Below are 57,671 nucleotides of genomic sequence, written 5' to 3'. Positions count from 1 at the left end.
TATAGTTGACCCCAGCCACGCGGCAGGAATTGCAAACCTTGTTGAGCCTCTCTCGAAAGCGGCGGTTTCGGTCGGCGCGGACGGTCTTATGATTGAAGTGCACAACAATCCCCCCAAAGCGCTCTGCGACGGCGACCAGTCACTCACGCCCGTACAGTTCGACCACGTTATGGAAAAGGTTAAAATGCTCGCGGCATTTGAAAACCGCATTATGTAGGAGGAAAAAATGGACATTGGCTTTATCGGCTGCGGACTTATCGGCGGTTCGCTTATCAAATCGCTCGATAAGAATGCAGCGCATAACATACACTTTTTTGATACTGACCCCGACACGGTGAAAAAAGTTGAAAATTCCACACACGCGCGCTTTATGGAAAGTATGGACGCCCTTAAAAATCTCGACGTGGTTTTTGTGTGTCTGCACCCTGTAAAAACCATTGAATTTATAAAATCGAACGTTAGTAACTTTAAAAAAGGCGCGATTGTGAGCGACGTTTGCGGTGTTAAGCAGAGCATTGCCGACGCGGTTGAAGATTTGCTGATTCAAAACGGTATAAATTACGTCGGCATACACCCTATGGCAGGGCGTGAGTTTTCGGGGTTTGACTACGCAGTGGACAACCTTTTTGAAAACGCATATTTCATCATTGCCGAGCCGAAAAACGGCGCTGACATTTCACCGCTCAAACAAATCGCGAAAGACTGCCGTTTTAAAAGCATTGTGGTTACGACGGCGAAAAAACACGACGAAATTATTGCCTTTACCTCACAGCTTGCGCACGTGGTGTCAAACGCGTATATTAAAAGCCCTACCGCCCTTTTGCAATGCGGATTTTCGGCAGGCAGTTTTCTTGATATGACGCGCGTTGCGTACCTTAACGAAAATATGTGGACCGAGCTTTTTATGATGAACAAAGAAAGCCTTTGCACGGAAATTCAGACGATTATAAATCATCTTGAAGAATACAAAACCGCTATGGAAAACGGCGACAAAGAAAAGTTAAAATCTCTTTTGAAGGACGGCAGAGAGCTGAAAGAAAAAACGAACGCAGAAAGATAAAATTATCTTGTCTGCGTTCTTCTTTTTTATAACGTAAGCAAAAATTTTCCGATTTTGTCCGCAACATAAGCGTGTCCGCGGTCGTTGGGGTGAAGTCCGTCCTTGTAGTATTTTTCATTGATAACCGGTATTTTCGGCTGAAGTCCCGAGTGTGCAAACAAGTCACAGACGGGCAGAGAATAGTATCTTGCAACCTCCAAAATTATATCAACATAATCTTTAAGCACACCGTAGTTGTACGCTTTGTCACCGTCACCGCGCGGATTATCCTCATTTGTGCGGTGGAGCGGAGTTACAACAACAATCGGCACATCGCTGAATTTTTCGATAAGCCTTGTAAAAAGGTCGTGGCACGCACCGTAGAACGTGTCGGGAGTTCTGTCATCAAACGAGCCGATGGGCGCGTCACCGTGACCGAAATCGTTCGTTCCGCCGAAAACAACCACCGCGTCCGCATTTTCGTCCATTTCTTCAATTCGCGACGCAAAATACTTGTCCATTTTGGATATTTTGCTCGCCACAATCTGACGCGCAATTCTTGTGCCGCCGATACCGTAATTATTCGCGCTTTTTAATTCAAATTCTTTTTCAAGAACACTGCAAAAGCAATTTTCATTGCAGGTTGCACCTGCGCCCGCAGTGATGCTGTCACCTAAAAAATTTACAATTTTTCCTTTAAGTTCCATTTTTTAATACTCCTTTGCGATTTTCTTGTCCTTTTATAACACAATCATATGAATGTGTCATAATAAGACAACAATTCGATAAAAACTATCGCTATTATAACACCGAAAACGCGCAAAGTAAAGTTATTTTCCGGAAATAGTCAATATTTTTAATAAAATATCAATATTTTAATATTATTGAAGTGTCTTTTCAAGGCAAACCAGTCCGACGCTCTCAATTCCGTTGAAATTGCACGGAACAATTCCGACTTCGTCATAGCCGAGCTTTGCGTAAAGCCTGCGCGCGCTTTTGTTTTTTTCGTTGGTGTCCATACGCAAAAACGGACAACCGTTATCGAGCGCAAAATTCTCATAAAACTTCACAAATGCCGAACCGTAACCTTTTCCCGACGCGGACGGGTCAACAACAAGTGTATGCAAAACCATAATTTTACCGTCGGGTGCGTCCTTGCGTTTCCAGTCGGCGTCGGCGTATTCGGGCACCTGAATTTTGTTGATTTTCGCCGCCGCGACAATCACGCCGTTGTCCTCCATAACGAACAGCTCGTCCGCGTTGAGCGCGTCCAAAGCGGTCTGCTCGGTGGGATAAACTCCCCTCACCCAGCCGACGTTCGCCCTGCCGTTTTCCTCCTCGGTGATGATGTTGTCATATATCTCGGCAACTCTTTTTATGTCGCCGGTTTTTCCCTTTCGTATAAGCATTTTTCCGTCCTCCGTTCGGTCTATATTTCGCATATTATACCATTCGGAGCGAAATTTGTCAACTCTAAAATCTTGAAACCGCCTTTTTTATGGGGAGCGCGATGAAATACGCCAAAATAACGCTGATTATGTCTTTTACCAAAAACATTCCCGAAACGGTGAGAAACGAGCTTATGAACGGGTTTGACGTAACGAGCGAATACTGCAAAACTCCGCAAAAATGGCAGATTAAAATTCCAAAAACGCCTAAAATTATGCCGGTAACCGCTTTTTTATCCGTACCGAGTCCGCAGAGCGCCGACGCGGCAAAGAAACCGAAAATAAATCCGCCCGTCGCGCCGAAAAGCTTTTGAAATCCGCCGATAAACCCTGCAAAAACGGGCAATCCCACCGCGCCGAGCAAGACGTATACAAGAACGGTAAGCGCACCGCGTTTAGCGCCGAGTATGTATCCGCAGAGTGCGACGCCAAACGTTTGCAGTGTGAACGGTATTCCGAACGGCGTGGGAATCGAAATCTGCGAGCATACGCAAAGTATCGCCGCAAAAAGTCCCGTAAATATTATGTTTTTTGTTTTACTGTTTTGCATTTTTGCACCTCGTTTTTTAGTTTGGTTGATTTTTGCATATTACCAATACCGATTATACATCGTATTCGCATAGTTGTCAACCTATATTTTATATTTAGGTTGACAATATATACAAAAACAACCGTCTTGCATCTGCAAGACGGTTATATTTTCGGTGAAAGTTAAATTATTTCAATTCAACTTTAGCGCCGACCTCTTCGAGCTGTGCTTTGAATTTTTCAGCGTCTTCTTTGTTTGCGCCTTCTTTAATTGTTTTGGGTGCGCCGTCAACCATATCTTTAGCTTCTTTGAGACCAAGACCTGTGATTTCTCTTACAACCTTAACAACTTTAAGTTTTGCAGCACCTGCATCTGCCAAAACAACGTCAAACTCTGTTTTTTCAGCAGCAGCACCGCCTTCAGCGCCGCCAACAGCTGCAACCGCTACGGGAGCAGCAGCACTAACGCCCAACTCTTCTTCCATCATTTTTACTAATTCTGCAACTTCGAGCAATTTTAATTCTTTAATATCAGCAAGAATCTGTTCTACTTTACTCATTATAATGTACCTCCTCAAATAATAATAAAATTAAATTTCAACAATTATTCAGCAGCGGGAGCTTCCTCTGCGGGTGCAGCTTCTTCTGCTTTGGGTGCTTCTTCAGCCGCCGGAGCGGTTTCTTCAGCAGTTTCTTCTTTTTTCGGTGCTTCAATCTCGCTCAATTCCACGCCGTTATCGACAATAGCCTGCAAGGTTCTTGCCAAAGCGGAGATAGGCGAATTCAAGCTGCCCATAATTTTTGCGATAAGAACGTCTTTAGACGGAGTTTTAGCAAGCTGATTGATTTCGTCCAAAGAAATAACCTTACCGTCCAAAAATCCCGATTTGATTTCGAGTTTTTCGTTATCTTTTGCAAAATCCGCAATAACCTTTGCCGGAGCAACGGGGTCATCATAGCTTACTGCAAGAGATGTAGGACCGTTTAAAACAGCGTCCAACTCATCAAAACCAACCTCTTTAGCCGCAAAACGTGTAAGAGTGTTTTTAACAACTTTGTACTCAACGCCTGCCGCACGGAGTTTATTACGGAGGTCTGTGTCCTCCTCAACCGTCAAACCGCAATAGTCAACCAAAACACCTGCCTGGGCAGTTTTAAGTTTTTCTATCATCTCGGCAACGATTTGTTTTTTAGATTCCAAAACTTTTGAACTTGGCATAACTTTCACCTCCCGAATAGTATAAACAAAAAGGTTTCCCGCACAGACACGCGAGAAACCCAATAATAACGTATGTTAAAATTAAATCCTCGGCAGGAAATTAAGCAAAAATGCACCTGCTGTCTGTGGATACCTTTTATTTTATATCACAAATTGAAACTTTTGTCAACCCTTTTTGAAAAATTAACCTAATTTTGCGGGGTTAATTTTAACGCCGGGGCCCATTGTGGACGCAACCGCAACCGATTTGATGTACTGACCTTTTGCAGCGGCCGGTTTAGCTTTGATAACCGCGCCCATAAGCGTATTGAAGTTTTCGGCAAGTTTCTGTGCGCCGAACGAAGCTTTTCCGATCGGGCAGTGAATGATGTTTGTTTTATCAAGACGGTACTCGATTTTACCGGCTTTGATGTCTTTGATTGCTTTTGCAACGTCGGGTGTAACAGTACCTGCTTTGGGGTTAGGCATAAGACCTTTAGGTCCCAAAACTCTACCGATACGTCCTACAACGCCCATCATATCGGGAGTTGCAACAACAACATCAAATTCAAACCAGTTCTCGCCCTGAATTTTCTGAACAAGCTCTTCGCCGCCGACATAATCAGCGCCTGCATCTTCAGCGATTTTTACATTATCGCCTTTAGCGAACACCAAAACTCTGATTGTTTTACCCGTTCCGTGCGGAAGAACAACCGCACCGCGGACCTGCTGGTCTGCGTGACGCGAGTCAACGCCGAGTCTGATGTGTGCTTCAACTGTTTCGTCAAATTTAGCTTTTGCGGTTTTAACAACAACGTCAAAAGCCTCATCTGTGTCATACAATTTTAATTTTTCAATCAATTTTGAACTTTCAAGATATTTTTTGCCTTTATGCACTTTTCTTCCTCCTTTTAGTGGTTAATCGGAAAATCAATTCCTCCCACGTTTTTAACAAGACAATCAGTCTTCAACCGTGATGCCCATACTTCTTGCAGTACCGGCAATCATACTCATAGCCGATTCAACAGAAGCCGCGTTTAAATCAGGCATCTTCTTCTCTGCAATTTCTTTCAGAGCGTCTTTGCTGATTTTAGCAACCTTTGTCTTGTTGGGAACGCCCGAACCGCTTTCGATTTTGCAAGCCTTCTTAAGAAGAACCGCAGCAGGGGGAGTTTTTGTGATAAACGAGAAAGATCTGTCCTGATATACCGTGATAACAACCGGGATAATAAGACCTGCATCTTTAGCTGTTTTTTCATTGAACTCTTTACAGAACTGCATAATGTTAACGCCGTGCTGACCCAATGCAGGACCTACCGGGGGAGCCGGTGTAGCCTTACCTGCGCCAATCTGTAATTTAATGTAACCTGTAACTTTCTGTGCCATTTAAGAACACCTCCTTACAAAAATGTGGTATGGCGGAAATTTCGGGTTAAAAACCCTTTCCTCCCACTCTATAATAATCGGAAAACCGAATATTATCAAAATATAAAGCGAAGCAGTAAACAGTTTGATTTTTGATTATCAAAAACCAGAAATTAAAGCTCCTCAACCTGGTCTGCGTCAAGCTCCAAGGCGGTTTTTCTGCCGAACATAACAACGCTTACGGTAATCTTTCCGGTAGACTTGTCAATCTCGTCCACAACGCCGATTTGATTTGCAAACGGCCCTTTGACGATTTTAACGCTGTCGCCTGCGCTGAAGTTGATTATGATTTCTTTTTTGTCAACGCCGAGCGCCTCAACTTCTTCTTCGGAGAGGGGCACGGGCTTTGAACCGGGACCTACAAATCCCGTAACGCCGGTGGTGTTTCTTATAACATACCACGTGTCGTCGGTCATAACCATCTTAATCAGCACATAGCCGGGAAAAACCTTTCGCGAAACTGTTTTTTCAACGTCGTCTTTCTTTTCGACAACCTCTTCCAAAGGCACAACAACCTCCGAAATAAGCTCCTCCAGACCTCTGTTTTCTATTATTTTTTCCAAATTTGTTTTAACCTTGTTCTCATAACCCGAATAGGTGTGAACAACGTACCATTTTGCATTATTGAGCATAATCAAACAAAAGCCGCTTTATTTAATGCGGCTCTCCTTCCGTCTATTTTATAAATTTGAACAATCCAAACTGGAACAGCGAGTCCAAACCGTAAATAAACAATCCGACTAAAATTACCAATGCAAGGACAATGAGAGTATTATTTATAACCTGTTTACCCGAGGGCCAAACAACCTTTTTCAACTCGGACTTAACCTCTTTGAAAAATTTTGACGGTTTTTTGATTTTAGCCTTTTTCTCGTTAACTGCCTCTGCCATAACATTCACCTCAAATCTAAAAATTCACGCCTGAAATAAGTAAAATACTACTTTGTTTCTTTGTGCAAAGTGTGTTTTCTGCAGAAACGGCAATACTTTTTCATTTCCAATCTGTCAGGGTCGTTTTTCTTATTTTTCATTGTATTGTAATTTCTCTGCTTGCACTCTGTGCACGCCAATGTAATTCTTGTTCTCATTGTGAAAACTCCTCCTTAATACTAATGCGGCATATATCTTTGAAATGCTAAATTTAAGCATAAAAAAAAGACATCCTAATTGCCAGCATAAAAACTATATCATAACTTATGGCGGTTGTCAAGTGTTTTTGTTAATTTGGGGCAAAAAAATTGACATTTTGTTAAAAGTGTTATAATATAATTATATATTATCTTTTCACAAATTGCAAGGATTGATTTTAAAATGAACATAAGCTACGATTACATAACCGACTATATATGCAAAACCCTGCCCGAAAGCACGGGCCTTTTAAAGGAAATGGAGGACTACGCGAAAGCGCATTACGTGCCGATTATTCAAAAGGAAACAATGCACTTTCTGCGTTTTGTTATGTCGGTTCTGCGCCCTGAAAAAATTCTCGAAATCGGCACGGCAATAGGATATTCGTCGCTGATTTTTTCGGAATATTTAAAAGAGGGCGGAAAAATCATCACGGTTGAGCTTGACTCGGACACGGCAAGCATCGCGCGTGAAAACTTCAAAAAGGCGAAAAACACCTCAATCAAGCTTATCGTGGGCGACGGCGCGGACGTGCTTCTTAACACAAACGAGCAGTTTGACGTTGTTTTTCTCGACGCGAACAAATCGCTTTATCTGCACTCACTGCCCGACATAAAGCGGATTTTGAAAAAAGGCGGCGTGCTGATTGCGGACAATGTGCTCTACAAAGGTATGGTTGCGTCGGACGAGCTTGAAACGTTCCGCAAAAAGACGCTTGTTAAAAATCTTCGCGATTTTTTGCACGAAATTTCAAACGACGGCTGTTTTACAACGTCAATTTTGCCAATCGGCGACGGAATTTCGGTTTCATATTATAAATAGGATAAAAATTTTAAGGAGAACATTATGGAAAAGGTTGAACTTCTTGCGCCGGCAGGGTCGCTCGCAAAGTTAAAATATGCGCTTGTCTACGGCGCGGACGCGGTTTATATCGGCGGTGAAGAATTTTCGCTCCGCGTTGCGGCAAAAAATTTCACCGCGGACGAAATAAAAGAGGGCATAGATTTTGCCCACAATCTCGGCAAAAAAGTGTATATCACGGCGAACATCATTCCGCACAACGGCGATATTAAAAAATTTCCCGAGTTTGTCCGCGAGGTTGACGCTCTCGGCGCCGACGCGATAATTATTTCCGACCCCGGAATGTTTGCGCTTGCAAAAAAGTGTGCGCCCCGTCTTGACATTCACATCAGCACGCAGGCAAACAACACAAACTTTGAAAGCGCGAAATTCTGGCACTCACAGGGCGCGAAACGCGTTATTCTCGCGCGCGAAATGTCGTTTGACGAGATACGCGAAATACGCGAAAACACGCCGTCCGATTTGGAACTTGAATGTTTCGTTCACGGCGCGATGTGCATTTCCTACTCGGGCAGATGTCTGCTGTCAAACTATATGACTCACCGCGACGCAAATATGGGCGCGTGCGCTCACCCGTGCCGTTGGAAATATGCCTTGGTTGAGGAAAAACGTCCCGGCGAATATATGCCCGTTTTCGAGAACGAGCGCGGAACGTTTATCTACAATTCAAAGGATTTGTGTATGATTGAACGTATTCCCGAAATTATCGAAAGCGGTATAACCAGCCTCAAAATTGAAGGCCGTGTAAAAAACGAATTGTACGTCGCAACAGTGGTCAAAGCATACAGGCGCGAAATTGACGCATATTATAAGGATAAGAAAAATTACAAATTCAATCCCGAAAACCTTGAGGAGCTGAAAAAAATCAGCTACCGAGGCTACACGACGGGATTTTTCGACGAAAAACCGAAAGGCACCGAGCAGGTTTACACGTCGAGCACGTATATTCAGAATTACCAAACAACCGCAGTTGTAAAGGCGTTTGACAAGCAGACGAAAACTGTGACGCTTGAACAGCGCAACCGATTTTTCGTCGGCGATGAAATTGAGTTTTTGATGCCGAACGGCGAAAACAGAAGTTTTAAAATTACCGAAATGACCGACGCGGACGGAAATTCTATAGATGTTGCGCCTCATCCGCAGATGATTGTGAAATTTAAGGTCGATTTCGACGTTGAAGATTATTCAATCGTCCGCACAAAAGTTGATGTTAAAAATTTGAACGACAGATAATTTGTCTGTTTTTCACAAAAAATATTTTTTTATTTGTATATTTATAACGAAGGAATTACGAGCGTAATTCCTTCGTTTACCGTTTTTTGCCGTAGCGACGGCACTTTGCGCCGTTTTACAGAAAATAACAATATATAGATATTCGGTATTGACAAACACACTATATATTGTTATAATATATTCAACACGCCAAGGAAATTATTACAATTTACATAAAGAAAAGCGTTAAAGAGAGTGTTTTGTGCGTTTTGGGAGGAAAAGGAAAATGAAAATCATAAAACGAAGCGGAATTGAAGAAGTTTTCGATCCCGAAAAAATTATTATCGCGGTTTCAAAGGCAAACGAAAGCGTTGTGCCGAGTGCGAGAATGTCGGCAGTACAAATAAAGAGAATTGCCGAGGACGTTGAAAGCGCGGCGCTCAATATAAACCGTTCACTCAGCGTTGAGGAAATTCAGGATATGGTCGAGGACCAGATTATGAATCAGCGCGCATTTGACGTTGCGAGAAGATACATCACCTACCGCTATAACCGTGCGCTGGTGCGTAAATCAAACACCACCGACGAGCAGATTTTGAGCCTTATCGAGTGCAACAACGAAGAGGTTAAACAGGAAAATTCAAACAAAAACCCCACCGTCAACAGCGTTCAGCGCGACTATATGGCAGGCGAGGTTTCAAAGGATATTACAAAGCGTATTCTTTTGCCGTCCGACATTGTTTCGGCGCACGAACAGGGAATTATTCACTTTCACGACGCGGATTATTTCGCACAGCATATGCATAACTGCGACCTTGTGAACCTTGAAGATATGCTCCAGAACGGCACTGTTATCAGCGGAACGCTTATCGAAAAACCGCACAGTTTTTCCACTGCGTGCAACATTTCAACCCAGATTATCGCACAGGTTGCGTCGTGCCAGTACGGCGGACAGAGCATAAGCCTTACGCATCTTGCGCCGTTTGTGGACGTCAGCCGAAAGAAAATAAGAAAACAGGTTGAGGCGGAACTGCGCGAGATCGATGACGAGGTTACAGAGGACAAAATTTCGCAGATTACCGAAAAAAGACTCCGCGAGGAGGTTAAAAACGGCGTTCAGATGATTCAGTATCAGGTTGTAACGCTTATGACCACCAACGGACAGGCGCCGTTTGTGACGGTGTTTATGTATCTCAACGAGGCAAAAAACGAACAGGAGAAAAAAGACCTTGCGCTGATTATCGAGGAAACGCTCCGTCAGCGTTACAGAGGCGTTAAAAACGAAAAAGGCGTGTGGATTACGCCTGCCTTTCCGAAGCTTATTTACGTTTTGGAGGAGGACAATATCCACCCCGACAGCAAATATTACTACCTCACCGAGCTTGCGGCAAAATGCACCGCAAAGCGTATGGTGCCCGACTATATTTCGGAAAAAATTATGCTCCAAAACAAAATCGACAAAAACGGCGAAGGTCACTGCTACACCTGTATGGGCTGCCGAAGTTTCCTCACGCCGTATGTTGACGAAAACGGCAAACCGAAGTATTACGGCAGATTTAATCAGGGCGTTGTGACGGTTAACCTTGTTGATATAGGTCTTTCGGCAGACAAAGATTTGACAAAATTCTGGCAGATTTTCGGCGAGAGAATGGAACTTTGCCACAGAGCGCTCCAGGCGCGCCACGAACGTCTTACGGGAACCGTGTCGGACGCTGCGCCCATTCTTTGGCAGCACGGCGCACTTTTGCGTCTTAAAAAGGGCGAAACGATTGACAAATATCTCCACGGCGGATATTCCACACTTTCGCTCGGATATGCCGGTCTTTGGGAATGTGTTTATGCGCTTATCGGCAAAAAACTCACCGAGAAAGACGGCGAGGAACTCGGGCTTGAAATTATGAAAAAGCTTAACGAATATACCGCAAAATGGAAAGCTGCGGAAAATATCGACTACTCGCTTTACGGCACACCGCTCGAAAGCACAACATACAAATTTGCAAAATGTCTGCAAAAACGTTTCGGAATTGTGAAAGGCGTGACCGACAAGAACTATATCACAAACAGCTATCACGTTCACGTTTCGGAGAACATTGACGCGTTTGACAAGCTTGCACTTGAAGCAAAATTCCAGGCGCTTTCCCCCGGCGGTGCAATTTCGTACGTTGAAGTACCGAATATGCAGAACAACCTTGAGGCAGTTCTCACCGTTATGAAATTTATCTACAACAACATTATGTATGCCGAGCTTAACACAAAGTCGGACTACTGTCAGGTTTGCGGATACGACGGCGAAATTGAAATCAAGGAAAACGAACACGGCAAGCTTGTTTGGGAGTGCCCGAACTGCCATAATACCGACCAGAACAAGCTTAACGTTGCGCGCAGAACGTGCGGATATATCGGAACGCAATTTTGGAACCAGGGCAGAACACAGGAGATAAAAGAGAGAGTTTTGCACCTGTAAAATTTTAAAAATATATCTTTCGGACGTACATAAAAACTGTACGTCCGAAGTTTTGAAAGGAATTTTATCGTGAACGTTGCGGCAATTAAAAAAAATGACATAGCAAACGGCGTCGGCGTGCGCGTTTCGCTCTTTGTTAGCGGGTGCCGTCACAGGTGCAAAAACTGCTTTAACAAAGAGGCATGGGACTTTGATTTCGGCGAAAAATTCACCGACGAAACAATGGAGGAAATTATGTCCGCGCTTGACAAAGATTTTATAAGCGGACTTACAATTCTCGGCGGAGAACCGTTTGAAAATGAAAACCTCGGCGGTGTTTTGTCGGTTGTGAAAGAGTGCAGAAAACGTTTTTCGCAAAAAAACATCTGGTGCTACACGGGATTTGATTTTGCAAACGATTTTTTAAACGGAAACGGCGAAAGACATCAGAAAATAATGGATATTCTGTCCAACATCGACGTTCTTGTAGACGGCAGATTTATAGAAGAAAAAAAGGATTTGTCACTGCTTTTTCGGGGGTCGTCAAATCAAAATATAATCGACGTTAAAAAATCGCTTGCCGAAAACAAACTTGTTCCGCTCTCAGGCAAATGGGAGCGTACACCGGGAAACGGGAACATATATGAAATGTAAAAATAAAAAATTTAACCCCAAACGAAAAGTACGTTTGGGGTTTGTTTTTTATACCTGTGCGCTGTAGTTGGGCGCCTCTTTTGTGATGTAAATATCGTGGGGGTGGCTTTCTTTAAGACCTGCACCCGTAATGCGGACAAATTTGCCGTTTTCGATAAGGTCGTTAATGTTTTTCGCACCGCAGTATCCCATACCCGACCTCAAACCGCCGAGGAGCTGATAAACAGTGTCGGCAAGCGGTCCTTTGTAGGGAACACGTCCCTCAACGCCCTCGGGAACAAGCTTTTTGGTGCCCGTCTGGAAGTATCTGTCACGGCTTCCCTTTTCCATAGCGGCGAGCGAACCCATTCCGCGGTAAACCTTAAAGTTTCTGCCCTGATAAATTTCAATTTCGCCCGGGCTTTCCTCACAGCCTGCAAGGAGGCTTCCTATCATAATAACGTTCGCACCGGCGGCAATCGCCTTTGTGATGTCGCCCGAATATTTGATACCGCCGTCGCCGATAACGGGAATACCTTTCTTTTTGGCAACCTGCGACGCGTTGTAAATTGCGCTTATCTGTGGCATACCGATACCTGCAACGATACGGGTTGTACAAATTGAACCCGGTCCTATGCCGACTTTAATTGCGTCAACGCCGGCATCAATCAAATCCTCCGCCGCCTCAGCGGTTGCAATGTTTCCGGCAATGAGGTCAACGTGCGGAAATGCCTCTTTAACTTTTTTAATGCATTTGAAAATGTTTGCCGAATGACCGTGCGCCGAGTCGAGCACCAAAACGTCAACGTGCGACGCAACAAGCGCCTCAACCCTGTCGAGAACGTCGTTTGTGATGCCGATTGCCGCACCTGCAAGAAGGCGTCCGCTCGAATCTTTTGCGGAATTGGGGTATTTCACCGATTTTTCAATATCTTTAATGGTGATAAGTCCTTTAAGATTGCCGTTTTTGTCAACAATCGGGAGTTTTTCGATTTTGTGCGTCATAAGGATTTTTTTCGCCTCGTCGAGAGTTGTGCCCTCGGGCGCGGTGATAAGGTTTTCCTTTGTCATAACGTATTTAATCTGTTTTGAAAAGTCGGTTTCAAAGCGCAAATCGCGGTTTGTAAGTATTCCGACAAGCTTACCGCTGTCGTCTGTAATCGGCACGCCCGAAATTCTGTATTTTCCCATAATATTGTCGGCGTCCTCAAGCGTATGCTCGGGCGAAAGATGGAACGGGTCAACAATAACGCCGTGCTCCGACCTTTTAACCTTGTCAACCTCAATAGCCTGCGCCTCGATTGACATATTCTTGTGGATTATGCCTATTCCGCCCTCGCGCGCCATTGCAATGGCAAGCGCAGATTCGGTAACGGTGTCCATAGCGGCGCTCATCATAGGAATGTTGAGTGTAATATTGTTTGTAAGCTTGGTTGTAAGGTCAATCTCGTTGGGCAGAACGTCGCTTTTCTGCGGAATAAGCAACACGTCGTCAAACGTAAGACCTTCAAATGCAAATTTGTCGTTCATCATATACCTCCCAAAATTTAATAGAAAAATACAAAATTATATGTAAAAATTCAGAGCCGACAAAAAATCGGCATCTGAATCTTTAAAAAACCTGTTTTTATAAACTCTTTACAACGTCTGCACAGCGTTTGCACAGTGTCGGGTGGTCTTTGTCCTCACCGACCGTTGTTGAATACATCCAGCATCTTTCGCACTTTTCGCCGTCCGACACCGAAATTTTGATGTACGCACCCGTTTCCTCGCCTTTTACGCCGTCGCCCTTGCCCTCGTGAACGCAAGCGTCCGAGGTGATGAACACGGTTTTAAGCTCGTTTTCGTTTTCTTTCAGGAACGCGTACAAATCACCCTCTGCGCTGATTTCGACTTTCGCGTTGAGCGAATGACCGATAATCTTTTCGTTTCGCGCGCTTTCAAGAGCTTTGCTGACATCGTTTTTAATCGCAATAAGTCTGTCGTATTTTTCGGCAAGCGCACTGTCGTCGTATTCGCCGCAAACCTTCGGCATACCTGCAAACATAACGTGCTTTTTCGCGTCCTCTTTTGCGTGGGGCATAGCGTTCCAGATTTCCTCCGTCGTAAAGCAAAGCACCGGCGCAAGGAGTTTCACAAGCGCGTCGAGAATTTTATACATTGCCGTCTGCGCGCTTCTTCTCGCCTGGCTGTCCGCTTTTTCGGTGTAAAGTCTGTCTTTTATAATATCAAGATAGAAGTTACTCATATCAACGACGCAGAAATGGTGAATTGCGTGCTGGAGCGAATGGAATTCGTAGCTCCTGTACGCCTCGAGCGCCTTTTTGCAGAGCGCATTGAGTTTGTAAAGCGCCCAGCGGTCGATTTCGAGCATATCCTTATATTCAACCGAATCGGTATCGGGGTTGAAATCCGCGGTATTGCCGAGGATATATCTCGCCGTGTTTCTGATTTTTCGGTAGCTTTCGGAAAGCTGTTTCAAAATATCGTTGCTAATTCTTACGTCTGTTTTGTAATCGGACGAAACAACCCACAAGCGGAGAATATCAATGCCGAATTTTTTTCCGACATCAAGCGGGTCTATGCCGTTGCCGAGCGATTTCGACATCTTTTTGCCGTTGCCGTCAACAACCATACCGTGCGTGATAACCTTTTTGTACGGCGCTTTTTTGCCGAGTGCAACGCTTGTCAAAAGCGACGACTGGAACCAACCGCGGTACTGGTCGTTGCCCTCAAGGTAAACGTCTGCCGGCCAGCTTAAATTGTCACGGCCTTCCAAAACGGCATAATGGCTCGAACCCGAGTCAAACCAAACGTCCATAATATCCTTTTCTTTTGTGAAATGCTCACATCCGCACTTTTCGCATTTAGTGCCCTTGGGAAGAATTTCCGACGCGTCAAGCTCGTACCAAATTCCCGAACCTTTTTCGCTGAAAAGTTTTGATATAATTTTTACGGTTTCTTCGTTTATAAGCTCGTGACCGCACTCCTCGCAGTAGAAAATCGGAATGGGAACACCCCATTTTCTCTGACGCGAAATGCACCAGTCGCTCCTGTCCTCAACCATTTTTGTAATTCTGTCCTCGCCCCATTTGGGAAGCCAGTCAACCTCTTTAATAGCCTCAACCGCGGCTTTTTTAAACTTGTCAACCGACGCGAACCACTGCTCCGTCGCACGGAAAACAATAGGCGACGAGCATCTCCAGCAGTGGGGATACTGGTGAATAATCGGCTCGATTGCAACGAGCGAATTTGTGCTTTTAAGTTCATCTATAATTGCCGAGTTTGATTTTTCGTAATACATACCGGCAAATTTGCCTGCCTCCTCGTTCAGCACGCCTTTTGAATCGACGGGAACGATAATCGGCAAATCGTAATTCTGGCACGCAACAAAGTCCTCCGCGCCGTGACCGGGAGCGGTATGAACACAGCCTGTACCTGCGTCAAGCGTAACGTGGTCACCGAGAATTACCAAAGAATCGCGGTCGATAAACGGGTGCTTGCAGGTGATGTATTCCAAATCTTTGCCGTCAAATTCTGCGGCAATTTTGTAATTTTCAATATTTGCAGCCTTGCAGAACGTGTCAACAAGGTCTTTCGCAACAACGTAGTATTCACCGCCGACGTCAACCAAAGCATAGATAAAGTCGGGGTTTAAGCAAATTGCAACGTTTCCGGGGAGAGTCCAGGTTGTGGTCGTCCAGATTACAAAGAAGATTTTGTCTTTGTCAAAGCCCTTGAAAACACCCTTGTCGTCGTTTACGCGGAAACGCACGTAAATTGAATTTGTCTTGTCCTCGGCATATTCAATTTCCGCCTCGGCAAGCGCAGTTTCGCAGTCGGGGCACCAGTAAACGGGTTTCATACCTTTATAGATAACGCCCGAATTTGCCATTTTGCCGAAAACTTCAATCTGTCTGCCCTCAAACTGCGGCTGAAGTGTGTAATACGGGTGCTTGTAGTCCGCCAAAACACCGAGTCTTTTAAACTGTTCAGCCTGATTGTTGATATATTTCATAGCGAAATCCTCGCAGATTTTGCGGAATTCGCTCGTCGATACCTCGTCTTTTTTGATTTTGAGTTTCTTTATTGCCTGAACCTCAATCGGAAGTCCGTGCGTATCCCAGCCGGGGATATACTGCGCGCGGTAACCGTCCATATTTTTAAAACGGAGAATAATATCTTTTAAAATTTTATTCAAACTGTGACCCAAATGAATGTCGCCGTTTGCGAACGGAGGACCGTCGTGCAGAGTAAATTCCTGCTTGCCCTTGTTCTCCTCCATCAACTGCTCGTAAAGCCCTTCGCTGTCCCATTTTTTCACCATTTCAGGCTCTTTCTGAGGAAGATTTGCCCTCATAGAAAAATCGGTTTTGGGAAGATTAAGGGTTTTGCTGTAATCGAATTCTTCCACTTATAAAACAACTCCTTTTTTAAAACTGCCAAACAAAAATGTATATATAAAAATTAAAACTAATTTTTGTTTTCCTGATTTTCGCCGTTTTGAATGTTTGATTTCATAGTCTTGAGATATGTTTCAAATTCCGCAATAACACGGGATTTAAATAGTATGTAGTCGCGCTTTAACTGCTCGTTTTTCTCGGCGCTTTTCTGCATTTCGGCGTTGGCATTTTTTATAATGTCCTCCGCCTTTTTGTTTGCGTCCTCAATGATAAGGCGCGCCTTTTCCGACGCATTATTGCGCACTTCCTCGCTCGCGCTCTGCGCAACCAGAAGCGTGCTTTGCATTGTGTCCTCCATTGATTTGTAATGGTCAACCGCGTCCGAAAGAGTGTTTGTCTTGTCCTTTAACGCGATATTTTCGCGGTAAAGCTTTTCGTAGTCAGCCAAAACAAGCTCCATAAACTTGTCTACGTCGGCTCTGTTGTATCCGCCGACCGCGGATTTTATAAATTTTTTACTTTCAATATCAAGCGGAGAAAGCACCTTAAATCACCTCATACATAATATTTAACGCAAATACGGCGTTTATTCTTTTTAGTGAGCGGAAAATCGGTCAAAATTATGCCCTTGCCGAAACCGCGCACCGTCAAAACATCATTATTTGAAACCTGCTTTGACAAATTTTTTTCACATTCATAGTTTAGAAAAACTCTGCCCTCTGTGATAAGAGCGTCCGAAACCGCGCGCGATTTTGAGCAAAACGCGCTCACAACACAGTCCAGCCTTAACGACGTCACGGTTTTTGTCACTTCGTCAAATTCGCGCTCGCCGTCAAAATCAAAATCGCCGTCAAAAATTTCGCATTTAACGTTTGCGCGTGCAATTTTTTTAAGTTCCAACTTGAGAAAATCGGCAATATCGGCATCCGCAAACATAACCGCAAAATCGGATAAAATCATAATATCCCCTATTTTTTCGCGTTTAATTCCGAGCGAAAGCACCGAGCCGAGATAATCTCTGTGTTCAAAAACGCTTTTGTCGCGCGTTGAAATTTTAAGCTTAACAAGCGGAAAATCATCTTTTCCGCACTCGCCGAACGCGAAAATTTTCCTTTCCGCGCCGTCGTATCCGCCGAATGACGAATAATTTTCAAAATGCGCCGACGAAAGCTTTTTTTCAAGCAAAATCGCGTCGGCAGGCGTCAGAAACGGCGTAAAACTTACGCTGTCCGAAAATTCGCTTTTTTTAATTCTGTCAAAAATGAGCGAAAACAAATTTTTGCGTTCAATGCCGTCTATGCCCGACAAAAATTTAAGCTTGTCCATTATTCGGCGTCAAAAAGGCCGTGCATTTTAAGCTCCTCGCCGAAGTCGCCCATAATGCCGACATTGTACGGCGCGAGAAGCAAAATTCCGTTTGAAACCTTCTGCATACTGCCGTCCAGCGCATAAACCGCACCGCTCAAAAAGTTTACAATCTTAACCGCAACGTCCTTGTCAAGCTTTTCAAGGTTGACAACAACGGGTTTTTTCGACTTCAAATGATCGGCAATTTCCTGCGCGTCCGAATAAGCGGTCGGCTGAATGATAACAACCTTAAGCTGTGTGGTTGTGTGAATGTTAACCACTTTATTTTTGCGCGACGGTGTGAAAGACGGGCGCTGTTCCTCCCTTTCTTCGGGCATAACCGCGTCTATCGCCTCGTCGTTGTCCTCACTGCCGAGTCCCAGAAAATTTGTAACCTTGTCCATAAAGTTTGCCATAACACCAATCTCCATTTCAAATATTTTACTTTTATGAAAAAATTTTATGTTAAAATTTAATGTTTTAATTTACTCTTTAAAAATTTTCGAGCCTATGCGCACAATGTTTGCGCCCTCCTCCGCCGCAACGGTGTAATCGGAGCTCATTCCCATCGACAAATAGTCCATACTAATATTATTATATTTTTTTCGCGATATGTCAACAAAAATTTTATATAATTTTCTAAAAATTTGACGAATTTCGTCCTCGGACGCAAATTTCGGCGCCATTGTCATAAATCCGCGCACCTTTACCGACGAAAATTCTTCAATTTTTTCAAGTATCGGCAAAATTTCGCCCTCGCTCATACCGCTTTTCGACTCTTCGCCCGAAATGTTAACTTCGAGCAGAATATCAGTCGTAACATTTTGCTTTTTTGAAAGACGTTCGATTTCTTCGGCAAGTTTTAACGTGTCAACCGAGTGGATAAGCTTTGTTTTGCCGATTATGTATTTTACTTTGTTTGTTTGAAGATGCCCGATTATGTGCCATTTAACGCCCGGAATTTTGTCGTATTTTTCCATAAATTCCTGAACCCTGTTTTCGCCGAGGTCGCAAATTCCCTCATTTACGGCGCACATAATGTCGTCAACCCCGACGGTTTTTGTCACGCCGAGAATCGTCACATCTTCATAATTTCTGCCCGACCTTTCACACGCCGTTTTAATGTTTTGCCTTACTTTTTCTATGTTTTCAGCAATACTCAAAATCCGTCAGCTCCCGATTAAAAATTTTTTGAAACTTTTGCCGTTTTGCTAATGCTTTGGCGACGTTGAAACCTCGTCGTAAAGCAAAAGCGCGTTTGCGTCGGCATTGTTTTCTCTTACAATCGCGTATTTTTCATCTTTATAAATAATCTCAACCGTTTTAAACTTTTCGGTATTGTCGTTAACCACATAAACGCCGTCAACGCCGTCTTTTTTGGTGAGCGCGCTCACGGGAACTTTAAGTCCCGAATAAATATTTTTGATAAGCTCAACGTCAACCGAGCGCTGCATATACGAATCTGCGTCGTATGCCGTGGTGCTCACCACAATAACGTGATTTGAACCCTTATCGTCCGAGATGGACATAATGTTGCCCTTGATGTTTCTGCTGTCGTCGTTTATGCGGATAAAAACCTCCTCGCCGACTTCAAAATCGGCACATCTGTCCTTGTCCGCGGCAAGAGCAACGCACCACATATAGTTGTCAATAAGCTTGATTTCGTTTTTTTCTTCTCCGCCTTTTTCCTCATTCTTTTTGAGTGTTTCGGCGATATTTTTAAAATCGGAATATTTCAAATTCTTTGCGTTGTCAACGCTCAAAACGTCCTCGTAGCCGTCGGTGTGTGATATAAACACTCCCGGCGTCGGCGCATAAACGTTCTGCTCAAACTCTGCAAGCTGTGCTTCAAGCTCGTTTTTCTGCGCGGTGAGGTTTTCCAAATCGGTTTTTATTGCCGCGCCCGACGAATCGACCTTATTTTTCTTGTCGTACAAAGCGGAAATCTCCGCCTTGGTTTCGGTTATTTTTTTGTTGTCGCCGATATTCGTGTAGTAGACAAGGCTTGAAACCTTTTCGGAAATTTTGCTGTCCAGCTTGTAAACGTCGTCTGTAAAATTGTCGCTCACCTTTTTTGCGCTTTCAAGCTCGTCTATGCGTTTGTTGATTTTCGCAAGATTTGCCTGAACCTCACTGTCGGCGTTTTCGTTTACAACCGAGGCGATAAGCTTTCCTGCCGGCACAAGCGTGCCGTCCGCAACTTTAGCGGAAATTGTACCCGAAAGGTTTGTGTCGATTTTCTGTTCGCTGCGGATTATAATTCCCATATGCTTTGTGGTGTTTTCCATACTTCCCGAAAAAACCATTTCCTTGCCGGACGCCGGATTAACCATAAAATACGAAATGAGAACAACCGCTAAAACCGCGCAAACAAGTAAAAGTTTTGTATATTTTTTATTCAACCCTGCGTCACCGCCAAATCAAATTTTTATCACAAATCAGTTTTCGTATTTTGAAAAATCAACCGCGCGGCGCGGAATAATCGTAGACACCGCGTGTTTGAAAACAAGCTGTTCTTTGCCGTTTACTTCAAGCATAATTGTGAAATTGTCAAAGCTTCTCACCTGACCGTTGAACTGAAAACCGTTTGTAAGGTAAACGGTAACGTCAACCTTTTCTTTTCTCACAGCATTCAAAAATACGTCCTGAAAATTTGTCTGTTTCATAAAATGTTTCTCTCCCTTTTCGCATTGTTTATAATTTCTTCGCATAGTCCCGCCATTTTTTCGCACGGTAAATTTTTTGCGTCAATCCAATTTATGCTTTTGTCGCGCATAAACCAGGTGTACTGGCGCTTTGCATATCGGCGCGAATTGCGTTTTAAAAGCTCTGTCGCCTCAAAAAGCGTTGTTTTGCCGTTTAAATAATCTATAATTTCGCGGTAGCCGATTGCCTGCGACGACGTTTTTGAAAAGCCTCTTTCGCTTTTTAAGATTTTTTCAACCTCGCCGATAAGACCGTTTTTTATCATCCCGTCCACTCGCGCGTTTATTCTTTCGTAGAGAACGGCATTTTCAAGATAAAGCCCGATTTTAACGCAGTCTATGCCGTTTGCGTTTTTGTTTGCGTCACTGTCGTTTTCGGTTTTTGTTTTGCCCGTAACGTGATAAATTTCCAGCGCACGGATAACTCTTTTCACATTGTTGCAGTGAATTTTTTCCGCACTTTCTTTATCAATTTTTTCGAGCATTGCGTGAAGATATTCACTGCCTTTTTCCTCGGCGGTTTTTTTAAGATATTCCCTGTATTCCTCATCATTTGCCGTAACGGAAAAATCGGTGCCGTTTAAAAGTGCGTCGGCATAAAGCCCCGTACCGCCCACTACGAGCGGAAAAAAACCGTTTTCAAAAATTTCGTTTACTGCCTTTTTAGCCTCACCGGCATACCGCACAACGTTGTATTCCTCCCACGGCTCGGCAACCGAAAGCATATAGTGCTTAACACCGCACATTTCGTCCTCCGCCGCTTTTGCCGTGCCGATATCCATATGCCTGTAAACCTGCATAGAATCGGCGGAAACAATCTGCGCGTTTATCTTTTTTGCCAGCAAAACCGACGTTTTTGTTTTGCCGACGCCCGTGGGTCCCACAATCGCGGCGGCAAAAATTCTGTTTTTATCAGTCATCAGACAATCCTTTTAAACTCTTTTTCCAAATCTTTTTTGCTCATTTTTATTTCTATCGGGCGCCCGTGCGGACAGGTGTTTATGTTTCCGAGTGTGTAAACATTTTGCACAAGGTCCTCCATTTCCTTAAACGAAAGCGGAGTATTGCCCTTTACGGCGCGCTTGCACGCCATTGTGTGCAGCGAAATTTCCGACAAATCGGTTAAATCGACCTTGCTTTTGTTTTGCAGAATTTCTGCGATTTCAACAACCAATCCGTCAATACTGCAACCCTCCAGCGCTGCCGGGATTTTTCTTACTATAACTACATTGTCGCCGAAACCGTCGATTTCAAAACCGAGCGAATTAAAAAATTCTTTGTTTGCCGACACCGTTTCAAAAAGCGTCGGCGCAAGGTTTACCGTAGCAGGAATGAGCATAATCTGCGACAGAATGCTCTTGTTTTTGTAGTCCTCGGCAAACTCTTCAAAATAGAGCCTCTCGTGCGCGGCGTGCTGGTCGATAATGCACATTTCACCGCTTTTTTCAATTATTATATATGTTGAAAAAATCTGCCCCACAATTCTGAAATCTATTCCGGCTTTAAGGTTTGCGCCGTTTGTTTGCACATTCCTTTCGCTGCCGTCATTTTCATATACATTGAGCTTTGCGCTGTAATCGGCGGTTTCGCTCTCCTTTACCGCATTTTTTTCGGAATTTTCCGAAGTCTTTTTTATGCTTTCATACGTTTCGGCTTTTGACGCAGTGCGCACAAATTCGTCGTCGGGATAATATTCGCCCTCGTCGTTTAACGTTTTTGTGTCCGCTTTCGGCTTTAAATCGTCAATCGTGACGCGCTCGGCTCTCGGAATTTGAGTGTTAACCGCGCCGTTTTGAGTATCTGAAACTTTCTCTTCACTATTTATATGTTTTTCCGATTTGATTTCGGTGTTTTCTTCTTTTTTAATATCAGGTTTAATATCGGAAATTTTTATATCCGTTTTGTCCGCGCGATAGCTTCCTTTAGGCTTTACAAACGCGTCGCGCAAAAGGTTTATGTCAATCTGATTTGACTTTTTTATGCCCTCCGGAACGTCGAATTTCTTCTTTTCAGCCTTTCTCTCGGGCATTTTCATTTCGGGCACGACGCGCTTTTTCTCCAGCGCGTTTTTCACCGCCCAGTAAACCGCCTCGAAAACCTTTTTGTCGTCCGAAAAACGCACCTCCATTTTTGTGGGGTGAACGTTAACGTCCACAAACGCGGGATTTACCTCAACATTCAGCACCGCAAACGGGAATTTTCCCACCATAACGGTGTTTTTGAACCCCTCGGAAAGCGCCGCGGAAAGTGCTCTGCTGACAAAATTTCTGCCGTTTATAAAAAATGTCTGATACGCGCGCGTGTTGCGCGAAATCTGCGAATTTCCGATAAATCCCGATACGCGGATATTTTCGTCGGAATAGTCAACCTCGATTATATTTTTTGCGTAATCCGCGCCGTAAACGGCAAAAATCGCATTTTTTAAGTTTCCGTCGCCTGCCGACGTCACCGTTTTTGACTGACTTATGTATTTCACCGCGACCGACGGATTTCCCAAAATCACCTTGTTCATCACGTCGGTGATATACGCCGTTTCCGCCGAATCTTTCTTCAAAAATTTCATACGCGCCGGCGTGTTGAAAAACAAATCGCGCACGATAACCGTCGTGCCGTCCGCACAGCCCGTTTCGTCCTCCTCAAGAACTTTTCCGCCTTTTACGGTGATGAGCGAACCGAAATTATCGGCTTTTGTTTTGGTGAAAACCTCAACCGACGACACCGCCGCAATGCTTGCAAGCGCCTCTCCGCGGAAACCGAGCGTCATAATTTTTGCAAGGTCGGCGCCGTTTTTGATTTTGCTTGTCGCGTGAGGCAGAAACGCGGTTTTAAGGTCGTCTTTCTCAATTCCTCCGCCGTTGTCGGTCACGCGGATATACGACATACCGCCGTTTTTAATCTCGACGGTAACACTTGCAGCGCCTGCGTCTACGGAATTTTCCACAAGCTCTTTTACCACCGATGCGGGACGCTCTACCACCTCGCCTGCGGAAATCATATTTGCGACCTCTTCTGTTAAAACGTTGATTTTTCCCATAAACGCACCTCCTTATATCTCGGATTTATTCGTTTTCCGAAACAATTTTCTGAAGTTTATAAATTTCGTTCAGCGCCTCAATCGGCGTGAGCGTTGAAATATCGTAATTTTTAATCATTCCGATAACCTTGTTTGAAATTTCCTCGCTTGACGTCTTGCCGGCATCATAGCTTATGCTTTTGTGCTCGTGCGAAAATTCGCCTTTTTCAATGTTCGCCAAAATTTCTTTTGCGCGCGAAACAACCTTTTTCGGCACGCCCGCAAGATGTGCAACCTCAATACCGAAACTGTCGTCGGTTCCGCCTTTTACGATTTTGCGCAGGAATGTTATATCGTCGCCGTGCTTTTTAACCGCAATGGAATAGTTGTTCACGCCGTCAATTTCGTCCTCAAGGGCGATAAGCTCGTGATAGTGGGTTGCAAAAAGCGATTTTGCGCCGATAAGGTTTTTGTCGCTCAAATATTCCACCACCGCCCACGCGATTGAAAGTCCGTCAAACGTGCTTGTTCCGCGTCCGATTTCGTCCAAAATGAGCAGGCTTTTTTTGGTCGAATTGTTCAAAATGTTTGCAACCTCGTTCATTTCAACCATAAACGTACTCTGCCCTGCCGCCAAATCGTCCGACGCGCCGACGCGTGTGAAAATTTTGTCCACAACGCCTATTCGGCACTCGCTCGCCGGCACAAAACTGCCGATTTGCGCCATCACCGCGATAACCGCCGTCTGGCGCATATATGTCGATTTACCTGCCATATTCGGACCGGTTATAATCGCAAACCTGTTTTTGTCGGTGTCAAGATATGTATCGTTCGGCACAAAAAGCGAGTCGGTCAAAAACTTCTCGACTATCGGGTGTCTGCCGTTTTTAATGTCGATAACATCGCTGTCGTCCACCGCCGGCTTAACATAGCCGTTCGACTCGGCAACAAGCGCGAACGACGACAAAACGTCTATCACCGCAACAAGCTTTGCCTGAAGAAGAATTCTGTCCATATTTCGGCTAACCGCGTCGCGCACCGCGCAGAAATCGTCATATTCAATCGCAGTGACGCGCTCGTTTGCGCCGAGAATGGTGTTTTCCACATCTTTAAGCTCCTCGGTGATATATCTTTCACAGTTTGTAAGCGTTTGCTTCCTTATATATCTGTCGGGCGCTTTGTCGATGTTCGATTTTGTGATTTCAATATAATATCCGAAAACTCGGTTGTATGAAATTTTAAGGTTTTTAACACCCGTCGCCTCGCGCTCTCTCGCCTCAATTTCCGCGATAATGCGCGCGCCGTTTTTAACGGTGTCTTTAATTTTGTCAAGTTCGGGGTCGAACCCGGGTTTTATCATACCGCCCTCGCGCACGGTCAGCGGAGGGTCGTCAACAAACGCGGAATTTATAAGTTTATACAAATCGGTTGCCGCGTCAAGGCTTTCCGCAATGCGCGTTAAATACGGCGTTTCAAAATCTTTTGAAACCTGTTTTATTTCAGAAAGAAACAAAAGACTGTTTTTGAGCGCCACCAGTTCGCGCGCATTCACCGAACCGTAAACCACCTTTGACATAATTCTTTCAATGTCGCCTATTCCGCCGAGCGCTTTAACCGCCTCGGAGCGCACGGCGATGTTTTTTACAAAAAACTCCACCGCGTCAAGACGCATATTTATCTCGTCCGAATTTATAAGAGGCTGTTCAATCCATTTTCTCAAAAGGCGCGCGCCCATACTTGTGGACGTTTTGTCGAGTATTCCCAAAAGCGAGCCTTTTTTGCCCTTGTCGCGCATTGTTTCGGTAAGCTCAAGATTTCTGCGCGACGAAAGGTCGATTTCAACAAAAGACGACGAATTGTAAACGCTCGCATTTGAAATGTTTGAAAGCGACACTTTCTGCGTGTCGTCAAGATATTTGAGTGCACCGCCCGCGGCGCGGAGAGCATATTTATTTTCGCCGAGCGCCTGTTCCGACTCGGAATACGCGCCGAATTTTTCTCTCACTCTGTTTTCGCAGTCCGCAAGTTCAAAATCCTCGTCGGGAACATAGCTTAAATAAAAATCACAGCGTTTTTTTAAGTTTGCGAAAATTCTTTCAAATTTAAGCGCGCTTTGGTTCACGATAATTTCGGTCGGCTTGTAACACGCAATAACGTTTGCCATTTTGCCCTCGGCAATGTCCTGTCTGCCGTAAGTCGCGAAAAAATCGCCCGTCGAAACGTCGGCAAAACAAATGCCGAAATTTTCGTCGTCGGTATAAATGCACGCAAGAAAATTGTTTGTACTGTCCGAAAGCGCCATATCAAGGTTCGCCGTTCCGGGGGTTACAACCCTCACAACGTCGCGCTTTACAATGTCTTTTGCAAGCGCCGGATCCTCCATCTGCTCGCAGATTGCAACCTTATATCCCTGTTTTACAAGGCGTGCAATGTAGCTTTGCACGCTGTGATACGGCACACCGCACATCGGCGCTTTTTCCTCTTGTCCGCAGTTTCTGCCCGTGAGCGTAAGCTCCAAAACCTTTGAGGCAATCAGCGCGTCGTCGAAAAACATTTCGTAAAAGTCGCCGAGCCTGAAAAACAAAAGACAGTCTTTATACTGCTCTTTCACCTGCAAATATTGCTTCATCATAGGTGTAACAGCATTTTTATCAGCCATAGTCAAAGAAACCTTTCCCTAAAAATTAGTGATGGCATCCGCCGCAGGACGAACAGCTTCCCGTACAGCCTTCCTCGTTGTCCTTGCCCGAAACGTAGTAACCCAAAATGCCGTTGATTTTGCTCATAAGATTAGAAAAATTCTGCTGTGCGTCAACATATGCCGCAATGCTCCTGTTCGCCATAATTTTCTCAAAAGCGGCCTTCGCGTCGTTCTGAATAACCTCAAATTCCTCTTTTGTGATGTCGGGGTTGGATGCTTTTTTTGTGAGGTCCTCGCGCGTTGTGTGATATTCCATCATAAGTTCAACCGCCTCTTTATCGTCAAGCTGATTTGCCTCGGCAAGCTTAAATGCTTTAAATTCCTCGCTCTCGGCAATCATAATTCCCAGCTCTTTTGCTTTGTCCATAATATCCTGCATAATAAAATTCTCCTTTATAATAATAAAAATTTATACCAATTCACCCGAAAGTGACCAAGTATGCGCATTTGTGATTTTAACCCTGACTATCTTGCCGACAAGGCTTTTTTCGCCTTTAAAGTTGACGATTTTTCCGCCGTCGGTTCTGCCCGTCATAAAGTCGGGGTTGGTTTTGCTTTCGCCCTCAACCAGAATGTCAAATTCTTTTCCGTCGTATTCCTTGTTTTTCTCGGCGGAAATAATATTTTGAAGTTCTAACATTCTGTCGAAATTTTTCTTTTTTTCTTCTTTGGTAAGAACGTCCTCCATTTTTTCGGCAGGCGTTCCGTGCCTTTTTGAATATATAAACGAAAATACGCTGTCGTATCTTACGGTTTTCAAAACCTCCATAGTATGCTCGAAATCGTCGTTGTCCTCGCCGGGAAAACCCACGATAATGTCGGTTGTGAGCGTGACGTTCGGAATTTTTTCCTTAACTTTTCTTATTTTTTCAAGATACTGCTCACTTGTGTATTTTCGGTTCATAGCCTTTAAAATTTTGTCGCTTCCGCACTGTATCGGCAAATGGAGCTGTTTGCAGACCTTTTTGTTCTGCGCCATCACGTCGATAAGCTTGTCCGACAAATCTTTCGGATGGCTCGTCATAAAGCGTATGCGCTCAATTCCGTCCGCCTTTGAAACCTCGTTTAAAAGGTCGGGAAAGTCGATGTAGCCGTCAATGTCCTTGCCGTAGGAATTTACATTCTGCCCGAGGAGCATAATTTCCTTAACTCCGTTTTCGGCAAGATTTTTTACTTCCTTCATAATGTCCTCTTTCATACGGCTTCTCTCGCGACCGCGCACATACGGCACAATGCAGTAGGTGCAGAAATTGTTGCATCCGTACATAACCGAAACGCCGGCAAGAGGCGAATTATCGCGGTGCATAGGCAGATTTTCGGCAATTTTGCCGTCCTCGTTGACAAACTCGATAACGCGTTCGTGAAAATTTTCGGCATTGTAGAAAATTTCGGGGAAACGGTAGAGCGAATGTGTGCCGAACACAATATCAACGTGCTTGTATCGCTTTTTAATCTGCTCCACAATGTGCTCCTGCTGCATCATACAACCGCAGACGCCGATAATAAGGCTCGGTTTTGCGCGTTTCAGCGCTTTCAGCGCGCCGATATTTCCGAAAACCTTAAGCTCCGCGTTTTCGCGCACGGCGCAGGTGTTGTAGATGATAACGTCCGCCTTGTTTTTGTCATCGGTCTTTTTATAGCCCATTTCTTCAAGCATACCCAAAAGGCGCTCGGAATCGTTTACGTTCTGCGCACAGCCGTAGGTTTCCACAAAAGCAAATTTTTCACTCCCTGCGTTAATCTCCGCAACAAGCCTTATAATCCGCTTTTGATTTTCTATTTCTTCATTTGTGACATTTACATTTTCTCGTTTTGACATTTTGTTCCTCTTAAACGCTTTAAATTATAATCCATATAATTATATCACAAAATTAAAAATATGTAAACCGAAAATTAAGATTTTGCATAAATTTTTTTACAAAGTTTTGCACAAACACTTTTAAATTTTTGTGCAAACCGATTTTTTGATAAAATTTTTACAAAAAATTGGTACAAAAAACGTCAAAAAATTACAATATTTTCAAAAACCGCTTTACATTTGGAAAAATGTATGATATACTTTTTGCAACAAGTAGGATATCTTTAAATCCGATGCGGGACGTCGGCAAGATTGACAATAGTATTACTGCGCTTATTTTGCCTTGTCCGTGTTATGCTTCGGACAAGGCATTTTTATTATTTAAAAATATCCTATAATTTTAACGCCCAAAAGGGCAGACAGGAGATTTTTATGAAACTTATCTACGACGTAAACGACAAGCCTAAATTCGGGCAGCTGCTCGTGTTCGCATTCCAGCAGCTTCTTGCAATTTTGGCGGCAACAATCGCGGTTCCGTCCATCATCGGCAACGGAATGTCGCAGTCGGCGGCGCTTTTCGGCGCAGGTGTCGGCACAATCGTATACCTTTTGTTCACAAAATTCAAAAGCCCCGTGTTCCTCGGCTCGTCTTTCGCGTTCCTCGGTTCAATGTTCGCGGCTTTTGCGGGCGCCGTTTCGGTTGAGGCAGGTCACGCCGGACTCATTATCGGTGCAATTTTTGCAGGTCTTGTATATGTTGTAATCGCAATCGTAGTAAAATTTGCGGGCGTAAAATGGATTGACAAACTTATGCCTCCCGTTGTAATCGGACCCACAGTTGCAATCATCGGACTTTCACTTTCGGGCAACGCAATCGGCGATATGCTTAAATTTGCCGAATTTGATGCGGCAAACTCGGTTTACGTCATGGGCGCTAAAGGCTGGATCGGTCTTATCTGCGCGCTTGTAACACTTCTCACTGTTATGATTTGCTCGGTTTACGGCAAAAAAATGACAAAACTTATTCCGTTCATCATCGGTATTCTCGCAGGCTACGCTGTTGCGGCAATTTTCACCGTAATCGGCATTAAAACGGGAAATGACAACTTTATGGTTATCGACTTCTCGCTCTTTAACAATATGCAGTGGTACCCCGACTTCACATTCTTTAAGGCTAAAAAAGGCTTTGCGGCGGTTGACGCAAAATACATAGCTACAATAGCGGTTGCATATGTTCCTGTTGCATTCGTTGTTTTTGCGGAACACATTGCAGACCACAAAAACCTTTCAAGCGTTATTGACAGAGAGCTTTTGAAAGAGCCGGGACTTCACAGAACACTCCTCGGTGACGGCGTCGGTTCAATGGTCGGCGCAATCTTCGGCGGATGCCCCAACACAACATACGGCGAGTCGGTAGGCTGTGTTGCAATCACAGGCAACGCGTCTGTTGTAACAATTCTCACAACGGCGATTATGGCAATTCTTATCTCGTTCTTCGGACCGTTTGTAACATTCCTTGCAACAATTCCGTCGTGCGTAATGGGCGGTGTGTGCGTAACACTCTACGGCTTTATCGCGGTAAGCGGTCTTAAAATGCTCCAGAATGTAGACCTCAACGACAACAGCAATCTCTTTGTTGTATCGGCAATCCTCATTGCAGGTATCGGCGGTATGGCACTCAAACTCGGTCAGGTTACACTCACCGAAATCGCTTGCGCGCTTATTCTCGGAATTATCGTAAACCTTATCCTGTCGAAAAAAGCGAGTGAATAATTATGAAGCTTAAATCCGAAATTCTGGACAGCTCGGCATTTAACCGTGCTCTGGTTCGCATAGCACACCAGATTATCGAAAAAAACAGCAATGTTGAAAATCTTGCGGTTATCGGAATAAAAACGCGCGGAGTGCCCATTGCACAGCGCATTGCAAAAAACATTTACGATATTGAGGGTGTGAAAGTGGACGTCGGTGTTTTGGACATCACGCTCTACCGCGACGATTTGTCGCACATCTCGCCCGACCCGATAATCAATTCAACCGATATAAATTTCGATATAAACGGCAAAACGGTGGTTCTTGCGGATGACGTGATATACACGGGCAGAACGGTGCGCGCGGCAATGGACGCGGTGATGAGCATCGGCAGACCCGACAAAATAGAGCTTTTCACAATGGTAGACCGCGGACACAGAGAACTTCCTATCCGCGCCGATTTTGTGGGAAAAAATCTTCCCACGTCGCACTCGGAGGTTGTGAAAGTTAACCTCACCGAAACCGACGGCAAGGACAATGTGGAAATATATTCGCTTTAAAATTAAAATTAATTTTCAGCCGTCTGCAAGTATTTGCAGAATATAAAATAAAAGTCTGAACATCATTTCGGTGTTCAGACTTTATTTTTACGCCTACTAAAAGGCTTGTTCACACAAAGTGAACAAGCCTTAATTTTGTCAGTCTGTTTTATACCAATCAGTCGATATTTATATCGTCCGACTGCACGATAGGAGTTACAACTTCAATGTCGTTGTAAACTTTCATACCCGTGCCGGCAGGTATAAGCTTACCGATAATAACGTTTTCTTTAAGACCGATAAGCGGGTCTTTTTTGCCCTTGATAGCGGCTTCGGTGAGAACTCTCGTTGTTTCCTGGAACGATGCCGCCGACAGGAACGACTCGGTTGCAAGCGCGGTTTTGGTGATACCCAAAAGCACCTGTTTAACAACCGGCACAGCAACGCCTTTTTCTTCAGCCTCTGCCTTTTTGTCGAGATATTCGCCCTTATCAATAAGCGAACCGAGAATAAGATCTGTTTCGCCGGGATCCTCAACCTTAACTTTGTGCATCATCTGACGTACGATAACTTCGATGTGCTTATCGTTAATATCAATACCCTGCAATCTGTAAACCCTCTGAACCTCCTGGATAAGGTACTGCTGAACTGCGTCCGCACCCTTTTCGGGGATTTTGAGCAAATCCTGCGGATAAATCGAACCCTCTGTAAGTTCGTCGCCCGCATTGAGCACCTGACCGTTGGTGATTTTTATTCTCGAACCGTACGGGATAAGATATGTTACACTCTCGCCCGTTTCCTGGTTTGTGATAACAACTTCGCGTTTTGTCTTTTCTTCAACAATCTGCGCAACGCCTGCAATCTCGGTGAGAATTGCAAGACCTTTAGGACGTCTTGCCTCGAAAAGCTCCTCAACTCTGGGCAGACCCTGTGTAATATCGTCACCGGCAATACCGCCCGAGTGGAACGTTCTCATTGTAAGCTGTGTACCGGGCTCACCGATAGATTGAGCCGCGATGATACCAACCGCCTCGCCGACATTAACAAGTTTGCCCGACGAAAGGTTAGAACCGTAGCATTTTGCGCAAACGCCGATTTTTGACGAACATGTAAGAATTGAACGGATTTTCGCTTCCGTAACGCCTGCTTTTGCAACTTTATCGGCAATTCTCTCGTCCATAAGCTCGTTTCGTTTAACCAAAACTTCGCCTGTTTCGGGGTGAATAATATCCTCCGCACAGGTTCTGCCGACAAGTCTGTCTTTAAATCCTTCAATAATTTCGTTGCCGTCTTTAATATCTTTAACAACGAGATAATCCTCTGTTCCGCAGTCGTCCTCGCGAATGATAACATCCTGCGAAACGTCGACAAGACGTCTTGTGAGGTATCCCGAGTCGGCTGTACGAAGCGCTGTATCGGTAAGACCTTTACGCGCACCGTGCGACGAAATAAAGTATTCCTGAACGTTAAGTCCCTCACGGAAGTTAGCCTTGATAGGCACTTCGATTGTTCGTCCCTGTGTATCCGCCATAAGTCCGCGCATACCTGCGAGCTGTCTTATCTGGTCGATACTACCGCGGGCACCGGATTTAGCCATCATATATATCGGGTTAAATTCGTCGAGGCTGTCAACCAGCGCGTTTGTAACGTCGTCCACTGTCTTGCTCCAAGTCTGAACAAGTGCATCGTGGCGCTCATCGTCCGACAAAAGACCGCGTTTGAACAGTTTTGTAATTTTTTCGATTTCCTTTTCCGCGCCGTCGAGAAGTTCCGCTTTTGCCGCAGGAATTTCCATATCTGACACCGAAATGGTGATTGCACCCTTGGTGGAATATTTAAAGCCGAGCGCTTTAATTCTGTCAAGGACGTTTGCGGTTTCGGTTACATCGTGAACCGCGATACATTTATCAACAATTTTTCCGAGCATTTTTTTGTCGACAATGAACGAAATTTCAAGAACGAATTTGTTCTCGGGCTTGCTTCTGTCAACAAATCCCAAATCCTGCGGAATGTTATCGTTAAATATAAGTCTGCCGACGGTCGCGTCGATAATGCCCTCCTCAGTTTTGCCGTCGATTTCTTTTGAAACGACAACTTTAATCGGAGCGTGGAGGCCTACCGCACCTTCGTCGTAAGCCATAATAGCCTCGTTGTAGCTTGAAAAAGCTTTGCCCTCGCCGATTTCGCCGGGGAAGCAGCCCTCCTCGGTGAACTGCGCCTCTTTTTTGCCCTGCGCTTTAAGCTCGGCATTAACTTTTACAAGCGCTCTGCCGGTATCCGAATCGGTAAGATAAGTAACTTTATCGCCAACCTTAAATTCCGAGTCGCCGCTGTCGGTAATTTTAACCTTCTTCGGCTTGGTGATTGTAAGGTAGTAACTTCCGAGAACCATATCCTGTGTAGGAACGGTAACAGGTTTACCGTCTTGAGGCTTTAAGAGGTTGTTTGCCGAAAGCATAAGGAAACGTGCCTCTGCCTGTGCCTCGGGCGAAAGCGGAACGTGAACCGCCATTTGGTCGCCGTCGAAGTCCGCGTTGAATGCACTGCACACGAGCGGGTGAAGCTTTAACGCTCTGCCCTCAACCAAAATCGGCTCAAATGCCTGAATACCGAGTCTGTGAAGTGTAGGCGCACGGTTCAAAAGCACGGGGTGGTCTTTGATAACGTCCTCGAGCATATCCCAAACCTCGGGGCGCACTCTTTCAACCATTCTTTTCGCGCTCTTTATGTTATGGCAAAATCCGTCGCCGACAAGCTTTTTCATAACGAAAGGCTTGAACAGTTCAAGAGCCATTTCTTTAGGCAAACCGCACTGATAGATTTTGAGTTCCGGACCTACAACGATAACCGAACGTCCCGAATAGTCAACACGTTTACCGAGAAGGTTCTGTCTGAAACGTCCCTGTTTACCTTTCAAAAGGTCGGAAAGCGACTTAAGCGGTCTGTTTCCGGGGCCGGTTACGGGGCGTCCGCGTCTGCCGTTGTCGATAAGCGCGTCAACAGCCTCCTGAAGCATTCTCTTTTCGTTTCTTACGATAATTTCGGGAGCGTCAAGCTCCAACAATCTTTTAAGACGGTTGTTACGGTTGATAACACGTCTGTATAAATCGTTAAGGTCGCTTGTTGCAAATCTTCCGCCGTCCAGCTGAACCATAGGACGCAAATCGGGCGGAATAACGGGAACTGCGTCCATAATCATCCACTCGGGTTTGTTGCCCGAAATTCTGAACGCCTCCACAACTTCCAATCTTTTTGCAACTCTTATTTTTTTCTGTCCCTGTGCTTCCTCAAGCTCATTTTTAAGCTCTGCCGAAAGCTTTTCAAGGTCTATTTCACAGAGTAATTTTTTGATTGCCTCCGCGCCCATAGCCGCCTCAAATTTGTCTTTGCCGTATTTTTCAACGGTGTCGCGGTATTCCTTTTCGCTCAAAACCTGTTTTTCAACAAGGTTTGTTTTGCCGGGATTTATAACCACGTATGACGCGAAATACAAAATCTTTTCAAGATTTCTCGGCGACATATCGAGGATAAGTCCCATTCTTGACGGTATGCCTTTAAAATACCAGATGTGCGAAACAGGCGCCGCAAGCTCGATATGACCCATTCTTTCACGTCTTACCTTTGAGCGTGTAACCTCAACTCCGCATCGGTCGCAGACAATACCTTTATATCTTATTCTTTTATATTTTCCGCAATAGCACTCCCAGTCCTTCTGCGGTCCGAAAATTCTTTCACAGTAAAGTCCGTCGCGCTCGGGTTTCAAAGTCCTGTAATTGATTGTTTCGGGCTTTTTAACCTCGCCGTGCGACCACTCTCTGATTTTCTCCGGAGATGCCAAACCGATTCTTATTGCTTCAAACTCATTGTTTGCCTCATCATCAGTGTGCGCTGTATGATTTTCAACATTACACAAATCAGTCACTCCCCTTTCTTAAAACAAATCGTCATCGTCGTTTTTGACGTCCAAATCAACGTCGCTGTCCAAACTGTCAAGACTGTCAATATCGTCCAAATCGAGAAGATCCAAAACATCGTCATCTGTCTTGGGCATTGATTTAAGAAGATTTTCGGTGATGTCCAAATCCTCCTCGTTAGGCTCCTTGTCCTCGTCGAACAAAGGCTCGTCAATATCGTCAATCATCATATCAATATCCTTGTCCTCGTCGCTCTTGCCCTCAATCGAGTCGATAATATCGTCGTCGTCCGCGATAGGCATAAGCTTCATATTGCTTGTGTCGTCATCGTCAACCGACTCTTTAAGCTCGATTTCGTTGTCGTTGCCGTCAAGCACTTTTACGTCAAGCGACAAGCTCTGAAGCTCTTTTATAAGAACCTTGAACGACTCCGGAATACCGGGCTTGGGCACATTTTCGCCCTTTACGATACTCTCGTATGTTTTTACACGGCCGACAATATCGTCCGACTTAACGGTGAGAATTTCCTGCAGGGTGTACGCCGAGCCGTAAGCCTCGAGCGCCCAAACCTCCATCTCACCAAATCTCTGACCGCCGAACTGCGCTTTACCGCCGAGAGGCTGCTGTGTAACAAGCGAGTACGGACCCGTGCTTCGTGCGTGGATTTTATCGTCAACAAGGTGATGCAGTTTGAGGTAATACATATAACCTACCGTTACGGGGTTGTCGAACGGCATACCCGTTCTTCCGTCGTAAAGCACTGTTTTGCCTGTTTTGCTCATACCTGCTTTTTCAAGAGTTTCCATAATGTCTTCCTCGGTTGCACCGTCAAATACGGGGGTTGCAATCTTCCAGCCGAGCTTTTTAGCCGCATAGCCGAGATGCACCTCAAGCACCTGACCGATGTTCATTCGGGAAGGTACGCCGAGCGGATTTAACACAATCTGGAGCGGTGTGCCGTCAGGGAGGAACGGCATATCTTCTTCGGGAAGTATGCGCGATACAACACCTTTGTTACCGTGACGTCCCGCCATTTTGTCGCCGACTGAAATTTTTCTCTTCTGTGCGATATAGCATCTTACCACCTGGTTTACTCCGGGAGGAAGCTCGTCGCCGTTTTCACGCGTGAACACTTTAACGTCCACGATAATACCGCTTTCGCCGTGAGGAACGCGGAGCGACGTATCTCTTACTTCTCTTGCTTTTTCGCCGAATATTGCGCGGAGAAGTCTTTCTTCAGCCGAAAGCTCGGTTTCGCCCTTGGGTGTAACCTTGCCGACGAGAATATCGCCCGACCTTACCTCTGCGCCTATTCTTACAATACCTCTTTCGTCCAAATCCTTCAATGCGTCCTCGCCGACGTTGGGAATATCGCGTGTGATTTCCTCCGGTCCGAGTTTTGTATCTCTGGATTCCGACTCGTATTCTTCTATATGAATTGACGTAAATACGTCCTCTTTAACCAAGCGCTCGTTAATAAGAACCGCGTCCTCGTAGTTGTAACCTTCCCACGTCATAAAGCCGATGAGAATGTTTTTGCCGAGTGCGATTTCACCCTGTGAGGTTGACGGACCGTCCGCGATAATATCGCCTTTTTCCACCGCCTCGCCTTTTTTAACGATAGGTTTCTGGTTTATGCAGGTACCCTGGTTGGAACGGAGGAATTTGGTAAGCTTATAAGTTCTCAAATTTCCGTCTTTTTCTTTAATGATGATGGTATCTGCCGAAACAAAATCAACAATACCGTCCTCTTTTGCAAGGACAACAACGCCCGAGTCTTTCGCCGCCTTATATTCCATACCCGTGCCGACAATCGGAGGGTCGGGATTAAGGAGCGGAACCGCCTGACGCTGCATATTCGAGCCCATAAGCGCACGAACCGCGTCGTCGTTTTCGAGGAACGGAATCATGGCCGTAGCAACCGAAACGAGCTGTTTCGGCGAAACGTCCATATAGTCAACCTTGTCATTTTCTATTTCAACAAATTCGTCCTGGTAACGAACGATAATTTTCTTTTTCGCAAACTTGTTGTCCTCGGTGAGAACCTCGTTTGCCTGCGCGATTTTGTAGTTATCCTCAATATCCGCAGTCATATATTCGATTTCGTCGGTAACAACGCCGGTTTCTTTGTCAACCTTGCGGTAAGGCGCCTCAATAAAGCCGAATTCGTTGATACGCGCATAGCACGAAAGCGAGTTAATAAGACCGATATTCGGGCCTTCAGGAGTTTCGATAGGACACATTCTGCCGTAGTGCGAATGGTGAACGTCACGAACTTCAAAGCCTGCGCGCTCACGGCTCAAGCCGCCGGGTCCGAGCGCCGAAAGACGTCTTTTATGCGTAAGCTCTGCAAGAGGGTTGTTCTGGTCCATAAACTGCGACAGCTGACTGCTTCCGAAAAACTCTTTAATCGCCGACACAACAGGGCGCGAGTTGATAAGGAGCTGCGGAGTTACCGAGTCTAAATCCTGTGTGGTCATTCTTTCTTTTACAACTCTTTCAAGGCGCGCAAAACCGATACGGAACTGGTTCTGTAAAAGCTCGCCGACCGCTCTTATTCTTCTGTTTCCGAGATGGTCGATGTCGTCGGTTGTGCCCATACCGTATGAAAGGTTGTTGTGATAGTTAATCGACGCCAAAATATCGTCAAGAATGATGTGCTTGGGAATAAGCTCATCAATTCTGATTTTGATTTCTTCTTTAATTTCTTCTTCGGTTTCCTTGCTGCCGAGAATTTCGGAAAGCACGCTGTAACGCACTTTTTCGGTAATTCCGAGGTCGGACACGTCAAAATCAACGTGGTCCGCAAGGTGAACCATACCGTTTGAGAACACTTTGATTTCCTTGCCCTCAAACATAAGATAAACAACATTAACGCCCGATTTTTCAATTTCCTTGGACGCGTCAATGCCGATAATTTCGCCTTTTTTAACGTAAATTTCGCCTGTTTCGGGGTCGACAATATCCCTTGCCGCCTCAAAGTTTCTTATTCTTCTCGAAAGCGCAAGCTTTTTGTTGAATTTAAATCTGCCGACTTTGGACAAATCGTAGCGTTTGTCGTCGTAAAAAAGCGCATTCAAAAGACTCGTCGCGCTCTCCACCGTGGGAGGCTCGCCGGGACGGAGTTTTTTATAAATTTCGATAAGCGCTTCTTCCGTGCTCTTTGTCGGGTCTTTTTCAAGCGTGTTGATAAGCTTTTCGTCCTCGCCGAAAAGCTCCAAAATCTGCGCGTTTGTGCCTATTCCGAGCGCTCTTATAAGAACAGTAACGGGAAGTTTTCTCGTTCTGTCAATTCTAACCGAAAATACGTCGTTTGAATCGGTTTCGTATTCAAGCCAAGCACCGCGGTTGGGGATAACCGTGGCAAAATAAAGCTTTTTGCCGATTTTGTCAAACTGCATATCGTAATATATGCCGGGCGACCTTACAACCTGGCTGACAATAACACGCTCTGCGCCGTTGATAATGAAAGTACCCTGGTCGGTCATAAGCGGAAATTCACCCATAAAAATTTCCTGCTCTTTAACCTCGCCCGTTTCTTTGTTGATGAGTCTTACCTTCATTTTAAGCGGTTTCGAGTATGTAGCATCTCGTTCTTTACATTCCTCAACCGAATATTTGGGGTTGTCCTCCAAATAATAATCATTGAATTCCAGCAAAAGATTGCCCGAGAAATCGGTAATCGGCGACACATCGTGCAATACCTCTTTCAATCCCTTTTCGAGAAACCAGTTGTAGGAATCAATTTGAACTTCGATTAAGTTTGGCATTTTGGACTGATCCTCGTTGATACGGGAAAAGCTCATACGTTCGTTTCTGCCAAGCTTTATAGGATGTACCATAGAACAAATCACCTCATTTAAAATTTTGGGACGCTTACCGCAGCCGAAACGCACATTCCGGCAGCACAAAAAGCACATTTTGGCATAAGGGCAGAATTATCCCCTATGCCTTTTCGCGTTTTTTCCCAATAAAAAACGCATTATATATCACAAAATCTCTTATTATCCTGATATTTTTACCAAAAAATCAAATTTTATACTTAAAATCTAAAAAATGGCGCAATTCAAGAGAATACGATTGCAATTTATAATAATATCATATAAAGTAAATAATGTCAACCTTTTTTCAAAAAATTTTTTGATGTGTTTTATGCAAACCGCTTTGACGCAAACTCCATAAACCCCTGCCGGTCATAGCGTGAAAGGCAGCGAAGCCCGAAACGCTTGTGGTATCCGATGTTTTCACCGCGCAGAATACACTCCGCGCCGGGAATTTCATTCGGATAATCAAAGCCCTCAATGCCGAAATGCCTGTAATATTCGTCCACCTTTACACAGCACAGAAATTTTTACATCAAAATGCAGCCGTGCAAAACACGGCCGCATTTTTTGAAATTATTTTTTAAGCGCCATTGATTTTTTCGCCGCCTCGGTAATATCCTTTGCGGTGAGGTGGTATTCTTCAAGCAAAAGCTTGGGAACACCCGACTTTCCGAAAACGTCCTGTGTGCCTATTCTTATAAGAGGCGCGGGGAAATTCCCGCACAAAACTTCCGCAACCGCACTGCCGAGTCCGCCGATAACGTTGTGCTCCTCGCACGAAACGAGCGCGCCCGTTTCTTTTGCGGCTTTTATGATAATATCCTTATCAATCGGCTTGATTGTGTGAATGTTTATAACTCTTGCCGAAATGTTTTCCTCCGCAAGGATTTTCTGCGCCTTGAGCGCCTCGCCGACCATAAGTCCGGTCGCGATAAGCGTAACGTCGGTGCCCTCTTTCAGGGTAACGCCCTTGCCAAGCTCGAATTTATATGTATCCGCGTCGTTGATTTCTTCAACAGCAAGACGTCCCAAACGAACATAAAACGGACCGTAATTATCTATAGCCGCCTTAATTGCCGCTCTTGTTTCCACAGCGTCGCACGGGGAAATTACCGTCATATTGGGAAGTGCGCGCATAATGGCAACATCTTCGAGCGCCTGATGTGTTGCGCCGTCCTCGCCGACCGACACGCCCGCGTGAGTTGCGCAGACCTTAACGTTTAAATTTGGGTAGCAAACCGAGTTTCTCACCTGTTCAAACGCTCTGCCCGCCGCAAACATTGCAAAGCTGGACGCGAAAACGATTTTTCCGCAGGTTGCAAGTCCTGCCGCGGTGGAAATCATATTCGCCTCCGCGATACCCATATTTATAAATCTTTCGGGATATTTTTTCTTAAAACACTCTGTTTTTGTGGATTTAGACAAATCGGCGTCCAAAACCAAAATTCTCTCGTCACCGCCGAATTCCGCGAGCGCGTTGCCGTATGCTTCTCTGGTTGCAATTTTCTTTTTATCCGCCATCTTATCTTACCTCCAATTCTTTCAAATGCGCGTCAAGCTCCGAAACAGCCTGTTCGTACTGCTCTTTGTTGGGAGCGGCACCGTGCCACGACGCCTCGTTTTCCATAAACGAAACACCCTTGCCCTTAACGCTCTTTGCGATAACCGCAGTCGGTTTGCCTTTGGTACTTTTCGCAATTTTGATTGCTTCTTTTATTTCGTCGTAATTGTGCGCGTCAATCACAACAACGTTCCAGCCGAAAGCCTTGAATTTTTCGTCAATCGGGAGGGGCGACATAACCTTTGAAATATCGCCGTCAATCTGAAGTCCGTTGAAATCGACGAAAATGGTGATGTTGTCAAGCTTGTAGTGCGGTGCGAACATAGCCGCCTCCCACACCTGACCTTCTTCAAGCTCGCCGTCGCCGAGAATTGCATAAACGCGGTAATCTTTTTTGTCAAGCTTGCCGGCAAGCGCCATACCGTTTGCCGCGCAGACACCCTGGCCGAGTGAACCTGTTGACATATCAACGCCCGGAACGCCTTTCATATCGGGGTGACCCTGAAGATAGCTGTCAATGCGTCTGAAAGTTTTAATATCCTCAACCGGGAAAAATCCTTTTTCCGCCAAAGCGCCGTAGAGTGCAGGCGCGCAGTGACCTTTTGAAAGCACAAATCTGTCGCGGTTTTCGTCTTTGGGATTTTTCACGTCAACGTTCATTTCGTCAAAATAAAGCACCGAAAGAATGTCCGCAATCGAAAGCGAACCGCCGGGGTGTCCCGACGAAGCGCTGTAAACCGCTTCAAGCGCGTGTTTTCTTATTTTATAAGCGGTTTTTTCAAGTGTTAAGTTGTCCATTTTTACCTCCAAAAATTTCAAAATTTCTCTCTGAACCCCTCTCCCAGCGTCTGTGCGACGTCCGAGATTATAATAAAAGCATTTTTATCTGCACTTTTAACAATATTTTTAAGTTTTGCCACCTCGCGCGGTTTAACCACGCACATAAGCATAACTCCGCCTCTGCCCGAATACATACCGGTTGACGGTATGCCCGTGACACCGCGGTGCATAAAATTTAAAATATTTTTGCTTATTTTTGAGTGCTTGTCCGATATGATGAAAACCGATTTTGAATAGTCCATACCGTCCACAATATAGTCGGTGACCTTTACGCTGACAAACAGTGCAAGCACACAGTACAAAACCAGTGAAAAATCGGCAAACACAACCGCCGACGCAAAAATCACGGCAAGGTCGGCAAAGAGAATTGCGTTTCCGACGCTGATGTGCGGAAATTTTTTGTTTATCATAAGCGCCAAAAGGTCTGTTCCGCCCGTCGCCGCGCCGTTCGCCGCGACAATGCCTATTCCTGCGCCCATTAACGCACCGCCGAAAAGCGCGTTTATCACTCTGTCATTTCCGATATTCCACACGTTTTCAAAAACCTGTAAAAATACCGAAAGCAAAAACGCCGAAAGCATTGAGTTTAAAAGGTCGCCTTTTTCAAGGTTTTTAAACGCGAACACAAACATCACGGCGTTTAAAATCAGCACCGTCACCGACACGGGAATATTTAACATAAAATAGAAAAGCGTACCCAGTCCGCTGACGCCGCCGACCGACATTTTAAACGGAATTAAAAATACGTCGAGTCCCAAAGCGGTTATTGCAGAGCCTAAAACAAGCATAAAATATTTTATTGTTTTTTTCATTTTTTATTTGAAATTTCCAAAAAATCAACTGTGCATTTCATAGGATAATTTCAAAATTTCCTCCAATCGTGCAAAATCTTTTTTAAAGTAAAGATAGCCGAGAAGTGTTTCAAAGCCTGTTGCACGCCGGTAGTCTATGATGTCGGCATTTTTTGCCGCCGTCGGGGATTTTGCATTCCGTCCCCGTTTGTAAATTTTTATTTCGTCCTCGCTCAAATTTTCCTCAATCGCCGCGACCGTCTGCGACTGTGCACGCGCGCTGACAAACGTTGTTGCGGCGCGGTGAAGCTTTGACGCGGGCAGATTTTTGTCCTTTGCGAGCATTGTGCGGACGTAAAGCTCGTGCACCGCGTCGCCGACGTATGCAAAGGTCAGCGGTGAAATGGTTTCGAGCGGTGCGTTTACCTCAAAATCAAACATCTCTTCTCCATTTTACGCCCTGGCGCGTATCCTCCAAAACAATGCCTTTAGCTTTCAAATCGTCGCGGATTTTGTCTGCCAAAGCAAAATCTTTGTTTTTGCGCGCGTTGTTTCTGTCCTCTATAAGTTTTTCAATTTCTTCGTCAAGAATTTCGTCTTTTTTGTTCTGCAAAATGCCCAGAACACCGCCGAGTTCGCGGATAAGCGAAAGCGCTTTGTCAATGGTTTTAACGTCTGTTTCGCCGTTAATTTCGCTGTTCGCAAATCTCACCAAATCGAAAATCGCCGAAATCGCGTCCGCGGTGTTAACGTCGTCGTCCATAGCCGATATAAATTCGTCTTTAAACTTATCAAGTCCGTCAAATGCGGAATTGTCGGTTTTGCCCTCATTTGTACCTTTCAAAAATTCAAGATTGTCAATGCAGGTGTAAATTCTGTTAAGTCCCGACTGCGCCTGAACCAGCAAATCGTGGCTGAAGTTTATCGGGTTGCGGTAGTGCGCCGAAAGCATAAAGAAACGTATAACCTCATAGTCAAACTCTTTTGCAACGTCGCGCACCGTGAAGAAATTGTTCAGCGATTTTGACATTTTGCGGTTGTCAACGTTAATATAGCCGTTGTGAAGCCAGTAATGCGCAAACTGACAGCCGTTCGCCGCCTCGCTCTGCGCAACCTCATTTTCGTGATGCGGAAAAATGAGGTCCATACCGCCCGAGTGAATGTCAATCGTTTTGCCGAGGTATTTGTTCGCCATTGCACTGCACTCAATGTGCCAGCCGGGACGTCCCTCGCTCCAGGGGCTTTCCCAATACGGCTCGCCCTCTTTTTTTGCTTTCCAAACGGCGAAATCCATAGGATTTTTCTTTTTTTCGCCGACTTCAATTCTTGCGCCTGCCTCAAGATTTTCGAGAGGCTGATGCGAAAGTTTGCCGTAATCCGCAAACTTTTTAACGTCGAAATAAACGTCGCCGTCAACAGTATAGGTAAATCCCTTTTCTTCAAGCGACTTTATAAGCGCGATTATCGCGTCGATATTCTGCGTCGCTCTGGGATGATAGGTCGCCTCGTGTATGCCGAGCGCCTTCGAGTCTTTAAAATACTCCGCGATAAATCTGTCCGCAAGCTCGGCAACGGTGGTGTGCTCCTCGTTTGCGCGCCTTATCATTTTATCGTCTATATCGGTGAAATTCTGAACAAACGTTACGTCGTATCCGCGGTATTCAAAATATCTTCTCAAAACGTCGAACACAATAAACGGACGTGCGTTTCCTATATGAAAATAATTGTAAACCGTAGGTCCGCAGGAATACATTTTCACCTTATTTTTTTCAATAGGCACAAATTCTTCTTTTTTCTGCGTAAGCGTATTGTAAAGCTGCATAAAACATTTCTTCCTTTCCTGCCGTGTTTTTCCGGCAAGTTTATATAAAACGCATTTTATTGATTTTCATTTTTATTCTTCTGCAATTTTTCAAGTTCGTAAATACGCTTGTAAATTTTGCAAAGCTCCTGCGACACGGGGTCGGGAATATGTATCTGGTCAAGGTCGCAGTCGTTTCTCACCTTTTCGCCGTTAAGACGCGTAACCCTCGCCGGAACGCCGACACAGGTTGAATTTGCCGGAACCTCGCTCAAAACAACGGCATTTGCGGCAATTTTTGAATTGTCGCCCACTTTAAACGGCCCCAAAACTTTTGCGCCGGCGCCGATCATAACATTGTTGCCGATTGTAGGGTGGCGCTTACCTTTGTCTTTGCCCGTTCCGCCGAGCGTAACACCCTGATAAACGGTGCAGTTGTCGCCGATTATTGTGGTTTCGCCCACAACGACACCCATTCCATGGTCGATAAAAAGTCCTTTTCCTATCTGCGCGCCGGGGTGGATTTCAATACCCGTGAAAAAGCGCGTTGTCTGCGATATGAAACGCGCTATAAAATAAAGATGAAGTTTGTAGAAAAAATGCGCGTATCTGTACCGCACCACCGCGTGCACACCCGAATAAAGCAAAAGAATTTCAAAATAGTTTCTCGCCGCAGGGTCGCGTTCTTTTATACATTTAATCTCTTTTGACGCAAGGAAAACAAATATCAGCAAATCAATTATCACAAGCGATAAAAGAACAAATAAAAAGGTTTTCAAAAAAATCCCCCATTCAAAATAAATCCAAGTTAGATTATACATTCATTTTTTGCAAATTACAACCCCAAATTGCAATTTTTTATCATTGCTGCAAATTTCCCTCTTTTTTCTTCTTTAATTTGTAAATTATTAGGCAAACTGACAAAACGACAAGCGCCGCCGCCAAAATCTGCGACACGCGCACGCTTCCCCAGTAAAGGCTGTCGGTGCGCATACCCTCAATCCAAAATCTGCCGAGCGAATAGAGAGCAAGATAGCTGAAAAACACCTCGCCGTCAAAGCGCCTTCTTTTCATAATGCGTCTTAAAACGAAAAACACTCCGGCATTCCACAAACTTTCATACAAAAACGTGGGGTGAACAAAAATTTCTTTTCCGTTTTCGTAAAGTCCCATTCGGAGGATAAAATCCGTTTCTCCGCCGTGCGCCTCGCCGTTTACGAAGTTTCCCCATCTGCCGATAATCTGCCCGATTAAAACGCCCATAATGCACACATCGAAAACTTTTAATGTGTTGAGCTTTTTAACCCTGCAATAAATATATGCCGAAATAACTGCACCGATTACCGCGCCGTAAATGGCAATTCCGCCGTTCCAGATTTTGAAAACGTCCCAAAGATTGTCTTTATAATCGGCAAAACTGAAAATCACATAGTAAATGCGCGCGCAGATTATGCCCGACGGCGCGCCGTATATGGCAATATCCAGCATGTTGTCGCTCGAAATATCCGCGTAATCTTTGATTTTCACGCAGTACAAAATCGCAAGCGTAAATCCGAGCGCAATGATAATTCCGTACCAATGCACCTTTAAATTAAAAATTTCAAAAGCGATGGGGTTTATCTCAAACCAGCCGATATTAAGCCCCGGAAAACTTATTTTTGTCATAAAAATTACCTCTTATAAAGCAAAAATTTGTCGTGTTTCAGCCGAAAGAAAGCAATCCGAACTCCGATTTTGAGAGGCGGATTTTCGCTTTCGGCTATGCAGGGTAAACAACCGAAAGCGCCTGTTTTTCTTCGTCGCAGAAAAGTTTTTCGTATTTTTCGTTTACAAACGCGAGCGTCACCGAGTCGAAAATATTTGAAAAATCAAACCAGTTAACGCCTTTTAACACGTTTCGCACCATTGCCGAGCAAATGCCCTCAACGTCGTTGAACGTACGCAGATACGAACCCCAGATTGACTTTTTCGCCCTGTCAAATTCGTCCGCATCAATGCGTTTTTTGTCTTTAAGATACTTTATAACCTCGCCGCACACCTTCTTCGGCTCTTTGCTCTCACCGCCGATTATTGCGCACGCGTACTGCTCCTCATACATATAATCATACGAAAATTCGTCGTTTATAAGTCCGTCGTTGTAAAGACGCTCATACAAATCACTGCTTTTTGACGCAACCGACGAAAGAATGATTTTCACCGCGATTTCGTTTTTCAAAATTTCATCACCCGTGTATTTTCCGCTGTCCTTAAAGCCGATGTCGAAAATCGGAGACGAAACCGAAAGTTTTTGCTCGATTTCCTTTTGAAAAACGTTTTCCTGCTCGTCGGGATAAATGCCTCTTGCCTTTGTTCCCGTAATTTTGTCACCCATAATTTTGTCGGTGATTTCAAGAACTTTATTTTCGTCAACGTCGCCGGCAACGCACAAAATCATATTTGACGGGTCGTAAAACGTGTTGTAGCACTTGTAAAGCGTATCGGGCGTGATGTGCGAAATGCTCTCCGCCGTGCCTGCGATGTCGATTCTCACGGGCAAATCTTTATACAGCGCGCGCAGAAGATTGAACATAACCCTCCACTCGCCGTCGTCGTCATACATTTTAATTTCCTGACCGATAATTCCCTTTTCCTTTTCCACGTTTGCGTCGGTAAAATACGGCGATTTAACGTAGTTTAAAAGATGCTCGAAACTCTCGTAAAAATTGTCGGTGCACGAAAAAAGATAGCAGGTGTTTGTAAACGACGTAAATGCGTTTGCGTTCGCGCCGTATTCCGAAAATTTCGCAAAAGCGTCGCTGCCGTCGCTCATTTCAAACATCTTATGCTCGAGAAAATGCGCAATTCCGTCGGGAACGGTGATTTGTTCGTTTTCGCCGTTGGGAATAAAAGTGTTGTCAACCGAGCCGATTTTCGCGCCGATTATAGCGTATTTTTTGCTGAAATTCTTCTTCGGAACCACAAAAATTCCGAGTCCGCTCTCGTGCGTGCCGAAATAAAGCGTTTCGCCGATTGCCTTGTTTTCAACTTTGTTAAATTTCATTTTTATTCCCTCCCTTTCAAGAAATATACCGTGTCGGTGTTTATTTTGCAGAACGCATAAATAATCTCCTCCGCCGTAACCGCCGAGGCTTTTTCAATCGCTTCTTCAATCGAAACATCATAACCCAAAAGAATGTTTCCGTAATAGTAATCTTTCATAAGCGCGGGCGAATCGTAGTAGGATTTATAGCGGTTTATGATAAACTGCTTTGCAACAAAGAGGTCGTTTTCGCTGAAATCACCCTTTTTAACCGCCTCAAGCTGGAAGAAAATTTCTTTTTTCGCCTTTTTGAAATTTTCAAATTCAATGCCCGAGCCGATAAGCATAACCGAATTGTATCGGCTAATGCGCGAATACGCATAATACGCAAGACTCAATTTTTCGCGCACGTTGTTGAAAAGCTTTGAATGTGCGCCCGAACCGAAAATGCTGTTTCCGACCAAAAGCGCCCAGTAGTCGTTATCGAGCGGAGAAACGTTCGTTCGCAGACCTATTGAAAGCTTGCCCTGGGTAACATCCATACTCTCGTCAACATAGCGGATTTCGTCCGCATCTTTTTTGCCGACGTTAATTTTTATCGGCTTGATGTCAGGTTTCAAAACGCTGAAAGCGTCATTTAAGTAAGCATAAATTTCGTCCGCGTCAACGTCGCCTACAACAAAAATGTCGATGGGACTTGACGAAATTATGTTTTTGTAGTGTGCGTAAAGATTTTTTTCGTCTATGTCCGCCAAATCCTCAATATAGCCGATTTCGCGGATTGCAGTGCTCTCGCCTTTGCACATTTCCTCAATGCAGCGGAAGTCCGCATACGCGCGTTTATCGTTTATCAGCGCGTTTATGTCGGTTTCGAGATTTGCCTTTTCAATATCGACGTATTTTTTGGAAAACGCGCCGTTTTCGGTGAGCGGATTGAACATAAATTCAAACATCATATCGAAACATTTTTTTATAATTCCCTTTTCGGAATATTTTTCGTTAAGCGTTGAAAATTCAAACGCAATGGCTTGAACATCGCCTTTTTTCTGCACCGACACCGAATATGCCGCGCCGTAAAGGCTTTTTAAGTATCGGTCAATATCCTTTGCTGTGGGAAGGTTTTTTGTTCCCTGCGCCAAAACGCTCGACAAAAGCGAGTTTTTCGTAACCTCGGCACGGTCTAAACGACGGCTCAAATAAACCGATACCGAAACGGTTTTATATTTTTTATCATCTATGAAATTAAGGCTCACGCCGTTTGCAACGTTAAATTTTTTAACCTCCTGCATAATTTTCTCCTTATATTCAAACATTATTATTTTTATTTTACCACAATTTTCAAAAAAATGCCACATATTTTTTAATTTTTTCAAAAACACGGCAAAAACCGCTCCGCGAACAAATGCGGAACGGTTTTGAAATTTTATTATTTAGCGTATTCCACCGCTCTGGTTTCTCTGATAACGTTAACCTTAATCTGACCGGGATATTCAAGCTCGGACTCGATACGTTTAACAATATCGCGTGCAACCAAAATCGTTTCGTCCTCTTTAACATTCTCGGGCTTAACGATAATTCTGATTTCGCGTCCTGCCTGAATTGCAAACGACTTTTCAACGCCGTCGAACGAATTTGCGATTTCTTCGAGCGCCTCAAGACGTTTGATGTAAGTTTCAAGGTTTTCTCTTCTCGCACCGGGACGCGCCGCCGAAATAGCGTCGCAAGCCTGAACAATGCAGGCAACAATGCTTGTCGGCTCGGTATCGCCGTGGTGCGATGCAATCGCGTTGATAACCTCTGCGCACTCTTTGTGCTTTTTGGCAATGTCAACACCGATTTCAATGTGAGAACCCTCGATTTCGTGATCCATAGCCTTGCCTATATCGTGCAGGAGCCCTGCTCTTTTAGCCAGTTTAACGTCCGTGCCCAGCTCGCCTGCCATAATGCCTGCAAGGTTTGATACTTCGATTGAATGTTTAAGCACATTCTGACCGTAGCTTGTGCGGTATTTAAGCTTACCGAGAAGCCTTATGATTTCGGGGTGCAAACCGTGAACGCCCGTATCGAACGTAGCCTGTTCGCCTTCCTGCTTGATAATCGCTTCAACCTCTTTGCGCGCCTTTTCAACCATTTCTTCAATGCGCGCCGGGTGAATTCTGCCGTCTACAATAAGTTTTTCAAGCGCAACGCGTGCAATTTCGCGCCTTATCGGATCAAAGCCCGAAAGAACAACCGCCTCGGGAGTATCGTCAATGATAAGGTCGATGCCCGTAAGCGTTTCAAGCGTTCTGATGTTTCTGCCCTCGCGGCCGATAATTCTTCCCTTCATTTCGTCGTTGGGAAGCGAAACAACCGTAACGGTCGCCTCGGCAACGTGGTCTGCGGCACATTTCTGAATTGCCGTACTGATGATGTTTTTCGCCTTTTTGTCTGCCTCTTCTTTAGCCTCGTCTACGATATTTTTAATCATTATCGCCGACTCGTGCCTTACTTCGTCCTCAACATTTTTGAGGAGGTAATCTTTTGCCTCGTCCACCGAAAGACCCGAAATTTTCTCCAGCATTTCAAGCTGCTGCTGTTTGGTCTTTTTGGTTTCCTCGGTCAAAACGTCAAGTTCTTTGATTTTTTGATTTAATTTTTCGTCTTTTTTGTCCAGTGCGTCCATTTTTTTGTCCAGATTTGCCTCTTTTTGTTCAATCCGTCTTTCCTGACGGCTAATCTCAAATCTTCGATCTTTCATTTCCTTGTCAAACTCGGTGCGGTTTTTATGAATTTCTTCCTTTGCGGAAAGAAGCGTTTCTTTCTTTTTGGTTTCCGCTTCTTTTTTGGCTGCAGCGATTATTTCTTCAGCCTGTTTTTCCGCATCGCCCAATTTTGCCTCGGCAATTTTCTTTCTATATGCAACACCGCCGAAAAAAGCGGCAATACACAGTGCTGCTGCGATAACGCAGAATATTGCATAAATCAAAGATTATCAACCCCCTTTTTTTGAAATTCCTTGTTTTATCAAGGTTTTTTGCGCCTCTCGGGGTGATTTCCTTTTAAAAAAGTTAATTTTAATATTTAAATTTTTTATTTTCAATGCACCCAAAAGGCACTTTTTGCGTGTTCATAATTTTTAAGCGAACACAAAATCATTTTTGTAAATTACAGACGTAAAAACGCCTTTCGCGCGGTGAAAAACAAGCGTCCGCGCAAATATAGGCAAAAATCAAAAAAATTTAATAAATCAAAATACACTACTATTTTATACTATTTTCACTAATCTGTCAATATGATTTTTAGTAAAATTGTACTATTATTTTTTATTTTTTGACATTTTTCGCGTTTTGAGCATATTTTGGAAGTGAAAATACATTTGAAAGAGGTGAAAAATTATGATGCAGCCCATACCGCTTATGCCCAAAGACCCTATGTTTTCGTATGCCTATATAGCGTTTCAGCCGTTCGGCGATTTGTACGGCGAGCGCGAGGCATTAAACCGCGGAACGGTTTTCAAAGTGCTTGATATTCCGTTTTCGTCTTACAAGAATAACCCTATTATGAACCCGTTCAAATAATATGTTAAGGAAGGAGTAAAAAAATGAAAATTTCGGCAGATGAAGTTTTAAACTGCGGCTGCAAAACCGCGCCGGATAACAAATGCGCCGGTAATCAGGAAATGCAAAACGGCAATGACTGGGACAGCTTGGGAAGAACCGAGCTTTTGAGAAGAATTGACGAAATCGGCTTTGCGGCATATGATTTGCAGTTGTTTTTGGATACGCACCGCGACTGCGAGGAGGCGCTGGAGCTTTATAAAAGCCTGACGTTCACCTACCGCGCCGCGGTTAAAGCATATGAGGCGAAATACGGCCCGCTTTCCGCGATGAATTCGTCGGATAAAACACCGTTTGAGTGGGTGTCCGACAATCTTAAATGGCCCTGGCAGAAGGAAGGAGAAATGTAAAAATGTGGAATTATGACAGACGGCTTATGTACCCCGTAAAAATAAAGAATAAAAATCCCGAGCTTGCAAAGTTTATTATTGCACAGTACGGCGGGCCCAACCGCGTTTGGATATAAAAACAGAGCAGACCGTGAAATGCCCGATATAAAGGCAAATATCACATCTGCTCATTTTTTATGAGAATAAGTTTACGGCGCAAAACAAGAAAAAAGCAAGCTGAACGTGACTTTTCACAGAAGAGGAGGAGCAAGGAAAGCAATAACGCTGTAAGGCGCATACCGCAAAAGATTGGTAGTGAGCTAAAGGCGTTATGCGTGCGCTTGCAAACGCATAGCCGACGCGAACGTGACCTTTTGCGGAAGAGGAGGAGCAAGGAAGCAGGCGGATGTTTTTCTGCAAAGAAAAACGGAGCAAAGCGAACTTTGCTCCGACGTGGCGGAGATGATGGGATTTGAACCCATGTGCCCCGTTAAGGACAACACGATTTCCAATCGTGCTCGTTATGACCACTTCGATACATCTCCATATAAGTCATATTAAAATATCTATAAATAAAAAGAAGAAAGAAAAGCAAAAACTTATGTTTTAATTTTTCTTCCTCTTTTATTTTTTTGGTGACCCGTAGGGGAATCGAACCCCTGTTATCGCCGTGAAAGGGCGGTGTCTTAACCGCTTGACCAACGGGCCGTGAATGGTAGCGGCAACTGGATTTGAACCAGTGACACTACGGGTATGAACCGTATGCTCTAGCCAACTGAGCTATGCCGCCGTAGACAACATAAACAATTTTACCACAAGAGTGTAAATTTGTCAACATAATTTTTTAAAAATTTTTAATTTTTTTCTTTTATCTCTATTTTTCCGAAAAATCCTGAAAATATGTGTTAATATCAAAAAAGGAAGGAGGGATAAAATGAAAAATTTTATTATAACATCTGTCGGAATCGCCGGCGGATTTATCTTGTCGCTTTTGGGCGGTTGGTCAAACGGTCTGTGCACGCTGATAGTTTTTATGGCGGTTGACTATCTCACGGGCATAATTTCCGCGGGCGTTTTCAAAAACAGTTCCAAAACCAAGTCGGGCGCGCTCAACAGCAGTGTCGGATTTAAAGGGATTTTCAAAAAAATGGGAATTTTATTCGTTGTTATGCTCGCCTACCGCATAGACATCACGGCAAACACAAATTTTGTGAAAAACTCGGTTATTATCGCGTACATAGCGAACGAATTTTTGTCAATCACCGAAAATCTTGCGCTGATGGGACTTTATATGCCGTCGGCGCTTAAAAAGGCGATTGACATACTTCAAAAGGAGGAAAATGATGAAAATACTGATTGACGCAGGTCACAACTGCAAAAATTTTGACACAGGTTGCGTCGGAAAAATTTCAAAGGAACAGGATTTGACGTTTGAAATTGCAAAATCGCTTTATGATATTTTAAAGAAAAACGGCCACGCCGCGCACCTTACACGTCGGACGAAAACCGAAATTTTAGGCTCGGGAACAGTAAATTCCAGTCTTGCAAAGCGCGCGGAAATCTGCAACGCGATAAATCCCGATTTGTTTTTGTCAATTCACATAAATTCCGGCGGCGGCACTGGGTGCGAGGCTTATGTTTATGAAAAGAGCGGTGCGTCGCTCGAATTTGCGCAAAAATGCGTCGCCGAGATGCAGAAAATCGGCAGAGTGAGCCGAGGCGTGAAGTCGGCGCCGTTTTATGTTCTTAAAAACACAAATGCGCCCGCGGTGCTTTTTGAGGCAGGATTTATCGACAACGCCGCAGAGGAAAAATGGATTTGCGAAAACACAGAAACCATCGCAAATGCGCTTTATGCCGCAATTTGCAAAAAGACGGACTATCCCACCGCAACCGAGGCGGTTGCGATTTTGCAAAAATGCGGAATTATATCCGACGCGGAAAAATGGTACAACGGCACCTGGGACGACGCGGATTTCAAGTGGCTTTTGAGAAAAACGGCGGCATATATTGACAAAGCGCAGAAAAGATGATATAATGTCGGAAAAAGGGGAGCTTGCAAAGGCTGAGAGTAAACGATTGCGTTTTGACCCGTAACCTGATTTGGATAATGCCAACGTAGGGAAATAGTGTTAATTGCAATGATTTATTTTTCGGCATACTCTTTTTGGGTATGCCGATTTTTGTTCTTCCGGCTCCTTAAAATTTTGTAAAAAGGGGAATCTTTATGAACAATGTAAGCAGTAAAACAAGAAAACTTACAAACAGTGCTATAATGATAGCGCTTTCGCTGGTGCTTTCGTTTTTCGCGGTGTTTAAGGCGGCAAACGGCGGTGACGTGACAATCGGCTCGATGGTGCCGATTATGATAATCGCGTTTATGTACAGCACAAAGTGGGGAATTCTCACATCTTTGGTTTACACCGTGCTCAATATGATTTTCAAACAGGTTGTAACCACACTTCCCACCGAGGCGTTCGGCTCATACGCGCTGATGATTATTCTCGACTACGTTCTCGCTTTCGGCGTTTTCGGACTCGCAGGATTTTTCTATCGCCTTATGGGTTCAAAGAGATGGGCAATGCCTGTATCGGCGGCGATTGTAACGTTTTTGAGATTTTTATGTCACTTTGCGTCGGGAATAATTCTCTGGGGTTCGTATGCGCCCGAGGGTCAGCCGGTTTGGATTTATTCGATTTTGTATAACGGCGGATATATGCTCCCCGAGCTTATTATCAACACGGTTATCGTTGCCATTTTGAGCGTATGGGCAATTCCGTACGTATCGAAAAAATTCGCGTAAGATAAAAGCGGATTTCCTCCGTATAAAATATTGCACACAAAAACGTGACAGCATTTTCGCTGTCACGTTTTTGTTATAAGCATAAAAATTAAAATTATAAAACCTTGTTAAGAAAATCTATCGTACGCGGATTCTGCGGATTTTCAAACACTTCTTCCGGTGTTCCCTGCTCCATAATAATACCCTCGTCGATAAAAATTACCCTGTCCGAAACCTCGCGCGCAAAGCCCATTTCGTGAGTTACGACAATCATAGTCATACCCTCTGCGGCAAGCTCTTTCATAACCGACAAAACCTCGCCGACCATTTCGGGGTCAAGCGCACTTGTCGGCTCGTCAAACAGCATAATATCGGGCTTCATTGCAAGCGCACGCGCGATTGCCACCCTCTGCTGCTGACCGCCCGAAAGACTTTGCGGATAAGCGTCGATTTTCTCGGCAAGACCTACTCTGTTGAGAAGCTCGCGCGCCTTTTTCTTCGCCTCGTCCTTTGTCATAATTTTGGCGTCAACGGGCGCCATCGTGATATTCTGCTCAACGGTGAGGTGCGGAAACAGGTTGAACTGCTGAAACACCATACCGATGTTGCGTCTTATTTTATTCAAATCGGCTTTTTTGTCGGTTATCTTAAACCCGTCAACGGTGATTTCGCCGTCTGTCGGCACTTCGAGAAGATTTATGCACCTTAACATTGTCGATTTACCCGAGCCGGACGGTCCGATAACGCAGACAACTTCGCCTTCGTTAACTTCAAGGTCAATACCCTTTAAAACTTCGTTTTTTTCAAAATATTTATGCAGATTTTTTATTTGTACCTTTGGCATAGTTCAATCTCCTTTCCAGGAAAGATGACAAGAGCGAAAGAACAGTTACCACCGCAAGGTAGAAGATTGCAACAATGCTCCAGATTGCAAGCGGACTGTTTCCGCCGAGCGATACGATGTTTTTTGCGTGATACACCATATCTTTAAGTCCCAGCGCACAAAGGATTGACGTATCCTTGAGCGTTATGATACACTGGTTAACCAGCGACGGGATTGAAATTTTAAATGCCTGCGGCAAAATAACTTTAATCATAGCCTTGCCCTTTGAAAGTCCAAGACTCCGCGCCGCCTCCATTTGTCCTTTCGGAACGGCCAAAATTCCGCCGCGGAAAATTTCGGATATGTACGCACCTGCGTTAGCCGTGAATGCGGTTAAACACGCGGTGTATAAATTTACGCGGAACGATGGAATAAACGTTTGCATAAGCTGCGGGAACGCATAAAATATAAAAAAACCCTGCACCAGAAGCGGTGTGCCTCTGATGAGCCAAATATAAAATTTTGCAATCCACGCAAACGGCTTAAACTTTGAAATGCTCATAAGACAGCTGATTATACCTACAATTATCGCAAGGATAATGGATATAACCGCAATCTGAACAGTTGTTTTAAGTCCTAATAAAAGTGCGGGGCTTGCCGCTTTGAATGCCTCAAAAAAATTCATTGTTTAAAATCACACCAGTCTTAAACGTCAAACAGGGCTGCAAAGCTGCAGCCCTTTAGCCGTTGCCTTATTAAATTAGTTTTTGCTTATATATTTGTCCAAAATTTCCTGATATTTGCCGTTTGCCTTGATATTTTCAAGACCTTTGTCGAACATTTTAAGAAGTTCGGAGTTTTTGCCTTTCATAACGGCAAAACCGTAAGGTGCGCCCTGCTCCATTTCGGTTACCATTTTAAGACCGTTGCCCTGCGAAATGCCGTAGCCCATTACAGGATAGTCCTCAAAGCAAGCAACCGAGTTGCCCGATGTTACGTCCATATACATTGTGGGCGAATCGTCGAAAAGCGTAATGTCAAAGCCGTACTGCTCTTTGAGTTTTTCAGCGAACGAAGCACCCTCCGTACCTCTTTTTGCGGCAACTTTTTTGCCGGCGAGGTCTTTATATTCTTTGATTGTGTCATTGTTTGCCGCAATAGCCATTACAACACCCGACTCATAGTAAGGCGCCGAGAAATCGTAAGTCTGTTTTCTTTTATCGGTAATACTCATACCCGCGATAACGCCGTCTGCCTGGTTTGACTCAAGCGCAACAACCGCCGCGTCGAAACCGAGAACGTCAAGCTCGTATTTGAAGCCCTGATCCTCTGCGATAGCCGCAAGAATGTCAATATCAATACCTGTAAGCTTATCCGAACCGTTTACATCGGGAATTTCAAACGGAGGGAATGCTGTGTCGGTTGCGATTTTATAAACCTTTTCCGACGATTTTTTCTCACCGCAAGCCGCGAAAGATACGCACATAACGACTGCGAGAGCAAGACCTAACACTCTTTTAAACATTATAATCTACCCCTTTATTCAAATAGTTATCATTATTCTACCACATTTTAGCACAGTAATCAACTAAAATTTTTAAAAATGAATGTTTTTTGTATAAAAAGACCAAAATTATTTTAAAACGGATACTGCGTCGGCAATGGTTTTTTCCAGCGCCTCTTTGCCGTATTTATCGACATCGAGCTTGTTTTTCTCGCCGTGAGTAAGACAGCCGGCACCGCCTATGCAGCCGCCCGAGCACGCCATACCCTCGATAAAGTTTGCGTCAAGAAGATTTTTGCTCTTTTTAAGAAGCGCAATTCTGCACTGCTCGATGCCGTCACACGACACAGCTTTGAGGGTGAAATCTTTGTCGAGCCCCTGTTCCTTGAGTCCCTCGGCAACAGCATCGGCAAGACCTCCGCTGCGTGCAAAAATTCTGCCGTAATAAGACGCATTGTCGAGCACGCCCTCCTCAAGCGAGGTGATGTCAATGTCACGGCTGTCGAAAAGCGCCTGCAATTCTTCAAACGTGAGCACCGCGTCAATGTATTTTTTAACGTTTTCTTTATGCGCCTCGGCTTTTTTCGCCGTGCAGGGTCCGATAAACACGATTTTTGCGTTTTTGTCGGTATCTTTTATATATTTTGAAATTGCGGTCATAGGCGACGGATTATGCGACACGAACTGCACCAAATCGGGGAAATTTTTCTCGATATACGCAACGAACGCCGGACAGCACGAGCTTGTTAAAAATTCTTTTTCCGCAAGCTCTTTCGACTCTGCCTGCGCGACCATATCAGCACCCAGCGCCGCCTCGATAACGGTGTGGAAACCGAGCTCTTTAAGACCGGTTATAACCTGACCGAGTTTTGCATATGTAAACTGGCTTGAAATTGACGGAGCAACCACCGCATAAAGCTTGTACTCTTTGTCGGCAAGGCTTTTTTTGAGCAAATCCACAACGTTTAATATATACGATTTGTCGGTAATCGCGCCGAACGGGCACTGGTATACGCACGCACCGCACGAAATACATTTCTCGTCGTCTATTTTCGCCGCTTTGTTTTCATCCATAGAAATAGCCTTAATTTTGCACGCGTTCTGACACGGACGTTTTCGGCTTACTATTGCGGTATACGGGCAAACCTTTGCGCACGCACCGCACTCCACGCATTTCGACTTGTCTATATGCGCAACGTGGTTTTCGTCAAACGACAAAGCGCCTCTTTTGCAGACGTCCTCGCATCGGTGCGCAAGACAACCTCTACATGCGTTTGTAACTTCGTATCCGCCCACGGGACACTCGTCACAGGCAATGTCTATAACCTGAATGATGTTTTCGTCATCATCTTTTCCTCCCATTGCAAGCTTTACTCTCTCCTCCAAAATTGCGCGTTCTTTATAAACACAGCAACGCATTGTGGGGGTGTTTCCCGGCACAATGATTTTGGGTATTTCAAGCACATTTTTAAGCAGGGTATCACTCCACGCCTGACGCGCAACCTCACGAAGCACTTTATATTTTAAATGTTGCACCTTTGTATCAAATTTTCTCATCTTTTTTCACACACCCTTTTAAAAATAGCTTATCTTAATTCGTTTGCCCATTCTTCTAAGGCAATCCGAAAGTTCTTTTACAAGATTCATCTTAATATTGAAATTTATCGGAAGTTCCGGGTTTTGATGCGCCGGATTTATCGCGCGTCCGACAAAAAAGTTTATGTCGGTTGCCTCTTCAAAAAGAAGTCTGCATATAAGCGACGCGCCGTCGCGTTTCATACTCCACTGCGTGTAGCTTTCGTTATCTTCAAGATAATCCTTTGCATACGTCAAAACCTTGTTTACCGTTATAACTCCCTCGGTGACCAAATCCACGCCGTCGATATATGCAATAGGCGGAACGTCGGACTGCTCGAAATTGAGGCTTGCCCGAAGGGGTTTGCCTAGGTATTTCGCTGCGATTGACGAGGTTGTTCCTCCGCAGATGATGTGTTTTCCCTCTTTTGAGAAGAAAAGCGACATCATACGGCCGCAGTCGTCGCGGTTGGACGGCGGACCGAAAAGTATATTCATAGGCTCGCGCTTTCGTATGTGCACAACGCACGCGGTCGCGTCGTCGCCCGGCTCAAAGCCGTAGAGCTTATCGCACTCGTCCGCAATGATTGTGGAAAGCGTTTTAGCCGTATAGCCTGCGATCGAAACGGTTTCGACAAAGCTTATAATGTCATCTCTCTCCCAGCCGAAATTATATGCCGTGCCGATACCGGCGTGAGGACAGCCGTCGCTCATTGCAACAAAAATATCGCCCTCCTCAAGGCTTATAAGCGATTTATATATTTTTTTGCCTCCGATATTAAGTTCCGTTTTTGGATAATCGTAATTTTTGCCGTCACGGAGCATTATAACCAGCGGATTGTCATACTGCATAATTTCCGCAGTTTCGTTGTTGATTAAATGAATAATCGTAAACGTTGAATACGCAACCTTTCGCACCGAACAGATGGGAAGTGTTGCGGCAATGGTTTCAACGCAGTCCTCCAACGACAATCCGTCCGCCATCATAGTTGAAATGATTTTCGACGTAAGAGTGGACAAAATGCTTGCCTTAACACCGCTGCCGAGACCGTCCGCAAGCACCACAACCGCATCGTCGTCGTGATTTATAATGTCAACGTGGTCGCCGCAAAGCTGTTCTCCGCTGTGATTTATAC

Annotated in this window: 54 protein-coding genes, 3 tRNA genes and 1 other annotated feature (2 of these 58 running past the window's edge); of the genes, 13 read left to right on the top strand and 44 right to left on the bottom strand. The window is 44.6% G+C overall.

The genetic code is table 11. From position 1 onward, the window contains the following. Together aroF and H8706_RS05345 are read left to right on the top strand one after the other, a co-directional pair. Positions 1-217, top strand: the 3' end of a protein-coding gene (gene aroF / locus H8706_RS05350; protein WP_262431782.1) for a 3-deoxy-7-phosphoheptulonate synthase. Its footprint begins 797 nt before the window's first position; the window shows 217 of its 1,014 coding nt (coding positions 798-1,014); the start codon falls outside the window, past its left edge; its stop codon occupies positions 215-217. 9 nt (positions 218-226) lie between these two features. Next, a complete protein-coding gene (locus H8706_RS05345) occupies positions 227-1,060 on the top strand; it encodes a prephenate dehydrogenase (protein WP_262431781.1) in 834 nt (277 codons plus the stop codon). A gap of 26 nt (positions 1,061-1,086) precedes the next feature. Here the strand turns inward: H8706_RS05345 and H8706_RS05340 are convergent, their stop codons facing one another. The 10 genes from H8706_RS05340 to rpmG all read right to left on the bottom strand — a co-directional run bounded on the left by H8706_RS05340 (position 1,087) and on the right by rpmG (position 6,726). Further along, positions 1,087-1,746: an SGNH/GDSL hydrolase family protein gene (locus tag H8706_RS05340; RefSeq protein ID WP_178348060.1), complete on the bottom strand. Its 660-nt coding sequence runs from the start codon at positions 1,744-1,746 to the stop codon at positions 1,087-1,089. A 174-nt stretch (positions 1,747-1,920) separates the two neighbouring features. Beyond that, the gene (locus H8706_RS05335) at positions 1,921-2,448 is read right to left on the bottom strand and encodes a GNAT family N-acetyltransferase (protein ID WP_262431780.1); all 528 of its coding nucleotides are present in this window, start codon (positions 2,446-2,448) and stop codon (positions 1,921-1,923) included. 64 nt (positions 2,449-2,512) lie between these two features. Continuing rightward, on the bottom strand, positions 2,513-3,037 hold the full coding sequence (locus H8706_RS05330) for a biotin transporter BioY (RefSeq protein ID WP_262431779.1): 525 nt from the start codon (positions 3,035-3,037) through the stop codon (positions 2,513-2,515). Positions 3,038-3,203: 166 nt separating this feature from the next. Beyond that, on the bottom strand, positions 3,204-3,575 hold the full coding sequence (gene rplL / locus H8706_RS05325) for a 50S ribosomal protein L7/L12 (RefSeq protein ID WP_262431778.1): 372 nt from the start codon (positions 3,573-3,575) through the stop codon (positions 3,204-3,206). A gap of 44 nt (positions 3,576-3,619) precedes the next feature. After that, complete coding sequence (gene rplJ, locus H8706_RS05320; protein WP_178348064.1) at positions 3,620-4,234, bottom strand: 50S ribosomal protein L10; 615 nt, start codon at positions 4,232-4,234, stop codon at positions 3,620-3,622. 17 nt (positions 4,235-4,251) lie between these two features. Next, positions 4,252-4,381: a sequence feature (ribosomal protein L10 leader region), on the bottom strand. Positions 4,382-4,417: 36 nt separating this feature from the next. Next, the gene (rplA, locus tag H8706_RS05315) at positions 4,418-5,110 is read right to left on the bottom strand and encodes a 50S ribosomal protein L1 (protein WP_262431777.1); all 693 of its coding nucleotides are present in this window, start codon (positions 5,108-5,110) and stop codon (positions 4,418-4,420) included. Positions 5,111-5,173: 63 nt separating this feature from the next. Then, complete coding sequence (gene rplK, locus H8706_RS05310; protein ID WP_178348066.1) at positions 5,174-5,599, bottom strand: 50S ribosomal protein L11; 426 nt, start codon at positions 5,597-5,599, stop codon at positions 5,174-5,176. A gap of 152 nt (positions 5,600-5,751) precedes the next feature. Further along, positions 5,752-6,270, bottom strand: coding sequence for a transcription termination/antitermination protein NusG (gene nusG / locus H8706_RS05305; protein ID WP_178348086.1), 519 nt, complete (start codon positions 6,268-6,270; stop codon positions 5,752-5,754). 43 nt (positions 6,271-6,313) lie between these two features. Then, positions 6,314-6,529, bottom strand: coding sequence for a preprotein translocase subunit SecE (gene secE / locus H8706_RS05300; RefSeq protein ID WP_178348067.1), 216 nt, complete (start codon positions 6,527-6,529; stop codon positions 6,314-6,316). A gap of 47 nt (positions 6,530-6,576) precedes the next feature. Then, positions 6,577-6,726, bottom strand: a complete 150-nt coding sequence (gene rpmG / locus H8706_RS05295; protein ID WP_178348068.1) for a 50S ribosomal protein L33 — start codon at positions 6,724-6,726, stop codon at positions 6,577-6,579. Positions 6,727-6,949: 223 nt separating this feature from the next. Between rpmG and H8706_RS05290 the strand changes: the two genes are divergently transcribed. The 4 genes from H8706_RS05290 (at position 6,950) to nrdG (ending at position 11,936) form a co-directional block, all read left to right on the top strand. Then, positions 6,950-7,588: an O-methyltransferase gene (locus H8706_RS05290; RefSeq protein WP_262431776.1), complete on the top strand. Its 639-nt coding sequence runs from the start codon at positions 6,950-6,952 to the stop codon at positions 7,586-7,588. 24 nt (positions 7,589-7,612) lie between these two features. Beyond that, positions 7,613-8,860, top strand: coding sequence for a peptidase U32 family protein (locus H8706_RS05285; protein ID WP_262431775.1), 1,248 nt, complete (start codon positions 7,613-7,615; stop codon positions 8,858-8,860). A 265-nt stretch (positions 8,861-9,125) separates the two neighbouring features. Further along, complete coding sequence (gene nrdD, locus H8706_RS05280; RefSeq protein ID WP_262431774.1) at positions 9,126-11,303, top strand: anaerobic ribonucleoside-triphosphate reductase; 2,178 nt, start codon at positions 9,126-9,128, stop codon at positions 11,301-11,303. A gap of 69 nt (positions 11,304-11,372) precedes the next feature. Further along, entirely contained in the window at positions 11,373-11,936 is a 564-nt protein-coding gene (nrdG, locus tag H8706_RS05275; RefSeq protein WP_262431773.1) for an anaerobic ribonucleoside-triphosphate reductase activating protein, read from the top strand. A gap of 48 nt (positions 11,937-11,984) precedes the next feature. On the opposite strand, the gene guaB is transcribed toward nrdG, so the two are convergent. From guaB to miaB, 13 genes are all read right to left on the bottom strand, one after another. After that, a complete protein-coding gene (gene guaB, locus H8706_RS05270) occupies positions 11,985-13,445 on the bottom strand; it encodes an IMP dehydrogenase (protein WP_394354526.1) in 1,461 nt (486 codons plus the stop codon). Positions 13,446-13,542: 97 nt separating this feature from the next. Further along, a complete protein-coding gene (ileS, locus tag H8706_RS05265; protein ID WP_262431821.1) occupies positions 13,543-16,275 on the bottom strand; it encodes an isoleucine--tRNA ligase in 2,733 nt (910 codons plus the stop codon). A gap of 113 nt (positions 16,276-16,388) precedes the next feature. After that, the gene (locus H8706_RS05260; protein WP_262431771.1) at positions 16,389-16,862 is read right to left on the bottom strand and encodes a DivIVA domain-containing protein; all 474 of its coding nucleotides are present in this window, start codon (positions 16,860-16,862) and stop codon (positions 16,389-16,391) included. Positions 16,863-16,873: 11 nt separating this feature from the next. Beyond that, on the bottom strand, positions 16,874-17,644 hold the full coding sequence (locus H8706_RS05255) for a YlmH/Sll1252 family protein (RefSeq protein ID WP_262431770.1): 771 nt from the start codon (positions 17,642-17,644) through the stop codon (positions 16,874-16,876). Continuing rightward, entirely contained in the window at positions 17,644-18,081 is a 438-nt protein-coding gene (locus H8706_RS05250; protein ID WP_262431769.1) for a cell division protein SepF, read from the bottom strand. Before H8706_RS05250 ends, H8706_RS05255 begins: the two co-directional genes overlap by 1 nt. A 69-nt stretch (positions 18,082-18,150) precedes the next feature. Beyond that, positions 18,151-18,828 carry a YggS family pyridoxal phosphate-dependent enzyme gene (locus H8706_RS05245; protein WP_316636507.1) on the bottom strand — a complete coding sequence of 226 codons (678 nt, stop codon included), beginning with the start codon at positions 18,826-18,828 and terminating at the stop codon, positions 18,151-18,153. 48 nt (positions 18,829-18,876) lie between these two features. Further along, positions 18,877-20,067: an HlyD family efflux transporter periplasmic adaptor subunit gene (locus tag H8706_RS05240; protein ID WP_262431768.1), complete on the bottom strand. Its 1,191-nt coding sequence runs from the start codon at positions 20,065-20,067 to the stop codon at positions 18,877-18,879. Between the two features lie 36 nt (positions 20,068-20,103). Then, a complete protein-coding gene (gene hfq / locus H8706_RS05235; RefSeq protein ID WP_262431767.1) occupies positions 20,104-20,331 on the bottom strand; it encodes an RNA chaperone Hfq in 228 nt (75 codons plus the stop codon). Then, positions 20,328-21,290, bottom strand: coding sequence for a tRNA (adenosine(37)-N6)-dimethylallyltransferase MiaA (gene miaA, locus H8706_RS05230; protein WP_262431766.1), 963 nt, complete (start codon positions 21,288-21,290; stop codon positions 20,328-20,330). The genes hfq and miaA overlap by 4 nt, the downstream gene beginning before the upstream one ends. Then, positions 21,290-23,404, bottom strand: a complete 2,115-nt coding sequence (mutL, locus tag H8706_RS05225) for a DNA mismatch repair endonuclease MutL (protein ID WP_262431765.1) — start codon at positions 23,402-23,404, stop codon at positions 21,290-21,292. The genes miaA and mutL overlap by 1 nt, the downstream gene beginning before the upstream one ends. Before the next feature lie 25 nt (positions 23,405-23,429). After that, positions 23,430-26,042 (bottom strand): DNA mismatch repair protein MutS, encoded by a 2,613-nt coding sequence (gene mutS / locus H8706_RS05220; RefSeq protein ID WP_262431764.1) that lies wholly within the window; start codon positions 26,040-26,042, stop codon positions 23,430-23,432. A 25-nt stretch (positions 26,043-26,067) separates the two neighbouring features. Continuing rightward, positions 26,068-26,463, bottom strand: a complete 396-nt coding sequence (locus H8706_RS05215; protein ID WP_178348082.1) for a YlbF family regulator — start codon at positions 26,461-26,463, stop codon at positions 26,068-26,070. Between the two features lie 30 nt (positions 26,464-26,493). Further along, positions 26,494-27,903 carry a tRNA (N6-isopentenyl adenosine(37)-C2)-methylthiotransferase MiaB gene (gene miaB, locus H8706_RS05210; RefSeq protein ID WP_262431763.1) on the bottom strand — a complete coding sequence of 470 codons (1,410 nt, stop codon included), beginning with the start codon at positions 27,901-27,903 and terminating at the stop codon, positions 26,494-26,496. Positions 27,904-28,314: 411 nt separating this feature from the next. Between miaB and H8706_RS05205 the strand changes: the two genes are divergently transcribed. Together H8706_RS05205 and pyrR are read left to right on the top strand one after the other, a co-directional pair. Beyond that, on the top strand, positions 28,315-29,655 hold the full coding sequence (locus tag H8706_RS05205; RefSeq protein WP_262431762.1) for a uracil-xanthine permease family protein: 1,341 nt from the start codon (positions 28,315-28,317) through the stop codon (positions 29,653-29,655). A 2-nt stretch (positions 29,656-29,657) separates the two neighbouring features. Further along, complete coding sequence (pyrR, locus tag H8706_RS05200) at positions 29,658-30,194, top strand: bifunctional pyr operon transcriptional regulator/uracil phosphoribosyltransferase PyrR (protein WP_262431761.1); 537 nt, start codon at positions 29,658-29,660, stop codon at positions 30,192-30,194. 157 nt (positions 30,195-30,351) lie between these two features. Here the strand turns inward: pyrR and rpoC are convergent, their stop codons facing one another. The 13 genes from rpoC to rny all read right to left on the bottom strand — a co-directional run bounded on the left by rpoC (position 30,352) and on the right by rny (position 48,879). After that, a complete protein-coding gene (gene rpoC, locus H8706_RS05195) occupies positions 30,352-34,086 on the bottom strand; it encodes a DNA-directed RNA polymerase subunit beta' (protein WP_178347678.1) in 3,735 nt (1,244 codons plus the stop codon). Positions 34,087-34,104: 18 nt separating this feature from the next. Next, positions 34,105-37,929: a DNA-directed RNA polymerase subunit beta gene (gene rpoB / locus H8706_RS05190; RefSeq protein WP_262431760.1), complete on the bottom strand. Its 3,825-nt coding sequence runs from the start codon at positions 37,927-37,929 to the stop codon at positions 34,105-34,107. 308 nt (positions 37,930-38,237) lie between these two features. Beyond that, positions 38,238-38,417: a hypothetical protein gene (locus H8706_RS05185; protein ID WP_262431759.1), complete on the bottom strand. Its 180-nt coding sequence runs from the start codon at positions 38,415-38,417 to the stop codon at positions 38,238-38,240. Between the two features lie 67 nt (positions 38,418-38,484). Beyond that, complete coding sequence (locus tag H8706_RS05180; protein WP_178347680.1) at positions 38,485-39,432, bottom strand: transketolase family protein; 948 nt, start codon at positions 39,430-39,432, stop codon at positions 38,485-38,487. Between the two features lies 1 nt (position 39,433). Further along, positions 39,434-40,270 (bottom strand): transketolase, encoded by an 837-nt coding sequence (locus tag H8706_RS05175; protein ID WP_178347681.1) that lies wholly within the window; start codon positions 40,268-40,270, stop codon positions 39,434-39,436. 17 nt (positions 40,271-40,287) lie between these two features. Then, on the bottom strand, positions 40,288-41,124 hold the full coding sequence (locus H8706_RS05170; protein ID WP_262431758.1) for a YitT family protein: 837 nt from the start codon (positions 41,122-41,124) through the stop codon (positions 40,288-40,290). Between the two features lie 24 nt (positions 41,125-41,148). Beyond that, entirely contained in the window at positions 41,149-41,544 is a 396-nt protein-coding gene (locus H8706_RS05165; protein ID WP_178347683.1) for a Mini-ribonuclease 3, read from the bottom strand. Next, entirely contained in the window at positions 41,537-42,925 is a 1,389-nt protein-coding gene (gene cysS / locus H8706_RS05160) for a cysteine--tRNA ligase (RefSeq protein WP_262431757.1), read from the bottom strand. Before cysS ends, H8706_RS05165 begins: the two co-directional genes overlap by 8 nt. Before the next feature lie 56 nt (positions 42,926-42,981). Further along, positions 42,982-43,632, bottom strand: coding sequence for a serine O-acetyltransferase EpsC (epsC, locus tag H8706_RS05155; RefSeq protein WP_394354529.1), 651 nt, complete (start codon positions 43,630-43,632; stop codon positions 42,982-42,984). Positions 43,633-43,765: 133 nt separating this feature from the next. After that, complete coding sequence (gene lgt, locus H8706_RS05150; RefSeq protein ID WP_262431756.1) at positions 43,766-44,569, bottom strand: prolipoprotein diacylglyceryl transferase; 804 nt, start codon at positions 44,567-44,569, stop codon at positions 43,766-43,768. A gap of 94 nt (positions 44,570-44,663) precedes the next feature. Next, positions 44,664-45,944, bottom strand: coding sequence for an EF-P 5-aminopentanol modification-associated protein YfmH (gene yfmH, locus H8706_RS05145; protein ID WP_262431755.1), 1,281 nt, complete (start codon positions 45,942-45,944; stop codon positions 44,664-44,666). 2 nt (positions 45,945-45,946) lie between these two features. Next, positions 45,947-47,212, bottom strand: a complete 1,266-nt coding sequence (gene yfmF / locus H8706_RS05140) for an EF-P 5-aminopentanol modification-associated protein YfmF (RefSeq protein WP_262431754.1) — start codon at positions 47,210-47,212, stop codon at positions 45,947-45,949. Between the two features lie 137 nt (positions 47,213-47,349). Then, positions 47,350-48,879 (bottom strand): ribonuclease Y, encoded by a 1,530-nt coding sequence (gene rny / locus H8706_RS05135; RefSeq protein ID WP_262431818.1) that lies wholly within the window; start codon positions 48,877-48,879, stop codon positions 47,350-47,352. A gap of 421 nt (positions 48,880-49,300) precedes the next feature. Between rny and H8706_RS05130 the strand changes: the two genes are divergently transcribed. Continuing rightward, positions 49,301-49,483: a spore coat associated protein CotJA gene (locus tag H8706_RS05130; RefSeq protein ID WP_178347688.1), complete on the top strand. Its 183-nt coding sequence runs from the start codon at positions 49,301-49,303 to the stop codon at positions 49,481-49,483. Between the two features lie 23 nt (positions 49,484-49,506). Beyond that, positions 49,507-49,872 (top strand): spore coat protein CotJB, encoded by a 366-nt coding sequence (locus tag H8706_RS05125; RefSeq protein WP_262431753.1) that lies wholly within the window; start codon positions 49,507-49,509, stop codon positions 49,870-49,872. 433 nt (positions 49,873-50,305) lie between these two features. Here H8706_RS05125 and H8706_RS05115 read toward each other — a convergent pair. From H8706_RS05115 to H8706_RS05105, 3 genes are all read right to left on the bottom strand, one after another. Then, positions 50,306-50,396 (bottom strand) — tRNA-Ser (locus tag H8706_RS05115). Between the two features lie 88 nt (positions 50,397-50,484). After that, positions 50,485-50,559: transfer RNA gene (locus H8706_RS05110), tRNA-Glu, on the bottom strand. A gap of 5 nt (positions 50,560-50,564) precedes the next feature. Then, a tRNA-Met gene (locus tag H8706_RS05105) sits at positions 50,565-50,641 on the bottom strand. 144 nt (positions 50,642-50,785) lie between these two features. Here H8706_RS05105 and H8706_RS05100 point away from each other — a divergent pair. The 3 genes from H8706_RS05100 (at position 50,786) to thiT (ending at position 52,654) form a co-directional block, all read left to right on the top strand. Then, positions 50,786-51,211 carry a phage holin family protein gene (locus H8706_RS05100; protein WP_262431752.1) on the top strand — a complete coding sequence of 142 codons (426 nt, stop codon included), beginning with the start codon at positions 50,786-50,788 and terminating at the stop codon, positions 51,209-51,211. Continuing rightward, complete coding sequence (locus H8706_RS05095; protein WP_262431751.1) at positions 51,195-51,884, top strand: N-acetylmuramoyl-L-alanine amidase; 690 nt, start codon at positions 51,195-51,197, stop codon at positions 51,882-51,884. Before H8706_RS05100 ends, H8706_RS05095 begins: the two co-directional genes overlap by 17 nt. A 194-nt stretch (positions 51,885-52,078) precedes the next feature. Further along, a complete protein-coding gene (gene thiT, locus H8706_RS05090; RefSeq protein ID WP_262431750.1) occupies positions 52,079-52,654 on the top strand; it encodes an energy-coupled thiamine transporter ThiT in 576 nt (191 codons plus the stop codon). A gap of 94 nt (positions 52,655-52,748) precedes the next feature. Here thiT and H8706_RS05085 read toward each other — a convergent pair whose 3' ends face one another. From H8706_RS05085 to H8706_RS05065, 5 genes are all read right to left on the bottom strand, one after another. Next, entirely contained in the window at positions 52,749-53,477 is a 729-nt protein-coding gene (locus H8706_RS05085) for an amino acid ABC transporter ATP-binding protein (protein WP_178347703.1), read from the bottom strand. Further along, on the bottom strand, positions 53,446-54,141 hold the full coding sequence (locus tag H8706_RS05080) for an amino acid ABC transporter permease (RefSeq protein WP_178347704.1): 696 nt from the start codon (positions 54,139-54,141) through the stop codon (positions 53,446-53,448). Before H8706_RS05080 ends, H8706_RS05085 begins: the two co-directional genes overlap by 32 nt. A 75-nt stretch (positions 54,142-54,216) precedes the next feature. Continuing rightward, positions 54,217-54,981: a transporter substrate-binding domain-containing protein gene (locus H8706_RS05075; RefSeq protein ID WP_262431749.1), complete on the bottom strand. Its 765-nt coding sequence runs from the start codon at positions 54,979-54,981 to the stop codon at positions 54,217-54,219. A gap of 108 nt (positions 54,982-55,089) precedes the next feature. Beyond that, positions 55,090-56,517 (bottom strand): 4Fe-4S dicluster domain-containing protein, encoded by a 1,428-nt coding sequence (locus H8706_RS05070; RefSeq protein WP_178347706.1) that lies wholly within the window; start codon positions 56,515-56,517, stop codon positions 55,090-55,092. Positions 56,518-56,535: 18 nt separating this feature from the next. After that, positions 56,536-57,671 carry the 3' portion of a serine/threonine-protein phosphatase gene (locus H8706_RS05065; RefSeq protein WP_262431748.1) on the bottom strand. The gene runs 34 nt beyond the window's last position, so the window shows 1,136 of its 1,170 coding nt (coding positions 35-1,170); its start codon lies beyond the right edge, outside the window; it ends in the stop codon at positions 56,536-56,538.

The organism is Qingrenia yutianensis (genome assembly GCF_014385105.1).
GTDB lineage: Bacteria > Bacillota > Clostridia > UMGS1810 > UMGS1810 > Qingrenia > Qingrenia yutianensis.
The sequence above is the reverse complement of the archived record's forward strand: the minus strand, read 5'-3'. Positions and strand labels throughout refer to the sequence as shown.

What these genes read in the sequence shown, in the direction of transcription:
- H8706_RS05085 (WP_178347703.1), bottom strand. Translation starts at nt 53,477, where the DNA reads ATGCCAAAGGTACAAATAAAAAATCTGCATAAATATTTTGAAAAAAAC.
- rplL (WP_262431778.1), bottom strand. Translation starts at nt 3,575, where the DNA reads ATGAGTAAAGTAGAACAGATTCTTGCTGATATTAAAGAATTAAAATTG.
- cysS (WP_262431757.1), bottom strand. Translation starts at nt 42,925, where the DNA reads ATGCAGCTTTACAATACGCTTACGCAGAAAAAAGAAGAATTTGTGCCT.
- H8706_RS05080 (WP_178347704.1), bottom strand. Translation starts at nt 54,141, where the DNA reads ATGAATTTTTTTGAGGCATTCAAAGCGGCAAGCCCCGCACTTTTATTA.
- mutS (WP_262431764.1), bottom strand. Translation starts at nt 26,042, where the DNA reads ATGGCTGATAAAAATGCTGTTACACCTATGATGAAGCAATATTTGCAG.
- nrdD (WP_262431774.1), top strand. Translation starts at nt 9,126, where the DNA reads ATGAAAATCATAAAACGAAGCGGAATTGAAGAAGTTTTCGATCCCGAA.
- rpoB (WP_262431760.1), bottom strand. Translation starts at nt 37,929, where the DNA reads ATGGTACATCCTATAAAGCTTGGCAGAAACGAACGTATGAGCTTTTCC.
- H8706_RS05175 (WP_178347681.1), bottom strand. Translation starts at nt 40,270, where the DNA reads ATGGACAACTTAACACTTGAAAAAACCGCTTATAAAATAAGAAAACAC.
- ileS (WP_262431821.1), bottom strand. Translation starts at nt 16,275, where the DNA reads ATGAGGGCAAATCTTCCTCAGAAAGAGCCTGAAATGGTGAAAAAATGG.
- H8706_RS05345 (WP_262431781.1), top strand. Translation starts at nt 227, where the DNA reads ATGGACATTGGCTTTATCGGCTGCGGACTTATCGGCGGTTCGCTTATC.
- H8706_RS05290 (WP_262431776.1), top strand. Translation starts at nt 6,950, where the DNA reads ATGAACATAAGCTACGATTACATAACCGACTATATATGCAAAACCCTG.
- H8706_RS05205 (WP_262431762.1), top strand. Translation starts at nt 28,315, where the DNA reads ATGAAACTTATCTACGACGTAAACGACAAGCCTAAATTCGGGCAGCTG.
- miaB (WP_262431763.1), bottom strand. Translation starts at nt 27,903, where the DNA reads ATGTCAAAACGAGAAAATGTAAATGTCACAAATGAAGAAATAGAAAAT.
- H8706_RS05285 (WP_262431775.1), top strand. Translation starts at nt 7,613, where the DNA reads ATGGAAAAGGTTGAACTTCTTGCGCCGGCAGGGTCGCTCGCAAAGTTA.
- H8706_RS05100 (WP_262431752.1), top strand. Translation starts at nt 50,786, where the DNA reads ATGAAAAATTTTATTATAACATCTGTCGGAATCGCCGGCGGATTTATC.
- H8706_RS05070 (WP_178347706.1), bottom strand. Translation starts at nt 56,517, where the DNA reads ATGAGAAAATTTGATACAAAGGTGCAACATTTAAAATATAAAGTGCTT.
- H8706_RS05130 (WP_178347688.1), top strand. Translation starts at nt 49,301, where the DNA reads ATGATGCAGCCCATACCGCTTATGCCCAAAGACCCTATGTTTTCGTAT.
- lgt (WP_262431756.1), bottom strand. Translation starts at nt 44,569, where the DNA reads ATGACAAAAATAAGTTTTCCGGGGCTTAATATCGGCTGGTTTGAGATA.
- rpmG (WP_178348068.1), bottom strand. Translation starts at nt 6,726, where the DNA reads ATGAGAACAAGAATTACATTGGCGTGCACAGAGTGCAAGCAGAGAAAT.
- H8706_RS05335 (WP_262431780.1), bottom strand. Translation starts at nt 2,448, where the DNA reads ATGCTTATACGAAAGGGAAAAACCGGCGACATAAAAAGAGTTGCCGAG.
- mutL (WP_262431765.1), bottom strand. Translation starts at nt 23,404, where the DNA reads ATGGGAAAAATCAACGTTTTAACAGAAGAGGTCGCAAATATGATTTCC.
- H8706_RS05340 (WP_178348060.1), bottom strand. Translation starts at nt 1,746, where the DNA reads ATGGAACTTAAAGGAAAAATTGTAAATTTTTTAGGTGACAGCATCACT.
- hfq (WP_262431767.1), bottom strand. Translation starts at nt 20,331, where the DNA reads ATGAAACAGACAAATTTTCAGGACGTATTTTTGAATGCTGTGAGAAAA.
- pyrR (WP_262431761.1), top strand. Translation starts at nt 29,658, where the DNA reads ATGAAGCTTAAATCCGAAATTCTGGACAGCTCGGCATTTAACCGTGCT.
- yfmF (WP_262431754.1), bottom strand. Translation starts at nt 47,212, where the DNA reads ATGCAGGAGGTTAAAAAATTTAACGTTGCAAACGGCGTGAGCCTTAAT.
- H8706_RS05095 (WP_262431751.1), top strand. Translation starts at nt 51,195, where the DNA reads ATGAAAATACTGATTGACGCAGGTCACAACTGCAAAAATTTTGACACA.
- H8706_RS05075 (WP_262431749.1), bottom strand. Translation starts at nt 54,981, where the DNA reads ATGTTTAAAAGAGTGTTAGGTCTTGCTCTCGCAGTCGTTATGTGCGTA.
- nusG (WP_178348086.1), bottom strand. Translation starts at nt 6,270, where the DNA reads ATGCTCAATAATGCAAAATGGTACGTTGTTCACACCTATTCGGGTTAT.
- H8706_RS05250 (WP_262431769.1), bottom strand. Translation starts at nt 18,081, where the DNA reads ATGGCAAACTTTATGGACAAGGTTACAAATTTTCTGGGACTCGGCAGT.
- H8706_RS05330 (WP_262431779.1), bottom strand. Translation starts at nt 3,037, where the DNA reads ATGCAAAACAGTAAAACAAAAAACATAATATTTACGGGACTTTTTGCG.
- H8706_RS05255 (WP_262431770.1), bottom strand. Translation starts at nt 17,644, where the DNA reads ATGGACAAGCTTAAATTTTTGTCGGGCATAGACGGCATTGAACGCAAA.
- H8706_RS05125 (WP_262431753.1), top strand. Translation starts at nt 49,507, where the DNA reads ATGAAAATTTCGGCAGATGAAGTTTTAAACTGCGGCTGCAAAACCGCG.
- H8706_RS05170 (WP_262431758.1), bottom strand. Translation starts at nt 41,124, where the DNA reads ATGAAAAAAACAATAAAATATTTTATGCTTGTTTTAGGCTCTGCAATA.
- yfmH (WP_262431755.1), bottom strand. Translation starts at nt 45,944, where the DNA reads ATGAAATTTAACAAAGTTGAAAACAAGGCAATCGGCGAAACGCTTTAT.
- H8706_RS05180 (WP_178347680.1), bottom strand. Translation starts at nt 39,432, where the DNA reads ATGGCGGATAAAAAGAAAATTGCAACCAGAGAAGCATACGGCAACGCG.
- guaB (WP_394354526.1), bottom strand. Translation starts at nt 13,445, where the DNA reads ATGAACGACAAATTTGCATTTGAAGGTCTTACGTTTGACGACGTGTTG.
- rplJ (WP_178348064.1), bottom strand. Translation starts at nt 4,234, where the DNA reads ATGCCAAGTTCAAAAGTTTTGGAATCTAAAAAACAAATCGTTGCCGAG.
- H8706_RS05215 (WP_178348082.1), bottom strand. Translation starts at nt 26,463, where the DNA reads ATGCAGGATATTATGGACAAAGCAAAAGAGCTGGGAATTATGATTGCC.
- thiT (WP_262431750.1), top strand. Translation starts at nt 52,079, where the DNA reads ATGAACAATGTAAGCAGTAAAACAAGAAAACTTACAAACAGTGCTATA.
- secE (WP_178348067.1), bottom strand. Translation starts at nt 6,529, where the DNA reads ATGGCAGAGGCAGTTAACGAGAAAAAGGCTAAAATCAAAAAACCGTCA.
- rplK (WP_178348066.1), bottom strand. Translation starts at nt 5,599, where the DNA reads ATGGCACAGAAAGTTACAGGTTACATTAAATTACAGATTGGCGCAGGT.
- H8706_RS05165 (WP_178347683.1), bottom strand. Translation starts at nt 41,544, where the DNA reads ATGTTTGATTTTGAGGTAAACGCACCGCTCGAAACCATTTCACCGCTG.
- miaA (WP_262431766.1), bottom strand. Translation starts at nt 21,290, where the DNA reads ATGACTGATAAAAACAGAATTTTTGCCGCCGCGATTGTGGGACCCACG.